This window comes from Methylobacterium sp. 190mf (genome assembly GCF_900107945.1).
Classification (GTDB): Bacteria; Pseudomonadota; Alphaproteobacteria; order Rhizobiales; family Beijerinckiaceae; genus Methylobacterium.
In genome coordinates this window covers 1-55474 of the sequence record NZ_FNVI01000005.1, presented here as the reverse complement: position 1 = coordinate 55474, position 55474 = coordinate 1, and the positions used below count along the sequence as shown (strand labels likewise).

The window sequence follows — 55474 nt, the reverse complement described above, 5'->3', positions numbered from 1 at the left end:
CGCCCCTACACGGCGGTGGCCAAGCTGATCGTCCAAGAGGGCCACCTGCCCCTGGAGGGCCTGACGCTCGCCCGCTGGACCGGCTGGCTGCGCGCCCATCCCGAGACCGCCAAGCGCCTGATCCGCGCCAACGCCTCCTACATCTTCTTCCGCCTCGCTCCGGTCGCGGATCCGGCCCTCGGGCCACCGGGCGCCGCGAACGCCCCCCTCAACCCGGGCCGCAGCCTGGCGGTGGATTCGACCCTCTGGCGGTACGGCCTGCCGTTCTGGCTCGCCGGCCCCCTCCCCGGCGCGACACCAGGTGAGGCCGGGCGCCTCGTCATCGCCGCCGATACCGGCTCGGCGATCGTCGGCCCCGCCCGCGGCGACCTCTTCGTCGGTACCGGTGCGGAGGCCGGCGTGGCCGCCGGCAACCTCCGCGACGCGATCGGCTTCGTGGTCCTGCTGCCGCGCCGCGCGGCGGTGCCCGGAGCCGCGCCGTGAGGGCCCCGCGCCGCGGGCGCCGCCTCACCGCGGGAGAGACCCGCCTCTGGGACGCGATCGCCAAGCTGGTCACGCCGCTGCCGGGCCGCGCCGCCCCGGTGCCCGAGACACCTCCGCCGCCGGGCCCGACCGCCACCATGCCGGCCCTCTCGGCGCCGATCCTGAAGCCCAGCGCGCCGCCGGCCGCCAAGAGGCCGCGGGCGAAGCACCCGCCGAAGCCGGCCTCGGAGCCGGCGCGCCCGGCCACCGCCGCTCCCTACCAGGCGCCGCCCCAGCGGCACGCGCCGAGTGCCGGGCTGGAGCGGAACGCCAAGCTCGGCCTGCGCCGGGGGCGGCTCGCGATCGAGGCGCGGATCGACCTGCACGGGATGGTGCAGGCCGAGGCCCACGCCGCGCTGACGGGCTTCCTGCTCCGCGCCCGGGCCGCTGGGCATTCCTACGTGCTGGTCGTCACCGGCAAGGGCGGCCCGGGCCACGCGGACGCCTTCTCCGAGCGGGGCGTCCTCCGCCGCAGCGTGCCGCACTGGCTGCGGGGGCCGGATCTGCGCGGCATCGTCCTCGGCTTCGAGGAGGCCGCCCGCCACCATGGCGGCGGCGGCGCCCTCTACGTCCGCCTGCGCCGCCGCTAGGACGGGCCTCGGCGCGGGACGCGCGGCAAACCGCGCCGGTTCCCCGCGGTTGCGGCCCGGACCGATCCCGCCGATATCCGGATCCGGCGCACGGGGCGCCGCGGACGCAGAAATCGCGAGAGAGATGCCGGAGCTTCCCGAGGTCGAGACCGTGCGGCGGGGATTGGCGCCCGCCCTGGTCGGCGCGCGGTTCAGCCGCGTCACCCTGCGCCGGCCCAACCTGCGCTTCCCGTTCCCCGAGCGCTTCGCCGCCCGCCTCGAGGGGCGGACCGTCACGAGCCTCGCGCGCCGGGCGAAGTACCTCACCGCCGCCCTCGACTCGGGCGAGACGCTGGTCATGCATCTCGGCATGAGCGGGCGGTTCGACGTGGCTCTGCCCGACGGCAGCAACCTGTCGCCGGGAGACTTCTACCTCGAAGGCGCCCAGGGCACGCCCCGGCACGACCACGTGGTCATGGCGATGAGCACCGGCGCCACGGTGACCTACAACGACGCCCGCCGCTTCGGCTTCATGGATCTGGTCCCGAGCGCGGAGCTCGCGGCCTGCCGCCACTTCGCCCGGATGGGCGTGGAGCCCCTCGACGGGCTGACCGGGGCTGTGATCGCGCAGCTCTTCCGCCACAAGATCGCGCCGCTGAAGGCCGCCCTGCTCGACCAGCGCCTGATCGCGGGCCTCGGCAACATCTACGTGTGCGAGGCGCTGCACCGGGCGCGCCTGCATCCGGAAGCGCCGGCCGGGAGCCTCGCCCGGCCGGACGGGCGCCCGACGCCCAAGGCCAACGCCCTGGCCAAGGCGATCGTGCAGGTCCTCGAGGAGGCCGTGAAGGCCGGCGGCTCGACCCTGCGCGACTACGCCCACACGGACGGCAGCGCGGGCGCGTTCCAGCACGCCTTCCGGGTCTACGACCGGGTCGGCCTGCCCTGCAGCCGGCCCGGATGCGCCGGCGCGATCACCCGCATCGTGCAGGCGAACCGCTCGACCTTCTACTGCGCCACCTGCCAGCCTCCAGGCTGAGCGCGCCGATCGGCGCCTATCGCGCCGCGGAACGGCAATTTCGCCACAAACCCGACTAGGGTTACGCCCCTCGACGTGCGCACCCGGTTGCGGGCAGCCGATCCCGGCCCGCGACGCGTGACGGGTCGCGCGGGCCCAGACAGGATCCCGATGTTCTTCCGCCGCTCAAAGACGCCCGCGCCCGAGACCGCCGCGCAGGATCCGACGGACGAGCCCGCCCTGCCGCAGCGGCTGTCGCCGCGCTCGCCCGGCGAGGCGATCAAGCCGACCGTCGCGCCCCCGCCGCCGGAGAAGCCCGAGCGCGAGCGGAGCGGCCTCGTGGGCCTGATCAGCGGCGCCCTGACCTTCGCGGTCGTCATCGCCATCGCGGCGATGATCGGGATCACGCTGTTCCAGCGGCAGGTGCGCGAGCCGGGCCCGCTCGCGGCCGACAAGGTCGTGGTCATCCCGACCCACAGCGGAACGGCCGAGATCGCCGAGACCCTGAAGCGCGAGGGCGTGATCGACCATACCGGCCTGTTCGAGTTCGCCGCCCGCTTCGGCGGCCGGCCGGCGCTGCGGGCCGGCGAGTACGTCTTCAAGGCGCACGCGAGCATCTCCGACGCGCTCGACACGATCGCCACAGGCCGGCAGGTCCAGCACGCCATCACCTTCCCGGAGGGCCTGACCTCCGAGCAGATCGTCACCCGCCTCAACGACAACGACGTGCTCGCTGGCGAGATCAACGAGATCCCCCCGGAAGGCTCGCTCCTGCCGGACACCTACAAGTTCGAGCGCGGCGCCACCCGGCAGCAGATCGTCAACCTGATGAAGGCCAAGCAGCGCGAGGTCCTGAACCAGATCTGGCTGCGGCGCAGCGCCGACGTGCCGGTGCGGACCCCGGCCGAGATGGTGACCCTCGCCTCCATCGTCGAGAAGGAGACCGGCCGCGCCGACGAGCGGCCCCGGGTGGCCGGCGTCTTCATCAACCGCCTCAACAAGCGGATGAAGCTGCAATCCGATCCCACGATCGTCTACGGGCTCGTGGGCGGGCGCGGCACCCTCGGCCGCGGGATCCTGCGCTCCGAGATCGACCGGCCGACCCCCTACAACACCTACGTGATCGAGGGCCTGCCGCCGGGGCCGATCGCCAATCCCGGCCGCGCCGCCCTGGAGGCAGTGGCCAACCCCTCCCGGACCAAGGACCTGTACTTCGTCGCGGACGGCACCGGCGGCCACGCCTTCGCCGATTCCCTCGAGGCGCACCAGCGCAACGTCGCCCGCTGGCGGGCGGTCGAGAAGAGCCGGCAGGCGCCGCCGGACGCCGTCGACAAGGTCGAGCCGGGCCCGGACTCGACCACGCCGGGCCGCGCCTCGGCCTACGCGCCGGGCGGCGCCCCCGCGGGCAACGGGATCAACACCAACGCGGCCTTCGCCCTGGATACCGGCACACCGGGCACGCGCGCCTTCGACGCGTCCGAGGGCACCCGCCTCGATCCCCTCAAGAACCGCAGCTACGATCTGGGCTCGCCCAAGACGGTCCCGACCCTGAGCGAGCCGGCACCGGCGCCGCGCGGCCGCCGCTAGGCAGCGGCGCCGGTCCGCGCCGCCGGCTTCGGCGCCGTCGGGGCCGCCCTCAATGCGCCCGCGGGTTCCGCGGGCGCCGCGGCGCCTCTGGCGGCTCGCCCGACAGCGAGGCCGCGATCTGCCGTCCCAGCTCGTAGAGCAGCGCCTCGAGCAGCGGCTGCACCCGCGTCGCCTCCCCGGGCCCAAGATCGCCGACCAGCTCCCACAGGCGCATCGCGTAATCGGCCATCCGCTCGACGGCGGTCCCCGGCTCGGTCGGAGCCCCGAGAAAACCGACCGGCGGCTCGTACGGGCCGTCGACCCGGCTGTCGGTGATGTCGATCACGATGCCCCGACCGTAGATGTGCCCGTCCGCGCGACGCTCGAACCGGCCCCGCGCCAGGACCCAGCGCACGACGCCCGGCGCGGGCACGATGCGGTGCTCCCAGGCGAAGAGACCGCCCTCCTCGCGGACGCGACGGCGCTCGCTCTGGTCCCGGGCGAGGTCCTCCGGGTGGAAGAGCGCGGAGAGCTGCTCCCAGGTGATGCCGTCCGCCGCCTCGGTCTCGGTCAGGCCGAAGATCCGCGCCATCGTCGCGTCCCCGCGCACGCATCCCGTGTGCGGCGCATCCTCCCAGATGCCGACGCCCAGCGCGGACATCCCGAACGGCGTGAGCGCGGTCCTCCCCAATACTGATCGCGGCATGCGCCATCCGAGTTCATGTGCAGACGAGCGGGATTTCGAGCACACCTTCACTGCGGAATGCAACGTCGGCCGCGCGACACGAAAGTGAAAACGTGACCACCGCGACCGCGCGGGCGACGGCGGACGGGGCCCGCGTCGCGGGCGGGCGGCCCTACCGGTCCCAACAGCGTGCCGGGTGCCGCTCGACTGCACGGCGCCGCCCGAGATGGCCGGGCGCGCGGCGCGTCCGACGCGCGCCCGACGCGCCTCGCGACGCGGCGACGGCGGCGACCGGCCTCTTCCCACCGGAGTGATCCGTGCTACAGGCCCCGATCTTCACGGGGACGGGGGTCGGCGTGGCCCAGATCGCGAGCATGACCGGTTTCGCCCGGACGGCGGGCAGTGCCGGACCGGTGCACTGGGCCTGGGAGGTCCGCAGCGTCAACGGGCGCGGCCTCGACGTGCGCACCCGCGTGCCGGCCGGCTATGACGGGCTCGGCGAGACCGCGCGCACCGCGCTCCAGAAGACACTCACCCGCGGGCAGTGCCAGTTGACGCTGACCCTCACCAAGCCGGAGACGACCGCGCGGGTGCGGATCAACGAGACCCTCCTGGCGAGCCTCGCCCAGGCGGTGGCCCGGGTGCCGGTCCCCGAGGGCGTGGCCCCCGCCACGATGGACGGGCTGCTCGGCGTGCGCGGCGTGATCGAGGTCGAGGACGAGGCGGCCGACACCGACACCCTCGCCCGGGACCTGGCCGCGGGCGTGGTCCAGCTGGTCGCGGATCTCGTCGAGGCGCGCCGCGCCGAGGGGCGCCAGCTCGAGCAGGTCGTCACCGCTCAGGTCGACCGGATCGCCGCGCTGACCCAGGCGGCCGAGGAGAACCCGGCCCGCCAGCCCGAGGCCGTGCGGGCACGGCTGGAGGCGGCCGTCGCGGCCCTCGGCGGCAGCGGCCTCGACCCGGACCGCCTGCACCAGGAGGCGATGCTGCTCGCCGGCAAGGCAGATGTCCGCGAGGAGCTGGACCGGCTCCGCGCCCACGTGGCGAGCGCCCGGGACCTGCTGGCGGCCAGTGGCGCGATCGGCCGGCGGCTGGACTTCCTGGCCCAGGAATTCGGCCGCGAGGCCAACACCCTGTGCGCCAAGGCCAACGATATCAGCCTGTCGCGGATCGGACTCGACCTGAAGGCCGTGGTCGAGCAGTTCCGCGAGCAGGTGCAGAACATCGAATGATGCCGGGCACGATGCCGGATCGGGACGTGAGGATACGGATGCGAAACGTCGGGGAGCCACGCGCATGACCGAGCCGGCCGGGAGCGTCTCCGACTCGATCGCGCGGCGCGGGTTGATCCTGATCCTCTCCTCGCCTTCGGGCGCGGGAAAGACCACCCTGACGCGGGCGATCGCGCAGGATCCGAGCTGGGCGCTCGACCTGTCGATCTCGGTGACCACGCGGGGGCGGCGGCCCTCCGAGATCGACGGGCGGCACTACCACTTCATCGAGCGCGAGGCGTTCGACGACCTGCGCGAGCGCGACGACCTGCTCGAATGGGCCGAGGTCCACGGCAACTTCTACGGCACGCCCCGGCGGCCGGTGGAGAAGGTGCTCGGCTCCGGCCGGGACATGATCTTCGACATCGACTACCAGGGCACGCGGCAGGTGCGCTCCAAGCTCGCCCAGGACGTGGTGACGGTCTTCATCCTGCCGCCCAGCATGGCCGAGCTGCGCCAGCGCCTGGAGCGCCGGGCGGAGGATTCCGCCGAGACGATCGAGAAGCGTCTCGCCAACGCCCGGACCGAGATCCAGCGCTGGGTCGAGTACGACTACGTCATCGTCAACGACGATCTGCAGAACGCCTTCCGGGCCCTCCAGGGGATCCTGGCGGCCGAGCGCCTCCGGCGGGCGCGCCGCACCGGCCTCGCCCCCTTCGTCGAGGGCCTGCTGGCCGAGACGCCGTGATCCGGCCCTGGAGCGCTCTCCGCCGAAGTGGATACCGGTCCGGCGCAAGAGAGCGTGTCAAGACAAAGGCTTGGAGCCGTGCTCGGTTGCAGCGCGATCGCGCACGGCTCTAGCGGCGGATCAGCACGACGCCGCCGATCAGGAGCGCGATCCCCAGGAGGCGCGGCAGGTCGACGGGCCGCTGCGCGAGGCCGAGCAGGCCGGCGTGGTCGAACAGCACCGAGGCGACCATCTGGCCCGTGACGAGGAGCGCGAAGAAGGTCGCGGCGCCGAGCTTCGGGACCAGCAGGATCGCGAGGCCGATGAACACCGCGCCGAACAGGCCGCCGCTCCAGGTCCACCACGGGATGCGCTCCGCCACGCCGGCCGTCGGCACCGGGTCGCGCAAGGCGGCGGCGAGGAGCGCCATGCAGGCGAGCCCGACCGCGTAGCTGGAGACGCCGGCCCAGGACGCGGAGTCGAGGCCCGCGCGGAGATTCGCGTTCAGGATCTGCTGCAAGACGAGTCCGGCGCCCGCCAGCACGGCGAGCAGGGCGGAGAGCGCGAAGGCGAGCATTGCGGGACGGGCCTCGGGGTCGGGACGGCGGGCGGCATTGACAACCGTCCCGGCCGATGCCGTCAAATGCCGCGCTGACCCGCGTCCATGCAGTTTCGGCATGATGAACCCCGCACATCTCGACCTCTTCCGCGCCGTGATGCGCCACGGCGGCATGACGCGGGCCGGCGAGGTCCTGGGCATCGGGCAGCCCCATATCAGCCGCGCCATCGCGCAGCTGGAGGCGGCCCTCGGCTTCGCGCTGTTCGTGCGCGGGCACGGCAACGCGTTCCCGACCCCGGAGGGCGAGGCCTTCGCCCAGGAGGTCGCGCAGACCTACGCGGGCCTCGATCACCTGCAGCAGGCCGCGCGCCGGATCCGCGAGCGCGGCACCGGCGGATTGCGCGTCGCCTGCCAGCCCTCCCTGGCCGCCGGATTGCTGCCGCGCGCCATTCGCCGCCTCGACGCGGAATGCCCGGATCTGCGCATCTCGGTCCACGTCCCCAGCCCAGACACGATCTGGTCGTGGACCGCCTCGGGCCAGTGTGACCTCGGCCTCGCCCGGCCGCGCTCCGGCCATGCCGGGGTGAGCGCCGAGCCGTTCCTGCGGGTCGCGGCCGTGTGCGCGCTGCCCCGCGGGCACGCCCTGGTCCGCCGGCGCGTCGTCACGGCGGCGGATCTCGCCGGGGTGCCGCTGATCGCGGCCGGGTCGAGCCCCGTGCAGGCGGCCACCGAGGCGGCCTTCGCGAGCGCCGGCGCGACGCCGCGCTTCGCCCTGATGGCCGAGTACACGGCGGCCCGCTGCGGCCTCGTCGCCGAGGGACTCGGCGCCGCCATCGTCGATCCGGTCCCGGCACGGGCGCTCGGCGGGCTGCCCATCGTGCTGCGGCCGTTCCGGCCCGAGATTCCCATCGAGACGCTGCTGCTCCGGCCGGCGGGCCGGCCACCGGGGCGGCTCGTCGAGCGGCTGATGCTCCATCTGGCGGCGGAGCGGGACGCCCTCGTCGCCGCCTGAGCGGCTCAGGCGGCGGCCGGCAGCTCCGGGACCGGGCAGAGCCACGCGCGCATCGCCGCGAAGGTCGACAAGGCCGCGCCGGTGAGCGCGGCCTCCGCGGCCGGGTCGTCGCCGAACGCGTCCAGGCGCGCGCGGAAGGCGGCCCACATCGCCCCCGCGGCGGGCCCGTGCGCCCGGTAATAGGCGAGCCCCGCGCCGGAGAATCCGTGCAGGCCGGCGATGTGCCGGCCGATCAGCTGCCCGCCGAGGGTCGATCCCTCCAGCACGTAGAGCGCGCCCGTGGCGGCGGCCGGCCCGTGGAGAGCCGGAGCGGCCGGCCGCGGGAGCGCCGCGACCGCGTCCGGACGGAGGCCGAGATGGTCGAGATCGGCCGCGAGGAGCGCGAGACGGCGCCGCGGCGCCAGGAACGGCTCGTCGGCGAGTCCCGATCCGATGGCCGCCTCCCAGACCGCGTGGAAGCCGTAGAGGCGCCCCAGCAGGTCCCGGTAGCCGTCGAGCGTCGCCACCCGCGCCTGCCAGTCGAGGGACACCTCCAGCGCCCGGTGGGCCGGATCGGTCGCGGCGCGCAGCCGCGCGTGCAGGCCGTCGCGGGACCTCACGCGGTGATCGTGAAGCAGGCGCCGGGATTGTTGGCGACGGTGAGCTTGGCGTTGATCTGGTCGAGCATCGCCCGGATCAGTTTCATGCCGAGGCCCGAGCCCTTGCTCCGCGCCTTGGCGTCGGCCCAGTCGTCGGGCAGGCCGGCCCCGTCGTCGCAGACGCGCAGCTGGACCTCGCCGGGGCCGGAGGCCGAGACGCTGACCTCGACACGGCCGCCGCCGGCCGGGTTCGCCGCGTACTTGAAGGCGTTGGTGACGAGTTCCGTGGCGATCATCGAGAGCGCCACCGCCTTGCGGTAGGGCACCATCAGGCCGGGCTCCGCCGACATGTCGACCGCGTGCCCGTCGCCGGCCAGCCCCGCGAGGTCGTTGCACAGGCTCTCGATGGTCTGGCCGAGATCGACCTCGTCGAACCGATCCGCCTGGTACAGGCTGTCGTGCACCCGCGCGACGCTCATCACCCGCGCGGAGGTGTCGGCGAAGGCCTGCCGGGCCTCGCCGTCGGCGATCTGGCGCCGCTGCATCTGCAGGAAGGCCGAGACGATCTGCAGGGAGTTCTTGACCCGGTGGTCGATCTCCCGCGTGAGGAGATCCTTCTGCTCGAGCAGGCGCTCCTTCTCGGCGAGCAGGCCGGTGAGTTCGTCGATCTTGCGCCGCTGGCGCAACACGACGCCCTCGACCGCCTCGGCCAGGGAGCCGGCGAGCTGGACCTGCCATTCCGCGAAGGGCGCGGCGAAGCCGGTGCGCTCCTCGACCCAGCGCTCGAACGAGCGGCGGGGCAGCACCGCCACGGGACCGCTTCCGGCGAGGACGGGCTTGCGCGGGTCGCCGCCCCACGTGACCGTGCTGGGCACCTCGGGCCGGAACCACACCAGCAGGTTCTCGCGCGAATCGTCCACGAAGGCCGAGAGCAGGCCGCTGGCGATCTCGCGATGCGGCCCGGTCTCCGGATAGTCGGCGCTGAAGCTGTCGCTGCTGTAGACGACCTCGCCCTCCGGCACGCGCGCCCGCAGCCAGCCCGCGATCGCCGCCACCATCTCGGCCGGCGGCGTCCGTCCGATCAGCGTGACCCGCTCGCCGGAGACGATGCCGGCGCCGGTGGCGCTGAACAGGTCGAGCAGCGTCGTCGTCCCGGCGGTCAGGGCGGCGACGAAGTCGTCGGATCGGGTCAGGCCGCGCACGAGGCGTCCCTCGACGTCGAGATGCGCCTGCCGCTCGGCCCAGAGCCGGCGCGACTCGATTTCCTCCACCCGCATGGCGAAGGCGTCGGTGAGCACCGTGGCGGCCGCGCGCGTCTCCGGCGTGACATAGTGCGGGCGGCGATGGTGACCGATCATCAGGCCCCAGAGCCGTCCCTCGACCATGATCGAGATCGACATCGAGCCGTTCACGCCGAGGTTGCGCTGGTACTCCAGGTGGATCGGCGAGAGCGTGCGGTGCTGGGCGAAGGTCAGGTCGATCGGGCCGTTTCCGGCCCCGGGCGCCGCGACCAGCCCGACCGGGACGCTGTCGCGGTCGATGACGAAGCGGCTCTTGGCCTTGGTGTAGAGGGCCCGGGCCTGGGCGGGAATGTCGGAGGCGGGGAAACGCAGGCCCAGCAGGCTGCGCGACCAGCCCGGCACCTTGTCCTCGGCCACGGCCTCGCCGTTCCAGTCCGGGTCGAAGCGGTAGACCAGCACCGCCTCGAAGCCGGTCAGGGCCCGGATCTCGAGAGCCGCGATCCGGGCGGCCTCGGCCAGGGTCCCGGCCTCGCGCAGGCGACCGACGGCCAGCTCGGTATCGACCTGACTTGCCGTAGCGAAATCGTCGGCCGAGTCCGGCTCGAGCTCCATCTCGACGATGACGCGGCCGGCATGGGCGTGGACGACGGCGTGATAGGCGCCGCGATCCGGGAAGGTCAGGGTCCGGCGGATGGAGGCGCCGTCCTCGAGGGTCCCGCTCGCGAGCCGCGCGCGGATCGCCGCGACGACCTCCGCCGGCAGCACGTCCGCCAGGGGCCGGCCCGCCAGCGGCGGCTCGATCGGGTCGATGATCTCGCCGACATTGGCCGAGTAGGCCGCGACCAGGAGGGTTCCGGCATCGGCCGCGAGCATCACGGCGTTGGGCTGGATCGAGCCCGGGATGTGGATCGGCTCGCGCTCGCAGAGGCTGGCATCCACCGGCTCGGCGCGCACCCGCCGGCCGATCGCCGCCATCACGGCCTCGCGCGACAGGTCGGCGCCGAGGCTCTCGACCGGATCGATGGTCAGCCACGTCACCGGGCGCGTGCCGCCGATCCGGCCGTGACGCATGTGGATCCGGGCCCGGAGCGGCTGCGGTAGCCGGCCGAAGACGTAGTCGAAGGTCTCGTCCAGGGCGCCGCGGCGCGCGCCCGCGAGGAACCGGCCGCGGAAGCTCGGCACGTTGGTGCCCGGCATCACGTCGCGGAAATAGTCGCGCCCGAGGACGGCATCGCGCGACAGCCCGGAGATCGCGCTCGCGCCCTCGCTGAAGGCCACGACGGTGCCGGCCGCATCGAGCCCGATCACCCCCTGGTCGAGGCGGTCGAGCGCGTCCGGCGCGATGACGTCGAGATCGACGTCCGTATCGGGGGCCTGGCTGGGCGGCATCAGGAGCGAAACCGGCTCATTCAGACGGGTATGGCGACCGAAATGGCCGAGCGCAATGCTAGTGATGTCAGCAAGATCAACGCCTCAGCTTCTCTGTATGATCTTAGACATAATACTGATAAGCCCTTCTTCAACCGTAGGATGGTACACCGGGCGATCATGCACGGCCTGGGCCGTCTGCTTCTCGGCGACGGCGTACGTGAGCAGGTGCGCGAGGTGTTCCACGGCCGGCCCGAGCATCTCGCCCCCGAGCAGTCGCTTGGACCGATCGGCCCAGATCCGCATGCCGCCGCGGTTCAGTCCCTCCACGCGGGCGCGCCCCTGGTCGGAGAAATCCAGGGCGCCGACGATCCGTCGATCGTCCTCCGGGTCGTAGGGCGCGCCGATCACCGCCGCCTGGGGATGGGTGAAGACCATCGCGAGGCTCGTCCACGGCTCCGGCGTCGCGACCGGGCGGCCCGCCACGAGGGCGGCCGCGTTGGCGCCCGCGATCGTGCCCTGGCGGCTCGCCTCGTGCAGCACCGGTCGCCAGCCGTCGACGTCGCCGGCGATCAGGATCGGTGCCCCGGCGCAGACGAGGCTGCGCCGGTCGAAGTCCGGCACGCCCGTCTCGCCGATTCGAAGGCCGGTCGCCTCCAGCCCGAGGGGCTCCAGGTTCGGAGAACGGCCGGTGGCGGCCAGCACCCGCGCCGCCCGCGTGACCTGGTCGCGACCGTGGCGGTCGACCCAGCCGAGACGCACGCCGTCGCTGTCCGCAACGGCGTCCCGAACCTCGGCGCCGAGGTGAAGATCCATCTCCGAACCGAAGATCGCGGCGGCCTGCCGGGCGAGGTCGGGCTCGGTCAGGCCGGCGACGGTGTCGCCCGCGTCGATGACCGTGACGGCGACGCCGAGCCGGGCCATGGCCTGGGCGATCTCGATCCCGACGGCACCGGCCCCGAGAACGGCCAGCGAGGCCGGGAGATCGGGGATCTCGAAGAGCGTGTCGGTGGTGAGGACGTGCGCCCCGAGGACCCGCAGGGGCTCCGGGACGATCGGACTCGAGCCCGTGGCGATGACCGCGGCCCGGAAGCGGATCCGGATCGCGTCGTCGATCAGCAGGGTGCGGTCGCTCTCGAACCGCGCCGTGCCGCCGAGGCGCTCGTCTTCGGGGAGATCGTCGAGACCTTCGAGGACGCTGCCGACGAACCGGTCGCGCTCTTCGCGGAGGCGCCGCAGCACGGCGGGCCCGTCCACCGCGACGTCCGGAACCCGGATGCCGAACAGGTCGGCGGTGCGGGCGACGTGGGCGGCGGTGCCCGCGGCAATCAGGAGTTTCGAGGGCATGCAGCCGACCCGCGCGCAGGTCGTGCCGCCGGGGCCGCGCTCGATCAGGACCGACCGCGCCCCCGCCGCCGTCGCGGCGCGATGGGCCGCGATTCCGGCGGTCCCGGCACCGATCACTGCCACGTCGTAGTCGAGTTCACGCATCAGCATTCCGGACCGTCCGCCGGGGCCAAAGCGTCACGGCTCAGGTTCGTTCCGCCTGCGCGCTCTCGTCTCAGCCCGGCCTGGACCGGCCGGGGCCCCGCGCGCTCAGGCGGCGCGGAGCCGGCGTGTCAGGCGCTGCGGCCCGGGGCGGTGCCGCCGAGGTGGAACACCCGGTGCGGGACCAGCTCGCCGCGCTCCACATCTCCTACGGCGACCAGGATCCCGGCGCAGGTCGCGAAGGCCTTGCCCTCCACCGGGGCGTCGCGGCCCCGCAGGATGACCGATTGCCCCCGCATCAGGCGCAGGCCCAGATCGCGCGACACCGCGACCTCCGGGATGGCGTCGAGGGCCGTCTCCACCGGTCGCAGGTAGGCGAGGGCCGCCTCGGGGCTGCCGTCGGTCAGGGCCGAGACCGGGCAGGCCTCGGCTTCCGAGAAGGGGCCGACGCGGGTCCGGCGCAGGGCGGCCACGTGGCCGTAGCAGCCGAGCATCCGGCCGAGATCGCGGGCCAGGGCCCGCACGTAGGTGCCCTTGCCGCACTCGGCCTCGATCACGGTGCGCTCGCCGTCGTGCTCGACGATGGCGAGTCGGTCGATCTGCACCGGCCGGGCGACCAGCTCCACGGTCTCGCCCTCGCGGGCGAGGTCGTAGGCGCGCTCGCCCTGGATCTTGATGGCCGAGTAGCGCGGCGGTACCTGCTCGATCGCGCCCACGAAAGCCGGCAGCGCCGCCTCGACCGCCGTCCGGTCCGGGCGGGCGTCGCTCGTCGCGACGGGACGCCCCTCGGCATCGTCGGTGTCGGTCTCGATGCCCCACTGGACGGTGAACCGGTAGGCCTTGCGGCCGTCCATCACGAACGGGACGGTCTTGGTCGCCTCGCCGAGGGCGATCGGCAGGATGCCGGAGGCCAGCGGGTCGAGGGTGCCGGCGTGGCCGGCCTTCTTGGCGTTGAAGGCGCGCTTCACCACCGCGACCGCGTGGGTCGAGGTCATGCCGACATGCTTGTCGAGGATCACCCAGCCCGAGACGTCCCGGCGCTTCGGCCGGTCCGGACGCGGCCCGCGCTGCGGACGGCGCCCCTCCGGCCCGCGGCGCTCAGCGCTCGGCGGGGGAGCCTGGCGCTCGGCCGGCGGAAAATCTTCCATGGAAACCGTCATGTCCGCGTGTCCCCCGGGGTCGATGCCCCGTCCCTTTCTGCTTGGTATCGGGACTCAATGCCCCGTCCCGGTCTCCGGTTCGTCGTCCTCGGGCCCGGACTCGAGGTCCCGCTGGACCCGCTCGTCCCGCAGCAGCCGGTCGATGCGCGCGGCCTCGTCGAAGGTCTCGTCCCGCCGGAACCGCAATTCCGGCGCGAATTTCAGGTTCACCCGCCGGGCCACCTCCTGGCGCAGCACCTTCCGGTGGCGCTCCAGGGCGGCGATCACCGGCGCCTCGTCGAGGCCGCCGAGCGGCATCACGTAGGCCGTGGCGAGCTTCAGGTCCGGCGACATCCGCACCTCCGGCACGGTCACGACATGCGTGCCGAGCACCGGATCCTGGATATCGCCGCGCTGGAGCACCTCGGCCAGCGCGTGGCGCACGAGTTCGGCCACGCGCTGCTGGCGCTGCGAGGGGCCGGTGGAGGTCGGTTTCTGGGCCATTCTGTCTCGGGCCGGCCCGCCGGAGCGGACGGCGCACGTCCTGAAAAAAGAAAAGACGGCCGCGGCAGGTGCCGCGGCCGCCCTGTCCGGATGAGTCCGGAGCGTCAGAGGGTGCGGCGGATCTCCTCGACCCGGTAGCACTCGATCACGTCGCCCGCGCGCATGTTCTCGAAGTTCTCGAAGGCCATGCCGCACTCCTGACCGGAGGTGACTTCCTTCGCGTCGTCCTTGAAGCGCTTGAGCGTCTTGAGCTTGCCCTCGTGGATCACGACGCTGTCGCGGATGAGGCGGACATGCGCGCCGCGCTCCACGATGCCGTCGGTGACGCGGCAACCCGCGACCTTGCCGACCTTGGAGACCTCGAAGACCTCCTGGATCGTCGCCTCGCCCAGGCGCTCCTCGCGGAGCGTCGGCGGCAGCATCCCCGACAGCGTGGCTTTGATGTCGTCCACGAGGTCGTAGATGATGTTGTAGTAGCGGATCTCGATGCCCGCCCGCTCGGCGGCCTCGCGGGCCTCCTTGTGGGCGCGCACGTTGAAGCCGATGACGACGGCCTTCGACGCCTGCGCCAGGGTGATGTCCGACTCGGTGATGCCGCCGACGCCGGCCAGGAGGATGCGGGCCGCGACCTCGTCGTTGCCGAGCTTCTCCAGGGCGCCCGAGATCGCCTCGACCGAGCCCTGCACGTCGCCCTTGATGACGACCGGCAGCTCCTTGCGGCCGGCGCCTTCCTTGAGGTCGCGCATCATATCGACCAGCGAGCGGTTGGCACCGCCGGTCCGCGCGTTCTGGCGCTCCCGCTTCTGACGGGCGCGGTACTCGGTGACCTCGCGGGCGCGGGCCTCGTTCGGCACCACGATCACGCGGTCGCCGGCATCCGGCGTGCCGTTGAAGCCCAGCACCTCCACCGGCACCGACGGCCCGGCGTACTGCACGTTCTCGCCGAGATCGTCGATCAGGGCGCGCACGCGGCCCCACTCGGCGCCCGCCACGACGATGTCGCCGGTGAACAGGGTGCCGCGCTGGACCAGGACCGTGGCCACGGGGCCGCGGCCGCGGTCGAGCTGGGCCTCGATGACCGTGCCCTCGCCGTCGCGCTTCTCGTTCGCGCGCAGGTTCATGATCTCGGCCTGGATCTGGATGCCCTCCAGGAGCTGCGGCAGGCCGGCGCCGGTCTTGGCCGAGACCTCGAACTCGAGGGTCTCACCGCCCATCGACTCGACCTGGATGTCGTGCTGCAGCAGCTCCGTGCGGACCCGCTCCGGCTTGGCATCCGGCTTGTCGATCTTGTTGACCGCGATGATCATCGGGACACCGGCTGCCTTGGCGTGCTGGATGGCCTCGATGGTCTGGGGCATGACGCCGTCATCGGCCGCCACCACGATCACCACGATATCGGTGACCTTGGCGCCGCGGGCGCGCATCGACGTGAACGCCGCGTGGCCCGGGGTGTCGATGAAGGTGATCATGTCGCCGGAGGGCGACGCGACCTGATAGGCGCCGATGTGCTGGGTGATGCCGCCGGCCTCGCCCTCGACCACGTTCTCCTTGCGGATCGCGTCGAGCAGCGACGTCTTGCCGTGGTCGACGTGGCCCATGATGGTGACCACCGGCGGACGGGGATCGAGATCCTCCTCCAGATCCGGCTCGTCGGAGGAGAGGCCCTCCTCGACGTCGGACTCGGCGACGCGGCGCACCGTGTGGCCGAGTTCCTCGGCGATGAGCTGGGCGGTGTCCGAATCGATCACGTCGGTGATCTTGTGGATCTGGCCCTGCTTCATCAGCAGACGGATCACGTCCACGGCCCGCTCCGACATGCGGTTGGCGAGTTCCTGGATGGTGATCGTCTCGGGGATCGTCACCTCGCGGGACAGCTTCTCCTTCTGCTCCACGTGGCCGCGGCCGCTCATGCGCTGCTGGCGGCGGCGGAACGAGGCGACCGAGCGCGTGCGCTCGTCCTCGCCCGAGGTCGCGTTGGCGATGGTCAGGCGGCCGCGGTTGCGGTCGCCGCCCGGAGATTTCGGGGTCTTCGGCGGCGCGATGATCTTGAGCGGCATGCCGGGACGGCGGATCACCCGCTTGGTCTCGGACTCGTCCTCGTTGGTCTGGGCACCGCGACCGGCGGGGCGCGCCGCGGCCCCCGCGCCGGCGGGACGCGCGGCGGTCGCCGGCGTCGCGCTCTTCTCGGGCTCGGGCGCCGGAGCCGGACGGGCCATGAAGTTGAGGTCGCGCGGCTTGCGCGAGTCGGCCGTGATGGTCTTGCGCGGCTCGCCCGTGGAGGGGCGCGGCGTCAGCGGCGGGCGCGGAGCGGCCGGAGCCGCGGCGGAGGCAGCTGGGCGCGCGGCGGCCGGACGGGCCGCCTCGGGCTGACGGGCCGGCGCTGCCGCGGGGCGCGCCGGCGCCGCGGCGGCGGGACGGGCAGCGGCCGGCTGGGCCGGCGCCTCGGCCGGACGGGCCGGTGTCGCGGCGGGGGCGTCGGCCGCGGGTGCGGGGGCGGCGGCCTGAGCCTCGGCGGCCTTGGCAGCGTCAGCCGCCGCGGCAGCGGCGGCCGCAGCCGCGGCCTTGCGCTCCTCGTCCTCGCGACGGCGGGCCTCGGCGGCCTCGCGCTCGCGGCGGGCCTGCTCCTCGGCCTCGCGACGGCGCGCCTCGGCCTCGGCCTCCACCTTGCGGCGGGCCTCGGCCTCGCGGCGCTGCGCGTCGGCGAGGGCGGCGGCGCGGGCCGCACTCTCCTGCTCGCTCAGGGTGCGCAGGACGACCCCCGAAGCGGCGCGCTGCGCCGGACGCGGAGCCGGCGCCGTCGGCGCGGGGGCCGCCGGGCGTGGGGCCGGCGCGGGTTCACGGGCAGGGGCGGCCGGCGCCGCACCGATGACGCGGCGCTTCACCGTCTCGACCACGACCTGCTTGGAGCGGCCATGGGAGAAGCTCTGACGCACGGTGCCCGCCTCGATCGGCCGCTTGAGGCCGAGCGGCTTCGGGGAAGTCCGGTTCAGAGTCTTGTCGCCCGGGTTGTTCGTATCGCTCATTCAGCCTGAACCCTGAGGGTTTCCATCGTCCCGTGAACCGACACCCGGTGGCGCCGGTCAAAATAGTCCTGCGTCGTCAACGTGAGGCTTCGTCGATCCCGCCGATTCGGGCTGGATCGGGCTCCCCGGTCGCCGCGGCGGCGCCCTCGAAGGAGCGTAGCCGACGCCAACGCGACAGGCAGCCGGCGGCTCCGGCTCCTGCGACGAGCGCAGCGTGTATCACATGATCCCGACCTAAGGCCATGTCCAATTCGTCCTCGGACAGGTCATCGATGATCGGGATCCTTGACATGGCCCCGCCGTGGCGCCTGTGCAAGGCCGACGCGATCTTCCGCCGGCCGTCCGGGCTCGCCTCGGCGGCATGAATCACCGCAATGGCGCCCGGCTGCCCGCCGATCGCGGCCTCGACCTTCGAGAAGCCCGCGACCACGCAGCCCGCCTTGTTGGCCATGGCGATGGCCTGCCGCAGGTCGTCCCGCAGCCCGGCGGCGATCCGGTCCGGCAGGTCGGGGGCGGCCGGGGTCGGCCCCTTGAACGCCCGCGAGAACAGGTTCTTCCGCACCGCGGTCGCGACAGCCTCGCGCCGGGCGCTGATCCAGGCGCCGCGGCCCGGCAGCTTGGCGCGCAGGTCGGGCACGACGCTGCCGTCCGGCCCGCGCACGAACCGGATCATCGCGTCCGGCGCCTGGACGACGCGCGTGACGATGCAGGTCCGCTCGGGCGAGCGGCGGCCGGGGCCGGCATCGAGCCCCCCGGCATCCAGCCCGTCCTCGGGCAGGGTCGTGTCGACCGCGACCATCGCGCCTCCGCCGCCGGCGCCCGCCTCAGGCCTCAACCTGCGCGGGGGCGGCCTCGTCGCCCTCGGCCGCCTCGGCACCCTCCTCGGCCTCCGGCTCCGGCAGGGCCTCGATCCAGCCGGCCTTCAGGCGGGCGGCCATGATCAGGGCCTCGGCCTCGGCGCGGGACAGGTCGAACCCGTCGAGGTAGCCGGCGTGGCGCACGGCCTCGGGACCGCGGCCCTCCGTGTAGCCGACGAGGTCGTCGGTGGCGCAGCCCGCCAGATCCTCGACGGTCTTCACGTCGTTCTCGCCGAGGGCGACCATCATGGGCGTGGTGATGCCCTCGATCTCCCGCAGCTCGTCGGCGACGCCGAGCTCGGTGCGGCGGGCGTCGTGCGCCTGCTCGATCCGGGCGAGGTGGTCCTGGGCGCGGGCCTGGATCTCGGTGCCGGTCTCCTCGTCGAGACCCTGGATGCCGGAGAGCTCCTGGATGTCGACGTAGGCGATCTCCTCGACGTTGCGGAAGCCTTCCGCGGCGAGCAGCTGGCCGACGGTCTCGTCGACGTCGAGCGCCTCCATGAAGACCTGGGTCCGCTCGGCGAACTCCTTCTGGCGGCGCTCCGATTCCTCGGCCTCGGTCAGGATGTCGATGTCCCAGCCGGTGAGCTGCGAGGCGAGGCGCACGTTCTGGCCGCGGCGGCCGATCGCCAGCGACAGCTGGTCGTCCGGCACCACCACCTCGATGCGGTCGGCCTCCTCGTCGAGCACCACCTTCACCACCTCGGCGGGCTGGAGCGCGTTGACGATGAAGGTCGCCTCGTCCTCGGACCACGGGATGATGTCGATCTTCTCGCCCTGCAGCTCGCCGACGACGGCCTGCACGCGCGAGCCACGCATACCGACGCAGGCACCGACCGGGTCGATGCTGCCGTCGCGCGAGATCACCGCGATCTTGGCGCGGGAGCCCGGATCGCGGGCCACCGCCTTCACCTCGACGATGCCGTCGTAGATCTCCGGCACTTCCTGGCCGAACAGCTTGGCCATGAATTGCGGGTGCGAGCGCGACAGGAAGATCTGCGGGCCGCGCACTTCCGAGCGCACGTCGAACAGGTAGGAGCGGATCCGGTCACCCGGCCGGAAGGTCTCGCGCGGGATCATCTCGTCCCGGCGCACGATGCCCTCGCCGCGGCCGAGATCGACGATCACGTTGCCGTACTCGACGCGCTTCACGATGCCGTTGAGGATCTCGCCGATCCGGTCCTTGTACTCGTCGAACTGGCGGGCGCGCTCGGCGTCGCGGACCTTCTGGACGATGACCTGCTTGGCCGACTGCGCGGCCACGCGGCCGAAATCGAAGGGCGGCAGGGTGTCGGAGATCACGTCGCCGACCAGCGCGCCCGGGTTGTAGCGGCGGGCCTGATCGAGGGTGATCTCGCGGGCATCGTTCTCGACCTGATCGACGACCAGGAGGTGACGCGAGAGGCGCAGCGCCCCGGTCTTCGGGTCGATCTCGGCGTGAACGTCGGTCTCGGCGCCGTAGCGGGAGCGGGCCGCCTTGGCGATCGCCTCCTCCATCGCGTCGATCACGATGGAGCGGTCGATCACCTTCTCGCGGGCGACCGCGTCGGCGATCTGGAGGAGTTCGAGCCTGTTGGCGCTGACGACGGCCATCGGTGTCGGTCCTTCTCTTCCGTCAAATCTTCGGGCCGGCCGCTGGGCGGCCGACGCTGGGGTCTCAGTGCAGGGAGTCGCGGTCCTTGAGCCGGGATGCCTTGGTCACGACCGGCTTCTTGGGACCGGTCCGGGCCGGATGCTTGGGCTTCGCCGCGGGGCTGGCCTTGCGGGGGCCCTTCGGCTGGAAGGGCGCGCGCGCCGGCGGCGCGCTCTCCGCGGCGTCCTCCTCGTCCTCGGCCTCGTCGGCCTCATCCGTGGCGGGCGGCCCGCCGCGGCGCAGCGACTCGCGGATCAGCTCGTCGGTGAGGACGAGATGGGCCTCGGCGAGGTCCTTCAGCGGCAGGTCGATGCGGCTCGGCAGCCCTTCCTTCACGTCGGGCAGGTCGATCGGGACGGTCGCGCCCGTCGGGTCCGGCGCGCCGAGGATGCCGCGGAAGCGCTTGCGCCCGTCCAGCGGCGGGCTCAGCTCGACCTTGGCCTCGTAGCCGGCCCAGCGGGCGAAGTCCGAGACCCGCACCAGCGGCCGGTCGATCCCCGGCGAGGATACTTCGAGGTTGTAGGCGCCGCCCACCGGATCGTCGACGTCGAGGATCGGCGAGATCGCGCGGCTCACCGCCTCGCAATCGTCGATCGTGAAGGTGCCGTCCGGACGCTCCGCCATGATCTGCACGGTGCAGCCGTTGACGTTGGACATCCGCACCCGGACCAGCCGGAAGCCGAGGCCCGCGAGCGGCCCCTCGATCGCCTGCGCGACGCGCGCGGCGACTCCGGCCTCGCGGACGAGGCGCTTCTCGGACAGATCCGCTTCAATCTCGGACGACATGGGTGTTCAGCGCGCAACCTTCGCGGCGTTCTGCCTGGCCGCCCGCGGCGTGGGGCCTCGTGCGGCGAGAGGATGTGCGGCGAAAAAAAAGAGCGGACCCGGTGGGGCCCACTCCCGAACCGCAGCCTCTCGACTGCCATCAGAACTGTTGAGAGCTAGATAGCGGCCCTCGGCCCGGAGCGCAAGGTGGATCCGCCGCGCCGCGCGAGCCCGCTCGTCCCGTCCTCGGCCTTATCCCGCGGTGCCGGAGCGTCGCGGAGGCCTCGAAGGAGCCCTCCTTCGAGGCTCGCCGCGCTTGCACCCCGGGACGAGGGGTTCGGTCGGAGATCGCCTTTGCTCAGCCGCTGCGCGGCACCCGCCCCTCCAGCGGATAGGCCGGATCGTTGTAGCCCGGCGTCGTCGGATGCCCCGCGGCCACGAACCCGTCGACCAGCGCCTCGTCCTCCGGGGTGAAGGCGTAGTCCAGGGCGCCGAGATATTCCTGCCACTGCGCCTCCGTGCGCGGCCCGGCGATCACGCCGGTGACGAGGCGGTTGTTCAGCACCCACGCGGTGGCGAACTGGCCGGCCGTGATGCCGCGGGCCTCGGCGTGCTCCCTCAGGGTCCGGGCGATGCGCAGGGATTCCGGGCGCCACTCGGTCTGCATCATCCGGGCGTCCTGGCGGCCGGCGCGCGACTCGGCCGGCGGCGGCGCGTCGGGGTCGTACTTGCCGGTGAGCACGCCGCGCGCGAGCGGCGAGTACGGCACCACGCCGAGCCCGAAATGCGCGCAGGCGGGCAGGTGCTCGGTCTCCGGCATCCTATTGAAGGCGTTGTAGTAGGGCTGGCTCACCACCGGCCGGTCGATCCCGGCCTCGTCGCAGAGCCGACAGATCTCGGCGACCCGCCAGGAGCGGTGATTCGAGACGCCGAAATGGCGGATCTTGCCCGCCCGCACGAGGTCGGCGATCGCCCGGACCGTCTCGGCCAGCGGCGTGTCGTGGTCCTCCTTGTGGAGGTAGTAGATGTCGATGAAATCCGTGCCGAGGCGGCGCAGGCTGTCCTCGGCGGCCTTCATCACGTGGACCCGCGAGAGGCCGCGGTCGTTGACGCCCGGCCCGGTCGGGTTGGCAACCTTGGTGGCCAGGACCCAGGCGTCGCGCTCTGCCCGGATCGCCCGGCCGGTGATCTCCTCCGAGCGGCCCTCCGTGTAGACGTTGGCCGTGTCGATGAAGTTGATCCCGGCCTCCCGGGCGCTGGCGACGACGCGGCCGGCCGTGGCCTCGTCGGTGGGGCCGCCGAACATCATCGTGCCGAGACAGATCGGCGAGACCTTGAGGCCCGAGCGGCCGAGCGTGCGATACTGCATGGGATCCCTCCAACGTCCGTCGTCCCGCTATCTCGCCGCGGGAACGGCGCGGTCAACCACAACACAGGTCAACGCCGCCCTGTAACCCGCGAACGCCCGCGGCGAACCGACCCGTGACGGCACCGATGGCCCGGGCAGCCGTTCCCGCCGGTGGCCCGGGCCACCGGCGCGGCGCCGTCGTCCACCGCGAAGCTTCCGTTCGGACCCATGATCGATCGCTCGGCCGCCGCCCTCGGCATCCCCCTCCCCTGGCTCGACCGGGCCGGCCGCCTCTCCTGGCTGAAGCTCGCGGTGTTCGCGTGCTGCGTCGCGCCCGCGCTCTACCTCGCGGCCGCCTACCGGCTCGACGCCCTCGGGGCGAAGCCGATCACCGCGCTGATCCACGCCACCGGCGAGTGGGCGGTGCGCTTCCTGCTCTTCTCGCTGGCGATCTCGCCGCTGCGCCGCCTCGCGGACTGGCCGAAGGTCCTCGTCGTGCGGCGCATGCTCGGCGTCACCGTGATGGCCTACGCGGTGGCCCATCTGACCCTCTACGCCGTCGACCAGAACCTGATCCTCACCAAGGTGATCTCCGAGATCGCGCTCCGGCTCTACCTGACGATCGGCTTCGTGGCCCTGATCGGCCTGATCGCTTTAGGGTTGACCTCCACGGACGCGGCGATCCGCAACCTCGGCCCGAACTGGAATCGCCTGCACCGCCTCACCTACACGATCGCCGTGGCGGCCCTGGTCCACTACTTCCTGCAGTCGAAGATCGATGTCACCGACCCGGTCTTCTCGGCGGGCCTGTTCCTGCTGCTGATGGGCTGGCGGGTGATGCGGCGCTTCCAGTGGCCGGAGCGGCCCTGGTCGCTCCTCCTCCTGGCGATCGTCGCCGGGCTCGCGACCGCCGGCCTGGAGGCCGCGTGGTACGGCCTCGCCAGCGGTGTGCCGGCCAACCTCGTCCTCGCCGCCAACCTGGACTTCTCCGGGCCGATCCGGCCGGCCTGGTGGGTGCTGGCCGTCGGCCTGTCGCTCCCGCTCGTGGCGCTCGTGCGCGGCCCGAAGGCCCCGGCACCGGGCAGGCGACCGGCCCGGGCGGCCCGCCGGGAGCCTATCCGGGAGCCCGTCCGGGAGCCCTTGTCGCCGTCGGCCTGATGCCGCAGAACCCGCTCCCGGTCCTCCGCCGCCGGCGGCCCCGGGCCCAGCGGAGCTTTCGAGACGCCATGCGCGGCACGCCTCTCCTGATCGCGGGCTTGCTCGCGCCGACCCTCGCCTTCGCGACGCCCCCCGCGACCCAGGCCGCGAAGCCGGCCGCCAAGGCGGCGCCCGCCGCGCCGCCGGCCGCCGCCGCACCGGCAGCCGCGGCCTGCACGCCGCCCGCGCCGCCGCCGGCCTCCGCGCGCCCGGCCAAGCCGGAGCTGCCGCCGAAGCCCGCCTGCCTCGACGCCAAGGAGGGCTGCCCGGGCTGGGAGGCCTACAGCTACAACGACGCGATCAAGGCCTATAACCTGCAGGCGCAGGCCTTCCGGCCGATCGCCGAGGCCTACCTGCAGAAGCTCAATGCCTACGTGAAGGCGAGCGCGGACTACGCCCAGTGCGAAGTGAACGCGATGCAGAAGTAGCCGGCTGAACGGCGGCCGACACCGCGGCTCGGAGGCGGTTCAGGCGCCCGGTCGCATCCTCCGGCGATGATGGCCGCGATCCCCGCGTGCCCGCTCACGCCGAGGCCACCGTGCCCGCTCGTCGTCTCCTCTTACGAACCGGCTTCTGCGCCCTGCTCCTCGCCGCCGGCCCGGCCCTGGCCGCCGATTTCGACGGCCCCTACCCGCCGCACGGCGACGGCGGGCCCGCCCAGGACGACGAGCCGGAGCGCCGGCCACCGCCGCCCTCTCCGGGACCGCGGCCCGAATCCGAAGTCCGCGGTCCCCGCTTCACAGCGGCGCCCCCAGAAGCGTCCCCGGAGGCGTGCCGGGAATTCGTGCGGCGGCGCTTCGGTCCGGACGGGGAGCCGGTGCTGCGACGAGTGCGGGTCTGCGACGAGCCGGTCGTCGACCGCGGGCCGCCGCCGCCTCCCCCGCCGCCGGAGGACATCCCGCCCCGTCGCTGGGGCGGGCCGCGCTGGTAGCGTGGGAATCCGGCTCAGATGCGGGCCGGCGCCTTCCTGAGGGCGGCCGCGAAGGCCTTGAGCTGGCGGTTCAGATCCGCCAGCTCGTTCAGCGCGATGGTCTTGTGGCCGTCGCGGACCGCGCGCTCGATATCCTCGACCTGCAGGTCGACGAGGCGGCGGATGGCGGTGGCGACTTGTTGTCGGGTCATCGATTCGAGCGTCTCGTCCGAGCGTCCTGGCGGGCCTCAACGGACGGCCGGTACGCGGCCGTCGACACGTTTCGGTGATAGGCCGGTAGGCTTAACCGATGGTGTCCGCGGCCCCGCCGTTCACAGGGGATCGGGCCCTAGCGGCGCTCGCGCATCTCGCTGCGGCGCATCGGCATCGCGTCGATGGTGGCGAACAGCCTCTGCGGCGCGATCGGCGCCGCTTCGGTGATCTTGGCACCCCCGTCCTTGCCGACCAGGACCGCGCGGAAGCTGTCCGCGGGCAGGCCGAGGCGCTCGCGCAGGGCCCGCGCCTCGGCCCCCGCGCCGACCGCTTCGAGCACCACGAGGTCGCGCTCGGCGACGCCGGTGCGGACCGAGGCCAGCGCCGCCCGCTGCGCCCGGAGCTGCGCGTCCCCGGCCTCGGGCGCCGACAGCACCAGCACCCGCGCCCGGTCGCGATAGCTATCGAGGGGACCGGCCAGGGCGGCCCCCGCCGCCATAGCTGCCAGCCCGAGTCCCAGTGCCGTCTCCCGCATGCCGCCGCTCCGCGCTCTCGAGTCGGGACAACGCGCGACTCGGCCGCGCGATCGCGGCGGCGCGTTTGCCTCGCGGGCCCGGCGCCCCAGATCGGGGCGGAAGCCCGTGTCCCGGAGTCCGGAATGACCACCGCCATGAACCGCCGCATCGTCCTGGCCTCGCGCCCGCACGGCGAGCCGCGGCCCGAGAATTTCCGCCTGGAGGAGGTGCCGGTGCCGCAGCCCGGACCCGGCCAGGTCCTCCTGCGCACCCGCTGGCTGTCGCTGGACCCCTACATGCGCGGCCGGATGAGCGACGCGAAATCCTACGCGGCGCCCGTCGAGATCGGCGCGCCGATCACCGCCGAGACGGTGGGCGAGGTGGTCGCCTCCAACCACCCGGATCACGCCGTGGGCGACCTGCTGACAGCCTTCGCGGGCTGGCAGGAGTACTTCGTCACCGACGCCAAGGGCTCGCGCAAGGTCGACCCCGATGCCGCCCCGCCCTCCACGGCGCTGGGCGTGCTCGGGATGCCGGGCATGACCGCCTATACCGGCCTCCTCAACATCGGCCGGCCGAAATTCGGCGAGACCGTCGTGGTGGCCGCCGCCGCCGGCCCCGTGGGCTCCCTGGTCGGCCAGATCGCCAAGATCCACGGCGCCCGCGCCGTCGGGATCGCGGGCGGCCCCGAGAAGTGCCGCTACCTCACCGAGGAGCTCGGCTTCGACGCCGCGATCGACCATCGCGGGTCCGACCTGCCGGGCGCGCTGGCGGCCGCCTGCCCGAAGGGCATCGACGTGTACTTCGAGAATGTCGGCGGCGCGGTCTTCGCCGCCGTGCTGCCGCTGCTCAACCCGTTCGCGCGGATCCCGGTCTGCGGCCTCGTCTCCGCCTACAACGCCACCGAGGTGCCCCCCGGCCCGGACCGCCTGCCCAGCCTGATGCGCGCGGTCCTGACCAACCGGCTGCACATCCAGGGCTTCATCGTCTGGGACTTCGCCGAGCAGGCGGACACATTCCGCAAGGAGGTCGCCGGCTGGATCCAGGACGGGCGCGTCCGCTACCGCGAGGACGTGGTCGAGGGGCTGGAGAACGCCGCCGAGGCGTTCATCGGCCTGTTGAAAGGTCGGAATTTCGGCAAGCTCGTCGTCCGCGTCGCCTGAGAGCGGCTTGCTGCCCAAACGGAACAGATATAGAACAAATCGATCCGTCGGCGCTGCGGAAAGCGGGCACAAGCCCGCCCCGCCGGTTGCCGCTCCGGAGGCCCGGGCGCATGGTTCGCGCGCCGCCGGGCAGATGCCCTGTGAGATCCGTACGACTAGGAGAGAGCGATGGCGGGCAGCGTCAACAAGGTGATTCTGGTGGGCAATCTCGGGCGCGATCCCGAGATGCGCCGCCTCGGTTCGGGCGACCCGGTCTGCAACCTCCGGCTCGCGACGTCGGAGTCGTGGAAGGACAAGGCGACCGGCGAGCGCAAGGAGAAGACCGAGTGGCACTCGGTCGTGATCTACAACGACAACCTCGCCCGGGTGGCCGAGCAGTACCTGCGCAAGGGCTCGAAGGTCTACATCGAGGGCCAGCTCCAGACCCGGAAGTGGACCGACAATTCCGGCGTCGAGAAGTACACGACCGAGGTGGTGCTCCAGCGCTTCCGCGGCGAGATGACGATCCTCGACGGGCGCGGCGGCGGCGGCGGCGACTTCGCCGGCGAGGACGAGGGCGGCGGCCAGATCAGCCGTGGCGGCGACTTCGGCGGTGGTCGGGGTGGTGATCGCGGCGGCGATTTCGGCGGCGGTCGGGCCCAGGGCGGCGAGCGGCGTCCGGCCCCGGCCTCCTCGGGTGGCGGCGGTGGCGGTGGCAGCCGCGGCGGCTACGACCTCGACGACGACATCCCCTTCTAGGACCGCCCACGATCCGGAGGCCCTGTACCGTCACCCGGGTCGGCCTGCCCGACCCGGGTGACGCGGACATCTGGGCTGCGTCAGCGCAGCCGTTTCAAGGCAGCATCCCGGGACCGCGCGGCGGTGCCCGGGATCCAGATCCGCCGGCGTACGTCTCGGGCCGCCCGCCTTCGGCGCCCCGGAGCGCCGCCGCTCAACCCTTGAGCTGCCGGTTGCAGGCCGAGTAGTAGCCGCCGCCCTTCTCGATCCACTTCATGCCGCCCAGCGTGCCGGCAGCCTTCGCGGCGTTGTAGCTGTCGAGGCAGGTGTGCATCCGGGCCTTGCCGGCCGATTCCTTGGCGTATTTCGGATCGACGGCGCGGGGGAACGTGGCCGACGCCGCGGCGGCGGACGTCGTCCCGGCGCGCGGGGCGGCCGGCGGCGCGGCCGGAGCTGTCGTCGCGGTCGGCGAGACAGGGTTCGGCGCGGTCGTCGGGGCGTTGTCGGCCGCCGCACCGCACTCGGCCTTGCGGAAGTCGTTCCACTTCTGGCCGTTGAGCGTGCCGGCCTGCTTGGCGGCCTGATACTTGACCGAGCAATCCTTCGCGGAGAGCGCGGAAGCCGGCGCGGCGCCGGCCACCAGGCCGGCGATCATCAGGGATGCAAATACATAGCGACTCATGACGAAGAATCTCCGGGACACTATGTTGCGTCCCGAAAGAGATTAATACGGCTCTATGCCGTCGTGAATATGGGTTTGTCCGTTCCAGGGGACAACGCGATGGCCGAGCACTGACCCGGCACCGGCCGGCCGCGGATCCGGATCGCGCGCGGCGGGCCGAGCTCTGGACGCGGCGACCCGAACTCGGGTCGCCGACGCGGATCACCAGCCGCCGTAGGACCGGCGCGGGCCCTCGTAGCCGCCATAGCCGCCATAGCCGCCGTAACCGCGGTCGTAGCCGCCGTAGCCGGGCCGGCCGCCGTAGGGTCCCCGCGGTCCGCCCCAGCCCCAGCCGCGATCGTTCGGCCGGCAATGGCCCCAGGGATTGGGATGGAAGCCCGGACCGCAGCCTCCGGCCACGCGCTCGATCACCGATCCGGCATCGGGCGGCCCGTAGCCGAACGGCGCCGCGTTGGCCGTCGTGGCGGTCGCGAGAGCCGCGGCGGCCACCGCGACGAGGCCGATCACCTTGGCGCGCATCATGACACGATCTCCTGAACCTGCGGCCCGGACGCGCCGGGCCGATGACAGGAGGATGCGCCGGCCGCTGTGAACCCGGACAGGCTCGGGCATTCATCGAGCCGACACTCTCGGCCGGCCGGGCCTCCGCGCGGCGGGTCGGTCAGGCGGCCTGGAGCTGGATCGGCGCCGGTGCGGGCGCCCGCGAGCGCGCGAAGAGGTCGGCGCCGACCGTCACGCCCGCAGCCCTGACCAGCGTGGCCTCGTCGCAGGAGCGCGCGACCTTCAGGCCGAGCGCCTCGAGCCGCGCGTGCTCGGCGCAGTAGGCGGCGATCCGGGCGCGGCCGTAGGCCGGCATCGGCGCGAGCAGCCGGTCGCGCTCCGCGTCGTCGGCGCGGAACAGGGCCGAGATCAGCTCGATCGGAACCGGATACCGCGCCAGGGCGCTCGGGTGGGGTCGGTTGCCGTCGCGCGCCATGGGTGCCTCTCCGCTTCGCTGTGCGGTGGAAGGTTCGGCAACCATAGTTAACGATCAGTTGTGATCGCGGCGGGAGCCTCGGTGAGCCGCCCCGCGGCGCCTCAGCGGCGGGGCGGGCTCACCCAGGTTCCGCCGGCGGCGCGATCCGACTCCGGCGCCGCGAACGGGGGTCGCGCGTCCGCCCAGCGGGCGACCGGGCCCGCGGCCGGCGCGATCGAGCCCGTCGTCTCGGGGTCGGTCCAGACGGGGGCGCCCGCGGCGACCAGCGCGGGTGACGCGGACGGATCCGGCAGGTTCCGCTCGTAGCCGGCGACGACCGCCGCGAGGGCGATCGCCACGAGGACGAACGCTAGACCGTCGACGATCATGGAGCCGAGTCTCGGCATGGTGCCCGCGCCTGTTGACCAAGCCTCCGGGCTACGGCGGCAGGGTTAACGAACCCTGTCCGAACCCGGCGGATCGGGCCGACGCGTTCAGATGTTGCGCGCGCCGCGCAGCGTCTTCAGGCCGATTCCCGTCGACTCGAAGCCGCCGTCGACGGCGAGCTGCTGACCGGTGATGTAGGAGGCGCGCTCCGAGCAGAGGAACACGATCGCCTCCGCGAGCTCCGTCTCCAGCCCGTAACGGCCGAGCGGGACGGCGTCGTGGTAATCCGCCCGGATCTCGGGGCTGTGCACCGCCTTGGCCATCGCGGTGTCCACCGGACCGGGAGCGACGGCGTTCACGCGGATCCCGTACTGCGCCAGCTCGGCGGCCTGCTGCTTGGTGAGCTGCGCGAGGCCCGCCTTGCTGGTGCCGTAGGCGGTGCGGAGCGTCGAGGCGCGCAGGCCCGAGATCGAGGTGATGTTCACGATGGCGCCGCCGCGCTCGGACAGGAGCGGGACGGCCGCCTGCGTGCACAGGAACGGGCCGGACAGGTTGACGGCGAGCACCCGCGACCAGTCGGCGAAGGTGGTCTCGGTCAGCGGCTTGAAGATCGCGATGCCGGCATTGTTGACCAGGGCGTCGAGGCGGCCGAACCGGTCGGCGACCTGCTGGATCGCCGCCGCCACCGCCTCGGGGTCGGAGACGTCGGCCGTCACCGCGAGCGTGGCTTCCGGACGGCCGAGCCGCTCGGCCGCCGCCGCCGCGCCCGGGCCGTCGATGTCGAGAAGGGCGACGTTCCAGCCGTCGGCGAGGAAGCGGGTCGCGGTGGCGAGGCCGATGCCGCGGGCGGCCCCCGTCACCAGCGCGGTCCGGGCCTGGGCGTCGCTCATGGTCGTCTCCGTCGGGATCGGCGGCGCCCGGATGGCGCGGGTCAGCGTTCGGGTCCGCGGCGGTGCCATCACCGCGCGCCGGACCCGGGCGGCCTTCCGGGCCGTCCCGCCGTTGTGAACCGATCCGCCCTCAACGTCTGATGGATCGCGCGCGCGCCGTCGAGGGTCTGCCCGAACATCCGCCCGGCGATGACCCGCGTCAGCGAAGCGGCCCGGGAGCGCCACGCCCGGCGGATGTCCCGCGGGTCCGGGGCACGTCGCAGCGCTCGGGACGACGGCGTGGTGCCGCCGCAAAGAGCGGCGACGGGTGCGGGATTAGAGCATCGGCATGCCGCCGGTGACCGGCACCAGCGCCCCGGACATGTAGCTGCCCTCGCGGGAGGCGAGCAGCACGTAGGCCGGGGCCAGCTCCGCGGGCTGGCCGGCGCGGCCGAGCGGCGTCTGCGCACCGAGCTGCTCCATCTGCTCCGGGCTCTTCACGATCGGCTGGATCGGCGTCCAGACCGGCCCGGGGGCGACGCAGTTCACCCGGATGCCCTGCGGCGCCAGCAGGTTCGACAGGCCGATGGTCAGGCTCGCGATCGCGCCCTTGGTGGCGGCGTAGATCAGCATGTTCGGCCCGGCGACCTTGGCCTGCACGCTGGTGCTGTTCACGATCGCGCCGCCCGGCTTCATGTGCGGCACCGCCGCCTGGGCGAGGTAGTACATGGCGAAGACGTTGGCGCGGAACGAGCCCTCGATGTCGGACGCCGCCAGATCGTCGAGGCCCTCGTTCACCACCTGGGCGGCGGCGTTGTTCACGAGGATGTCGAGGCGCCCGAAGGCCGCGACGGTGCGCGCCACGAGATCTCGGCACCGGGCCTCGTCGCGGATGTCGCCGGGGAGCAGCAGGCAGCGGCGGCCGGCCTTCTCGACCCAGGCCTTCGTGTCCTCGGCATCCTCCTGCTCGACCTCGAGATAGGAGATCGCCACGTCGGCGCCCTCGCGGGCGTAGGCGATGGCCACCGCCCGGCCGATGCCGGAATCGCCGCCGGTGATCAGCGCCGCCTGACCCGTCAGCAGGCCTTTGCCGACGTAGCTCTCCTCGCCGTGGTCGGGGCGCGGCGTCATCTTCGTGGTGAGGCCCGGGCGGGTCTGCTGCTGGTCGCGGGGGAAGGGCGGCCGGGGGCCGGCCTCGCGCGGGTCCTGGGTCATCGGGTGCGGCTCCTCGGCTTGGGACCCGCAGGATCTAGGGCCGTCGCCGCGGCCACCGCCTGCGCCCGGGGGTCACAGGCGGTGGCCGCGACCGGGCCGTCTCAGAAGGCCCGGTTGCGGTTGGCGTGCGGGCCGCCGTAGCGGCGGCGCAGGTAGGACACGACCTTGGGAAGCAGGAAAGCGATCAGGATCTTGCGCATCGGGGCTCGCTCGCGTCACGGGTTCGTGAGCGGGCAATGCTCGGACCGCGCCGCAGTTCCGCGCCCGGTCACAGCTCCAGCGTGAGGGTCACCGGGGCGTGGTCGGAGGGGCGCTCCCAGGCGCGGGCCTCGCGCAGCACCTCGACCTTGCGGACGGTCCCGGCGAGGTCGGGCGACACCCAGGCATGGTCGAGGCGCCGCCCCTTGTTGGCGGCCGACCAGTCGGGGGAGCGGTAGCTCCACCACGTGTAGATCTTCTCCGGCTCCGGGGTGAGGTGGCGCGCCGCGTCGATCCAGCCCGCCTCCCCGCGCAGCACCTCCAGCGCCTCGGTCTCCACCGGCGTGTGGCTGACCACGTCGAGGAGCTGCTTGTGCGACCAGACGTCGTGCTCCAGGGGCGCGACGTTGAGGTCGCCCACGAGGATCGCCGGCCCGGAGATGCGCCTGCCGCCCCAGGCGCGCAGTTCGGACAGGAAGTCGAGCTTGTGGGCGAATTTCGGGTTCAGGTCGCGGTCCGGCACGTCGCCGCCGGCCGGGACGTAGAAATCGTGCAGCACGATGCCCGAGGCCGCCCCGGCCTCCGGCCCCAGCACCGCCGAGATGTGGCGGGCGTCCTGACGCTCGCAGAAGCCCATCACGGCGCGGGTGTGCAGGGGGAAGCGGGAGAGGATCGCGACGCCGTTGTAGCCCTTCTGGCCGGCGAACATCACGTGCTCGTAGCCCGAACCGCGCAGGGCCTTCAGCGGGAAGGCGTCGTCCGGGCACTTGGTCTCCTGCAGGCAGAGCACGTCCGGCCTGTGCTCGGCGAGGAAGCGCAGCACGAGGTCGATGCGCAGGCGCACCGAGTTGATGTTCCAGGTGGTGACGGTGAATTGCACGGGCGGCGCTGGGGTTCTGACGGCGTTGCGCTCCGATAGCCGATTTCGCGGCCCGCGACAGTCCGCTCACCGCCCGCCCGGCGAAAGGCCGTGCGCGCCCGGCCGGCAGGCGCTATGTCCGGGCCCTGCCCTGTCCCGGGCCCCTCGTCGAGGCCCGTCATGGCGCACGCCCGCTCGCTCCTGTTCGCCGTCTACTGGGCCGCCTGGACGACCCTGTTCCTCGCGCCGCTGGCGATCTTCCTCCTGTCCGGATCGCCGCAGCGGCCGATCCGCCGGGCGACGCGGCTCTGGGCGCGCGGGATCCTGGGCGGGCTCAGGCGCATCGTGGGGCTGCGCTACGTCGAGGAGGGCCGCCAGCACCTGCCGGACGAGCCCTGCCTGATCGTCGCCAACCACCAGTCGACATGGGAGACGCTGGCCTTCCTGGTCCTGGTGCCGGACGTGGCGATCGTCGCGAAGCGGGAGCTGCTGGCGATCCCGGTGGTCGGCTGGTTCCTCCGACGCTCGCCGATGATCGTCATTGACCGGGCCAAGGGCACCCAGGCCCTGCGCACCATGATCGACGGCGGTCGGGAGGCGGTCGCGGCGGGGCGGTCGGTCCTGATCTTCCCCGAGGGTACCCGCGGCGCGATCGGCGAGCCGCTCCGCTTCAAGCGCGGCGTCGAGTTGCTCTACGGCCGTCTCGGCCTGCCGGTGGTGCCGGTGGCGCTCAATTCCGGCCTGTTCTGGCCCGGGGGCGCGGCGACCCGGTCCGGCACGGTGGTGGTGAGCTACCTCGCGGCCCTGGCCCCCGGCCTGTCGACCGCGGAGTTCCTGCACGGGACGGAGGGCGCGATCGATCGGGAGTTGAACCGGTGGCGGCCGGGCGCCGCGGCCGGGCTCGGCGCCCCCTGAGGGGCGACCCCGTCACTTCTGCGATTGCTGGATCTGCTGCTGCATCGCCTTGTCCTCGGACCGTCCGTAATTGATGAAGAACAGGCTGCCGTCGACACTCTTGCCCTTCTGCAGGTTCGAGAGCGTCACCGTGGTGACGTAGCCCTGCGGGTCGGTGATCCGCCACTGCGACAGGGTCTTCATCTCGGCGTCGAAGAACAGCTGGATCTTCGAGGTGCCGCCGAGGGTGGCGCGGTCCTCCAGGCTGATGCGGACGCTGCCTGGATCGCTCGCCACGTCGGTGACGGTGAGGTCGCGGGCGAGGTCGATCTTCTCGCGCAGGAGGAATTTCAGCGGCGTCTGGGCGATGAAGTAGAGGTCCTGGGTGTTCAGCTTGCGGTCGCGCACCGCCACCGAGGTCCCGTCGGCGACCACCTCCAGCGGCGAGGGCTGGTCGTAGTCGAAGCGCAGGCGGCCGGGCTTGACGAGCGTCAGCTTGCCGCCGATCCGGCGGCCGTCGGCGCCGATCTGCACGAAATTGCCCGTCAGGGTGTTGATGCCGTTGAAGTAGGCGTTGGCCTGCGCCAGCAGCGCGGCGGGATCGGCCGAGTCGGCCGTGACGATCGCCGTCGGCGCGCCCACCGCCGCGACCTTCGGCTCGGGCGCCTTGTGGTCCGCCTTATCGGCGGCCTTGTCGCCGCCCTTGCCGGACTTGGCCGTGCCGGGCTTCGTCTCCTTGCTCGCCTCCTTGGCCTTGGGCGCGGCCTTCTTGGCCGGCGCAGGGGCCGCCGGGGCGGCCTCCGGCTGCGGGGCGGGCTCCTCCTTGTGGCCGAACAGGCTGTCGATGAAGGCGCCGACCTGCGCGTGGGCCGGGTTGGCTGTCGCGAGCCACAGCCCGGCGGCGATCACGGAGCCGGCTGTGCGGGTGCGGCGGCCGATCATCGGCAGAGTCTCCTGAGGAGCCGCGGGCAAGCTCCGGCGGCGAAACAGAGGTGGGCGGGCCGCTGCGGACGCCTTGCCGTCCCCTCGTCTTCGCGAGCGGAGCGAGGCAATCCAGGTGCGCCACGATACCGGAGGTAGCGCTACTCTGGGTTGCTTCGCTCCGCTCGCAGAGACGGGGCGGGTTTCGCAGCCCCCTTTTTAGAACCTCGCCCTGTGGCGAAGATGCGACGTCCGGGCCGCCCCGTGGCGAGGCGGCCCTGACAGCGTCTCACTCGTCGTCGTACATCCCGGCCGAGCTGTGCGTCGCCCCGGCGACCAGGATCTCGCGCTTGCCGGCGTGGTTGGCCGGGCCGACGATGCCCTCGATCTCCATCCGCTCCATGATGGAGGCGGCGCGGTTGTAGCCGATCTGCAGGCGGCGCTGGATGTAACTCGTCGACGCCTTCTGGTCGCGCAGCACCACCTCGATCGCCTGCTTGTAGAGGTCGTCGGAGTCGCCGCCGCTCGCCGCCGCGAAGGCGCCGATGTCGAAGACGGGGGCCTCTTCCTCGGGCTCGTCGGACCGCTCGGCCTTGTCGGCCGCGGCCGCCTTGCCCCGGCCGGACCGGCCGCCCTCCTTGGCGGGCTCCTCGGGCGAATCGTCGGCGGTGACGGCGTCGAGGTAGCTGGGGCGGCCCTGGCGCTTGAGGTGGGCGACCACGCTCTCGACCTCGCTGTCCGAGCAGAACGGCCCGTGCACCCGCGTCGTGCGCCCGCCCCCGGCCATGAACAGCATGTCGCCCTGGCCCAGAAGCTGCTCGGCGCCCATCTCGCCCAGGATCGTGCGGCTGTCGATCTTGCTCGTCACCTGGAAGCTGATCCGGGTCGGGAAGTTCGCCTTGATCGTCCCGGTGATCACGTCCACCGACGGGCGCTGGGTCGCCATGATCAGGTGGATGCCCGCCGCCCGCGCCATCTGCGCCAGGCGCTGGATCGCTCCCTCGATGTCCTTGCCGGCCACCATCATCAGGTCGGCCATCTCGTCGACCACGATCACGATGTACGGCAGCGGCGCCAGGTCCATCGCCTCGTCCTCGTACACCGCCTCGCCGGTGTGGCGGTCGAAGCCGGTCTGGATTGTGCGCGTGATGGTCTCGCCCCGGTCGCGGGCCTCCTTCATGCGGGCGTTGTAGCCGTCGATGTTCCGGACGGCGATCTTGGCCATCTTCTTGTAGCGCTCTTCCATCTCGCGCACGGCCCACTTGAGGGCGATGACCGCCTTCTTGGGGTCGATGACGACCGGGGAGAGCAGGTGCGGGATGCCGTCGTAGACCGACAGCTCCAGCATCTTCGGATCGACCATGATCAGGCGGCACTCCTCGGGCTTCAGCCGGTAGAGCAGCGACAGGATCATGGTGTTGATCGCCACCGACTTGCCCGAGCCGGTGGTGCCGGCGACCAAAAGGTGCGGCATGCGCGCGAGGTCGGCGATGATCGGCTCGCCGCCGATGTTCTTGCCCAGGCACAGCGCCAGCTTGTGCTTGCTCTCGGCGAAGTCCGTCGAGGCCAGGAGCTCGCGCAGGTAGACCGTCTCGCGCTTGGCGTTCGGCAGCTCGATGCCGATGGCGTTCCGGCCGGGCACGACCGCGACGCGGGCCGAGACCGCCGACATCGACCGGGCGATGTCGTCGGCGAGGGCGATCACGCGGCTGGACTTGGTGCCGGGGGCGGGCTCGAGCTCGTAGAGGGTGACGACCGGGCCCGGCCGCACCGCCAGGATGTCGCCGCGCACGCCGAAATCCTGGACCGTCTGCTGCAGGTTGAGGGCGTTCTGCTCCAGCACGTCGGCGTCGACCTCCTCGCTGCCGCCGGGGGCCGGCAGGGCGAGCAGTTCGAGGGACGGCAGCTCGTAATCGGCGTTCTCGATCGGCGCGATCTCGAGGTGGCGGCCGGCCGGGATCAGGTGTGCCCGCGGCGCCACCAGGGGGACCGACGCCGGCGCGGGGGCCGGCAGGGTCGCGACCTCGATCGCCTCGACGGCAGCGGCGACCGGCTCGGCCTCGACCCCGATCTCCGCCTCGATCTCCGTCTCGACCGGCTCCGGCTGCGGCGCCAGCTTGCCGCGGAGCAGGACCGGGCGCGGCGTCATCGGGATCACAACGCGCTCGGCCTCGGCGCGCGCGGCGACCGGCGCGGCAACGACCGGGGCGGGACCGGCTTCGGGCACGGCCGGGGGTGCTGGCGGGACGGCGGTCGGCTGGCCAGCCGCGCGGATCGCCGCCCGGGCCGCCATGGCGCTGAGAGCCGGCGCGCGGCGGGGCGCCTCGGACGCGGGGGCGGCCGGAGGCTCCGCCGCGGCGCTGCCGGGGCCGAAGACCAGCGACAGGCCGGACGCGGCCGGCGGCGCGACGGGCGGCAGGAAGGCGCTCCGGATCGAGGCGGCCTCGTCCATCCGCTGGCCGGTCTCCGTCCCGTTATCCTGCCCGTCGGCGGGACGCGGCGGCTGGTCGAACCGGACGAGCCGGTCGAGCACGTAGACCGGCCGCGGCGGCAGCGACCGCAGGTGCGAGATATCGAGGGGCATGGAGACGAAGCGCTCGTCGGACGCCGCCGGCGCCGAGACGGCGGCCGGGGTCGGCGCGACCTCGGCGGGCTGCGCCTCCAGGGCCGACCAGGCATCGACGGACGACCAGTCGGCGCCGTCGAACCAGGGCTGGACCTCGGACCAGTCCGGCAGGTCCGACCAGTCGCGGGCCGGGGCCTCGGCGACCGTCTCGACCGGCGCGGCGGCGACCAACGCAGCCGCGACCGGGGCGATCGCCGCCGTGGAGGCGGCCAGCTCGACCGCGGGCCGGACCGGGCGGCGGTCCGGCGTGCGGAAGAAGCGGACGCCCGGCGGCGCGACGAAGGGCTGGCGCCACAGCGGCACCGGCTCCGCGTCCGGCGCGGCGGCTTCGGGCAGGGCCGGCACGGCTGCGGCGCGCTCGGCCGCCTCGGCCGAGATCCGCGCGCGCTCGACCCGCTCCTGCTCGGCCTCTTCGCGGGCGGCCCGCTCGGTCTCCAGGGCGAGGGCAGCGGCCTGCGCCTCGGCACGGGCGCGCTCCAGGGCGACGCGCTCGGCCTCGAGGGCGCGCTGGCGGCGCTCCTGCAGAACCGAATCGGGGGTGCGGGTGTAGCGCACCGCCGAGGGCGCGGCCGGCGCCGGCGCGGCGGCCGGCGTCGCGACGTGGTCGGTCACTTGGTGGGCCACATGGCCGGCCGCATAGCCCGCGAGCGGAGCCGCGGCCGGCGCGTAGTCGGGGGCGATGGCGGCGGGGCGGCGCGGCTGGCGCACCAGCACGCCCGGCGACGAGGCGCTGCGGTCGATCCGGCTCTCGAAGATCGGGGCGTCCAGGGCGTCGAGGCTCGCCCGGTCGTCGAAGACCTGGGCCGGCCAGTGCGGCTCGGGTGCCGCGGCGCGCGGGGCGCGCTCGGAGCCCTCGCGGCCGACCATCGCGCCCGGCGGGGTGAGCCAGCTCGGCTCGGCCCGGCGCCCGGGCGCGCCGTAGGACGGACGGGCGGGCAGGCCCGCGGGAGAGCCGGAGAGGCGGCGGGTGAGGCTCGCGCGGAGCGCCATCAGCCGGTGCGCCAGGGCTCCCAGGGAGAGGCCCGAGCGGTCGCCGCCGCGGACAGGGCGGGCGGGGTCACGGTGGGAGTACGGAGGCCGTCCCGATGCGCGCATGGGTTCTCAGACGATACTCGAAACAGGGATCCGCCGACGCGCGGCGGCTGTTCCTGAGTTAGGCCATTCGTCGTTAATGGAGGCTTGCCGCCGGTCGCGGTGCGGAAACCATGCGGGACGATCGGCCCGGCGCTCCGGCCGGCCCCCGCATCGCCGCGACCGTGCCGTGACCGCCGCCGGGGGCCGTTTCGACCACGAAATTTCGAGGTAACGACGCCCCATGGACTGGAAATCGCGATCTGGGCCCCGTCCCGATCCGCCGCAGCGCAGTCTCTCGCGATGACGTCGGGAACCGGCCAGGGCGCGAACAGACTCCGCGCTGCCCCCCGCCCGCGTCCGCTATAGTAACCCGCAGCCACCCCTCACCCGGACAGGTGCCCGTGTCTCCAGCCACCTCCGAATCGCCGGCGCGCTTCCGCTCCCTCTACCGCCACGGCTTCGCCCGGGTCGCGGCCTGCACCGGCCGGAGCCATCCGGCCGAGCCCGAGCGCAACGCCGACGTCGTCCTCGACCTCGCCCGGACCTGCCACGATTCGGGCGCGGTGCTGGCGGTCTTCACCGAGCTCGGCCTCTCGGCCTACGCGATCGAGGACCTGCTGCTCCAGCAGACCCTGCTCGACGCGGTCGAGGCCGCGGCCGCCCGCGTGATCGCCGACTCGGCCCGTCTCCGGCCGCTGCTGATCGTCGGCGCGCCCCTGCGCTGGCGGCACCGCGTCTACAATTGCGCGCTCGCCATCCAGGGCGGCCGCCTGCTCGGCGTCGTCCCGAAGACCTTCCTGCCGAACTACCGGGAGTTCTACGAGAAGCGCCACTTCGCCTCCGGCGCCGGGATCGTCGGCGAGACCGTCCGGGTCGCCGGTCAGGACGCGCCGTTCGGCACCGACCTGCTGTTCCCGGCCGAGGACCTGCCGGGCCTCGTGGTCGGGGTGGAGATCTGCGAGGACCTGTGGGTGCCCGAGCCCCCCGGCATGCGCGCCGCGCTCGCCGGCGCCACCGTGCTGGCGAACCTCTCGGGCAGCCCGATCACGGTGGGCCGCGCCGAGTCGCGGGCGCTCCTGTCCCGGGCGGCCTCGATGCGGGGCGCCTGCGCGTATGTCTACGCGGCGGCCGGCCAGGGCGAATCGACCACCGACCTGTCCTGGGACGGCCAGACCAGCGTCGACGAGCTCGGCGTGCGCCTCGCCGAGGGCGAGCGCTTCCCCGAGAAGCCGGTGACGACGCTGGCCGACATCGACCTCGACCTGATCGCCCAGGAGCGCCTGCAGGCGGGCAGCTTCGACGACGACGCGCGCGGCCGCGCCCTGCCCTATCGCCGGGTGCCGTTCCGGCTCAACCCGCCCGAGGCCGATCTCGGCCTGATCCGGCGGATCGAGCGGTTCCCGTTCGTGCCGGCCGACCCGTCGCGCCTCGCGCAGGATTGCTACGAGGCCTACAACATCCAGGTCGCCGGCCTCGCCAAGCGCCTGGAGGCCACCGGCACCCGGAAGGCCGTCATCGGCGTCTCGGGCGGCCTCGATTCGACCCACGCGCTGATCGTGATCGCCAAGGCCTTCGACCGCCTGGGATACCCGCGCTCGGACATCCTGGCCTACACGCTGCCGGGGTTCGCCACCTCGAACGCCACCAAGACCAACGCCCACGCGCTCATGAAGGCGCTGGGCTGCACGGCCGCCGAGATCGACATCCGCCCGGCCGCCAAGCAGATGCTCGCCGACATGGACCACCCCTTCGCCAAGGGCGAGGCGGTCTACGACGTGACCTTCGAGAACGTGCAGGCGGGCCTGCGCACCGACTACCTGTTCCGGCTCGCCAACCACGCCGGCGGCATCGTGGTCGGCACCGGCGACCTCTCGGAGCTGGCGCTCGGCTGGTGCACCTACGGCGTCGGCGACCAGATGAGCCACTACGCGGTCAATGCCGGCGTGCCGAAGACGCTGATCCAGCACCTGATCCGCTGGGTGATCGGCAACGGCGAGGTCGGCCCGGACGAGGCGCGCACGCTCCAGGCGATCCTCGACACCGAGATCTCCCCCGAGCTGGTGCCGGTCGACCAGGACGACAGCCCGCAGAGCACCGAGGGGACGATCGGCCCCTACGCGCTGCAGGATTTCAACCTGTTCTACACGCTCCGGTACGGGTTCCGGCCCTCGAAGATCGCCTTCCTGGCGCTGCACGCCTGGGGCGACCGGGAGCGCGGCACCTGGGCGCCCGACTTCCCGGAGACCAAGCGGGTCGCCTACGACCTCCCGGAGATCCGCCGCTGGCTCGGGGTGTTCCTGAGCCGCTACTTCGGCTTCAGCCAGTTCAAGCGCTCGGCGCTCCCGAACGGGCCGAAGGTCTCGGCGGGGGGCTCCCTGTCGCCCCGGGGCGACTGGCGCGCGCCCTCCGACGGGTCGGCGCGGATCTGGATCGACGAGTTGAACCGAAACGTCCCTGAAACTTGACCGTCACAAACTCGACCGATTGTGCCATTATGAGCACGGTCAAGCCGATTCTTCGCAATGCGAAATCTTGTATTGGGAAAATTGGCTTCGAGGGCGGCCAGGCGGAGGACTTCGGATGCGAAGCTACAACCTGTTCCAGCTCAAAGGCGAGGAGGGCCTCTGCTGCGCGGTGCCGGAGGCCAGCACGGTCCCGCCCTTCATCGGCGCGGGTCGCTGGACCTTCGGCGGCAAGCTGGGCGACGGCGGCCGGCAGCCCCTCGACTTCGACGGGCGGGCCGCCGACACCGCGGTGCGCTTCAACGGCTTCTACCTGTTCCAGACCGTGGACCGGCGCTTTATCGCCTGAGCGGGCCCCGTCCGTCACGGCGAGCAGGCCGGCGTCGGGACGATCGGCGCGGCGCTGCCGGGTCGCCGCTCCGGCCACGGAACGACGAACCGAAGTCGTCGCGGGTAAATTGGACCGGCCCGGGGCGCGGACTCGCTCTTCCGGAGCCTTGGCGGCAGCACGTTACCGGTATCGAGCCCTATAGCGGGCCTCGACTCGGCGATCGCGACCAAGATTCCTTAAGGGCTCGCGTGCAGGTTTCGCGGAACCGTCAGCTGTCCGGAGCCGCCCGCATGTCGGAGCATCGCAGAGAGGCGCGCCAGAGGGTCTTCCTCAAGGGCCGCATCGTCTTCAACAACGGGTCGTCGAGCCTCGACTGCCTGGTGCGCGACATGTCCCCCACCGGCGCGCGCCTCGTGATGAGCGAGGCCACCACGCTTCCGGACGCGTTCGATCTCTACATCCCGCAGAAGGACCGGACCTACCGGGCCACCCTGCGCTGGCGCCGGGAGGACGGAATCGGCGTGACCTTCGAGGCGCCGGCCCGGGCCGGCACCGCGCCCGCTTCGCCCGATCCGGCCGCGACGGACGCCTCCGTGACCCTGCTGCTGAAGCGCATCAGCGAGCTCGAGACCGAGAACGCCGCCCTGCGCCGGCTGCTCGCCAGCATGGCCCAGTCGGGCGACTCGGCGAGCGCGGCCTGATCCTCAGGCCTGGGCGTCAGGCCTGAGCCTCGAGCGCCGCGCGGATGCGGGCGGCGTGCTCGGCGAGGACCCCGCTATCGGCCATCCCGCCCTCGTGGCGCTTCAGCGGCACGCCCTCGCGCCGCGGGATGACGTGGACGTGCAGGTGGAAGACGGTCTGGCCGCCGGCCGGCTCGTTGAACTGGAACACGGTCAGACCCTCGGCCCGGAACGCCGCCTTCACGGCGCGGGCGACCTTCTGGACGCTCGCCATCAGGGCGCCGAGCGAGTCCGGGTCGGCGTCGAGCAGGCCCCGGGCCGGCGCCTTCGGGATCACCAGCGTGTGGCCCTCGCCCTGGGGCATCACGTCCATGAAGGCCAGGGTGTGGGCGTCCTCGTAGACGCGGTGGCAGGGGATCTCGCCCCGCAGGATCTTGGCGAAGATGTTGTCGGGATCGTAGCGGGCGTCGGCCATGCTGCCTCCGGACTCCTTGAGCGGCCGCAGGTTGCACGGGGCACCGGCCCGCGTCCACACGGGAACAACCTGCGCGCCGCGACGCTTGCATCGCCGCGGCGGCGGCGCCGTGCCGGGGTCCGAGAGCCCGGTGTCCCCCAGACCGCGCAGGGAGTTCCGGATGGCGCACGAGAGCACGGGAGCGATCTACGCGGCGGCGGGCGCCAACCTCGCCATCGCGGCGGCGAAGTTCGTGGGCGGGGCGCTGACCGGCTCGACCGCCATGCTCGCCGAGGGCGTGCACTCGGTGGTCGACACGGCGAACCAGGTGCTGCTCCTCGTCGGCATGAAGCGGGCCGAGCGCCCGGCCGACGCCCGCCACCCGTTCGGCTACGGCCGCGAGATCTACTTCTACGCCTTCGTGGTCGCGCTGATGATCTTCCTCGGCGGCGGACTGTTCGCCGTCTACGAGGGGATCGAGCGGGTCCGCCATCCCGAGCCGGACGTCGATGCCGAGCTGTTCGGCTACCGCCTGCCCGGCCTCTGGGTGAACGTCGCGATCCTGGGCTTCGCCATCGCGGCGGAGGGTACGTCGTTCTTCGTTGCGATGCGCCAGTTCTGGGCCGAGAAGGGCAAGCACTCGGCCGTGCGGGCGATCCGGCGCAGCAAGGATCCGACCCTGTTCACCGTGCTCGCGGAGGACACCGCCGCCCTGATCGGCCTCCTGATCGCGCTCGCCGGCGTGGCCCTGTCACACCTCCTGGAGATGCCGAGCCTCGACGGCTGGGCGTCGGTCGGCATCGGCCTCGTGCTCATCGGCATGGCGGCGTTCCTGATGGTCGAGACCCACGGCCTGCTGATCGGCGAGGCGGCCGATCCCGAGGTCGTGGCGGCGATCGCGGAGCTGGTCCGCGGCGAGCCGGGCGTGGTCCACGTCAACGAGGTGCTGACCCAGCACCTCGGCCCGTCCGACATCCTGGTCAATCTCAGCATCGACATGACCGACGATCTCAGCGCCGGCGAGGTCGAGAGCCTCGTCACGCGCCTCGACCGGGCGCTGAAGGCGCGCAGCCCCGACGTGACCCGGGTCTTCATCGAGATCCAGCAGCAGGGCGACCACAAGGTCCGGGCGGCGGCCTGAGGGGTGCCGCCTCGCCGGCGCGCACGGACCTCTGTCAGGCGGCCGCACCGGGCGTCGGGGCCGGCGCGAGCACGCCGTCCCAGGGGACAGGCGACGGGAAGACCTCGTCGAGGAAAGCGAGGAACGCCCGCACGTTCGGGCTGCCGCGCCGGCTCTCCGGCCAGAGCGCCGTGAAGGCCGAGCGCTCGACCGCGAAGTCCTGCAGGATCGGGATGAGCGCGCCCCGCCCGACATGCGGTGCGGCGATGTAGGTCGGCGAGATGCCGATACCGCCACCGGCCACCAGCACCGCCGTCACCGCGTCGCTGAAATCCGCGACGATGCCGGTATCCGGCGTGATCTCGACCCTGCGGCCGCCCACGTGGAACGGCCAGCGCAGGGCCTGCCCCGTGCTCTGGAAGCGGAAGTTCACGCAGTCGTGGTGGACCAGATCGTCTGGATGCCGCGGCGTGCCGCGCCGCGTTAGATAGGCCGGGGCCGCGAAGGCGCAGACCCGGTGCGGCGCGAGGCGGCGCGAGACCAGCCGGGAATCCGCGAGGTCGCCGACCCGGATCGCGACGTCGATGCCCTCCTCGATCAGGTCCACGAAGCGGTCGCTCAGGCGCAGGTCGACCGACAGCTTCGGATGGCGCGCGCGGAAGCGCGGCAGGGCCGGCGCGAGCAGGTGGACGCCGACCGGGATCGACGCCGCCACCTTCAGGGTGCCGGCGGGCTCGGAGCGTGCCGCGACCGCCGCCTGCTCGATCGCCTCGGCCTCGCGGAGGAGCCGCAGCGCGCGCTCCTGCAGGTCGCGCCCCTCCGGCGTCAGGGTCAGCGAGCGGGTGGTCCGGGTGAAGAGGCTCACGCCGAGCCGCGCCTCCAGCCGCTGCACGCTCTTGCTCACCGCCGAGGGCGAGATGCCGAGGGAGCGGGCGGCCGCCGAGTAGCTGCCGAGGGAGGCGGAGCGGGCGAAGGCGACGATGCCCGTGAGCCGGTCGAGGCCGATCTGTTCCATGACGGCACGACTGAAGCGAAGAGCGGACCGATTATCAAGGAGGGGTCGCTGGCCCAATCTCCCGTCCATCGGCGCCGCGCTGGCGACGACCGGCCAGGTTTCCCGCCATGAGCAGCACCCTTCAGGATCGCACCGTCGTGGTCTTCGGTGGCACCTCGGGCATAGGCCTCGCGGCCGCCCGCCAGGCCAGGGCGGCGGGCGCGGAGGTCGTCGTCATCGGCCGCCAAGCGGCGGGCGCCGAGCGCGCCGCGGCGGAGAACGGCTTCGCCGGCTGGCGCGCCGCCGACGTGACGCGGCCCGAGACGATCGCGACCGCTCTGGCCGACATCCCCCGCGTCGACCACCTCGCGCTGCTGGCCGGGACCTTCGTGGCCGGCAGGGTCCTCGAGGCCGAGGTCGAGCACCTCGCGCGGGCCTTCGACGAGCGAATCTGGGCTGCCATTCATGCCCTGCGCGCCCTCGGCGGCCGGCTCGCCGGGGACGGCTCGGTCACCCTCATCTCCGGCGCCCTGGCGGACCGCCCGAGCGCGCAGGGGACCGCCGTGCTGGCGGCGGCGTCGGCCGCGATGGAGGCCTTCGCCCGCGGCCTCGCGCTCGAACTGGCACCGGTGCGGGTGAACGCGCTCTCGCCCGGCACCACCGACACCCCGCTCCTGGCCCGCACACTCGGCGCCCACCGCGACGCCTACGTGGCCGGGCTGACCGAGAGGCTGCCGCAGAGACGCCTCGGCACCGCCGAGGAGGCCGGTGCCGCCGTCGTCTTCCTGATGTGCAACGGCTTCATGAACGGCGAGACCCTGCACATCGACGGCGGCGGCCGCCTGATATGAGCCGCCGGCCGCCGCGCGGCACGCCCGACAACCCCCTTCGAAGGAGACGCGCGATGTCCGACGGCACGGAGGCCGCGCCGGCGGCAGAGCCCGACTACGACCGGCTGCTGCGCGCCAATCTCGCGCGGATCTTCAACGCGCGGGACGCCGGCGCGCGGGCGGCCGCCCTGGCCGAGCTCTACGTGGCCGAGCCGACCCTGTTCGAGCCGGACAACGTCGTGCGCGGGCGGGCCGCGATCGCCGCGGTCGCCGGGGCGCTCCTGGACCGGTTCGGGCCGACCTTCCGCTTCGTGCCCGTCGGCACGGCCGCCGGACACCACGGCGTGGGATCGCTGCGCTGGGAAGCCGGTCCGGCGGGCGGCCCGGTCGCGGTCACCGGGACGGACGTTGCCGAGATCGTGGACGGCAGGATCGCGCGACTCTGGGTGCTGCTCGACCCGCCGCCCCCCTGAGACCGCCGCCACCGAACGCTCCGATCTTCAGTCGCTCCGGCCCACCTGCCGGAGGCTCAGCGCCCAGAGCCGCTCCTGGACGGCCTCGTCGCGGCTCTCGGCCGAGGAGACCTTCGGCCGACCGTGGGAGAAGTATCGGCCCGTGACCCCGTCCAGGCCCGGGTCGCTGGCCACGTGGAGGGAGGTCCGCGCGCCCTTCTCGGGCGTGATCAGCAACGGCCGCATCAGCGCCCAGGCCGCGCCGAGCAGGCCGCCGGTGTTCTTGGCGAAGCCGGTATTGACCACCCCCGGATGGACGGCGTTCGCCGTGATGCCGCTGTCGCGCAGGCGCCGGGCGAGCGCGTAGGTGAACAGCACGTTGGCGAGCTTGGCCTGGGCATACGCGCCCATCGCCCGGTAGCGCCGGGCGCCCTCGACGTCGTCGAAGTCGATGTGCCCCCGGTAATGGGCCGCCGATGCGACGTTGACGATCCGCGGCTTCCCGCCCGCCGCCGCCGCGTCCTTCAGCGTGTCGAGGAGTTCGAGGGTCAGGAGCACGTAGCCCAGATGGTCGAGCGCCCAGGTCCGCTCGATCCCGTCGACGGTCAGCGTGCGCCGGTCGAAGATCGCGCCGGCATTGTTCACCAGCACGTCGAGGCGCGGATAGGCCGCCCGCAGGATCCCGGCGAGCCGGCGGATCTCGGCCTGCGCGGACAGGTCCGCGCGGTGCGGCTCCACGGCGGCGCCGGGCACCGCGGCGCGGATCCTGTCGGCACAGGCCTGCAGCTTCCCGCTGTCCCGGCCGACCATGGCGACCCGCGCGCCGAGGCGCGCGAGACCGAGGGCCGTCTCGTAGCCGATGCCGCCGGTCGCCCCGGTGACGAGGCAGACCGCGCCGCGCACCGCGCCGGCCTCAGAACACCGCCTGGCCGACCGCGAAGGCAATGACCACGATCACGATGGCGATGAGCAGGAACAGGCCGAACAGGATTCGGGCCAGCGAGCCGGCGCCGGAGGCGATGCCGGTGAAGCCGAGACCGCCGGCGATCAGCGAGATCACGAAGCAGATGAGGGCCCATTTCAGAAGGGTCATGGCGTCACTCCGGCTGCGCCCCGGCGCGGGGCCTGATGCTGCTGCCTCAACCGACGCCAAGCGAGACCGTTCCGCGGATTCCGGACCGGTCCGCTTTTATTCTTACCCGCGTCCGGCCGCTCGGTCGGGGACGCGGTCAGCCGGTCTTCGCCACGGGCTGCGCCGGCACGTCGGCCCGTTCCAGCATGATCTCCGCCAGCGTGTGGTAGAGGCCGCCGCGGCAGATCGCCTTCGAGGCCGCGTCGGCCAGGAGCGCCGCGACCATCAGGGGGATCACCATCGCGTGGTTCTGGGTCATCTCGGTGACGATGACGAAGCTGGTGATCGGCGCCTGCAGCACGCCCGTCAGGTAGGCCACCATCCCGATCAGCACGACGGCGCCGACGGGCATGCCCGGCAGGAATCCGTGGACCGTGCCGCCGAGGCCGGCCCCGACCGCCAGGGACGGCGCGAACAGGCCGCCCGGGATACCGCTGATCGAGCTGAGCACGGTGGCGGCGAATTTCAGGGGCGCGTAGGTCCAGCCGGCCGTCGCGTCGCCGTGGAGGATGGCCTTGGCCTCCTCGTAGCCGGTCCCGTAGGCGGCGCCCCCGGAGGCGAGGCCGCACAGGGCGACGCACAGCCCGCAGGCCGCCGCGAAGATCACGGGCCGCTTCCGGATCATCCGTCCGGCCGCGCCCGGCAGGCCGCGGGCGAACAGGATGACGAGGCGGCTGAACAGGCCGCCCGCGAGGCCGCCGACCACGGCGATCAGCGGCACGATCCAGCTGGCCGCCAGCGGCAGGGCGGCGTCGGTCGTCCCGAAATAGGTATAGTTGCCGAGGAGCCCGAGCGAGGTCAGGCCCGCGGCCACGATCCCGGCCACGATCAGGCCGGAGGAGCGCGCCTCGTAGGCGCGTCCCAGCTCCTCGATGCCGAACACGATGCCGGCGAGGGGCGTGTTGAAGGCCGCAGCGACCCCGGCCGCGCCGCCCGCGAGGAGCAGCCCGGGCAGGCGCTCCGGGGTCAGGCGGCCGAAGGCGGCCATGATCGCGGCGCCGACCTGCACGGTCGGCCCCTCGCGGCCCGCGGAGGCGCCGCAGAACAGGCCCAGGAACAGGACCAGCACCTTGCCGAAGGCCACGCGCGGCGAGATCAGCGAGTAGCGGAAGCCGGTATCCCGGGCGTGGCGGGCGGCGATCACCTGCGGGATGCCCGAGCCCTGCGAGTTCGGGAAGACCGTGAGGGCGAGCAGCGCCGCGAGGGCGAAGCCCGCGGGCGTCAGCACCAGGGCGATGAGCGGCGACGGCGCGGTGAGCCGCCGGAACCCGTCCTGCGCGAGGTCGGCGCCCTTGGCCATCAGCACGGCGGCGAGGCCCACGCCGATGCCGCCCACGAGGAAGAGCAGCCGCCCGCGCCAGAGCGGATAGGCCTCCATCGAGGCCGACCGCAGGCGCATGATCGAGCGGCGGTAGCGCGACCGTTGCGGGGGCGGAGCATCCGTCGTGTCCCGCACCTCGTCCCGCTTCTCGACCATGAAAGAGCACCTCGTCCGCGCAGTGAGAGCGGACGCTATAGCGCAATGGTCAAGGAAAGGCCCCCTGCGCGGGACGGCCGAGGGCCGGCACCGGCGTGCCGGCCCCGCCGCTCAACCGATCACCACCTGTGGTGCCAGGCGGCCCGATGCCAGCCGCCGTGATGGTGCCAGCCCCAGGGGCGATGCCAGCCCGCGTGGCGCCAGCCCCACCGATGGTGCCAGCCCCAGGGACGGCCCCAGGGACGGCCCCAGCCGTAGGCCACCGGCCGGGCGTAGTAGACCGGGCGGTACGCGTAGGGGCGCCAGTTCGGCTTGCACCAGCCTGACCAGCCCCGGTGGAAGCCCGGGCCGCAGCCCTGGGCAGCCTCCGCCGTACCGGCCGTGGCGGCCAAGGTTCCGAGCGCGAGGAGTGCTGCGCCTGCCAGCTTCATCCGCATCGTCGTCCTCCGTTCAGTTTCGAGCAGCGCGATGATCCGGCCCCGGTCCGACCGAGTTGTCGCCGGATCATGTCCGGCCGTCCGCGACGGGCCGGAAGTGGGCTCGAAACATCCGAGGCCGGGGAAGCGTTTCTTCACGAACCTGTGCGCGCGAGACGACTGAGCCTCCGCGGAGACAAGCGTCGCAATACGCTGCCGCCCGGTCCGGTCATCGTGCGACGATTGCGAGGATACCGAAGCGCCCCAGCGGCCGCGCGGCCGTCCCGCCTCAGCCCTCGGCGGCGCAGAGCTTCTCCACCGCCCGCACATACGCCTTGGCGTCGAACTTCTTGAGCGAGTTCTCGCTCTGATAGCGGACCGTGCCGAAGATCTCGCGCCTCTGCCAGGGCCGGTCGTGCAGGCCGTACACCCAGGCGACGTTGGTGAAGGAGTTCGGATCGCGCCCGTCGAGGAAGTAGCGGTTGTTCAGGCGGAGCGTCCGCGCGAAGCCCTCCTCGGGCGACGGGGACCATTCGAGGATCTTCTTGCCCCAGTACATCCGCAGCTGGTTGTGCATGTAGCCGGTCTCGCGCATCTCGCGCATCGCGGCGTTCCAGTAGCGGTCGTGGGTCTCGCCGGCGGCGAGCTGCGCCTCCGAGTAGGCGTGGGGGCGCTCGTCCTTCGCGTGCTCGGCCAGGGTCTTGCGCGCCCAGTCCGGCACGGCCCTGTCGTAGGCGTCGTAGCCCTCCGTGTAGAAGACGTGGTTCATGGCGAGCTCGCGCCGGACGATCAGCTCCTCCAGGTAGGCGCCGCGGTCGTCGGCATCGCCGACCTTGGCCTCCCGCACCGCCAGGGCGATCTCCACCGGCGAGATCTGCCCGAAATGCAGGTAGGGGCTCATGTGCGAGGCGGCGGCCGCCTCCGGCATGTTGCGCCCCGCGCCGTAGCCCGAGAACCCGTCCTTCAGGAACGCCTTCAGGCGCTTGCGGGCCTGCGTCTCGCCGCCCGTGAAGCGCTTCACCGGGCCGACCTCCCGGTCGAGGGTCATCCCGGCGAGCACCGCCTCCGGATCGGAGACGTCGATCGCGCTCTTCAGCGTCAGGCGATCGGCCGCGCACTTCACCCGGCGGGGTTTCAGCGCCGCGAGGAACGGGTCCCACAGCCGGTTCAGCTTCGGCCTCAGCGTCCGGGCGGCGTACTCGTGCTTCGGCGAGGCCGTCTCGACGGGCACGACGACGTCGCCCTCGACCTGGACGATCCGCGTCTTCACCGACTTGGCGATCTCCCGGTACCAGCCCTTCTGGATCGCGAGGTAGCCGCGGTCGAGCACGAGGAGCGCGGCGTCCTCGGCGAGGGCGATGGCGATCTTGGCGGGCGAGCACTTGCGCATGACGAAGCCGATCCCGCGCTTCTCCAGGCCTGCCTTCGCGTCCGCGAGACCCTGGAGCAGGAAGGCGTAATGCCGGGCATTGGCCTCGGGAAAGCCGCTCGCGCCGTCCAGCAGGCCGAAGCAGGCGACGACCGGCAGATCGAGGCGGTTTCCCTCCTCGATGGCGAGTTCGAGAGCGGGATTGAACGTCGCCCGGTTGGCCTGCTGCAGGAGATACAGGACGTAGGCGCCGTCTTCGCGCGGCTCGACATCGTTGAGGATCCGGATCCGTTCGCCCTGGATCGCCATGCTCACCTGCTCCTTGCTTGGCGCGCCGCGCCGGAACCTTGGCCGGAGAAGGTAGAGCGGGCGGGATTTTCGTCCGTCCGGACCGGACGGATGAAAAGCCGCAGTCGAGGCGACGGGCCGAACTCCGGCGCCAGCCGCCAAAACCCCGCCTCATCAGGGACTTGCACGGCGATCGATCGGTCCCGCCCGCGACAATGCAGGTTTCGATCGCGCTCGACGGCCTGCGACATTTTCAACACAGGCGGGAAGTGACGCGTGCGCGAGCGCACGAAAGGACAGCCCTGCTGTCCTGATGCTCTTGAATTTTCCGTCGAGGAGCGCAGATTGTGCAGCGCGGGAAGGCGATGGCGTCGCCCTTCCGCAGCCCTTCTTGGGCGTTTCCTCCCTAGACTTCGGGCCGCTCCTTCGGGAGTGGCCTTTTTTCTGTCCGGAGCAGGCGCGGGCCCCGGTCCGGCCCTTCTACGGGCGCGTTGAGGGGCAGCGCGCTTCCCGCGCAGGCGGGGCGCCCGGGGCGCGACGGACCCCTCTCCGGCGGCTCTGCCTCTCTAGGACATCCGCGCCCGCCGGCGATCCGACAGGCCCTCGGCCACGGCGTGTCAGCGCGTCGCGCTGGACCCCGCCCGGCTCGCCGCCAGCGCGGCGGCCTTGCCGCCCGCCGTGTAGAGGTCGAGGCGCGCGTAGACGCCGAATTCCGAGCCGTCGTCGAGGAAACCGCCGCCCGGCCCCTGCGTCTCGGTGAGGATCGCGTTGGCCTCGTCGAGCGTCAGCGCCGGGAAGGCCGCGGTCAGCAGGTGGCCGGCCTCCGGCGCGATCTTGCCCACGTCCTCCCGCCGGCCGGCGGTGTCCGGATGCACCACGGGCAGGCCGTAGGTCTGGGTCGCCGCGTAGAAGGCGGCGTTGGCGGCCGCGTCCTTGAACCGGCCGCTATCCTTCGCCGCACAGGCCGCCACCGTGTCGCCGCAGCCGGCCTTCAGCGCCTCGGTCATCGCCGCGCGGGCCTCCGTCAGGAGCGCCCGGTAATCCGTCACGCCGACCGTCCTGTCGGCCTCGGCGGACGCCTTGTCGAGGACGGCCGGGTTCTTCCGGATCTGGCCGACATAGGCCGGATCGTTGGCGAGCAGGTGCGCGAGGGCGTGCAGCGAGGTCGCCCGGCCGCCCAGCACGTCCATGGCGTAGTGGGCGCCGACGATGATCCGGTCGTTGCCGTACTCGGCGGCGCGGGCGACCATCTGCTGGTAGCGCTCGGGCACGAGGAGCGCGAGCACCATGGACTCGGTGTAGCCGTAGGTGGTGTGCCCGCTCGGGTAGGACGGGCTGTTCACGAGGTCCTGCGAGGGGCCGCGCAGCCAGTCGAGGCTGTCGGACGCGTCACCGAAATAGTCCTTGCCGCGATACGAGAGGAGGCGTGGCAGGGTCTGGAACGGCCGCGAATTGCCGTAGCGGTCGGCGCCGGGGCTCCCGGCCGGCCGGTCGTAGGCCTTGCCGAAGACGTCGGTGACGGCGCCGTTCGACAGGATCGCGGCGGCCTCGTCCGAGACCGGATGCTTGCCGTTGGTCGTGGCGTTGGCGAAGAAGTACTTGCCGGAATTCGAATCCGACTTGGTCACGTTGTTGGTGTAGCCGATCAGGTTGGCGACCGCCGGCGCGATGCTGGTGAAGGTCTTGTAGTCGCTGTAGGTCGCCTTGGCGTAGTAGGCCTGGGCCAGCGTGGTGCCGAGGCCGTCGGCGAGGTTGGCGGCGTTGCCGTCGGTGATGAAGCAGTCCCGGAGGGCGAGCTGCTGCTGCTCGGGGAACGGCAGGAGCGTCGGCTGCTGCAGCGCGCCGCTCTGGATGTCGCCGGTGACCCGCAGGTTCGCGTCGAGCGCCGCCTTGCCGTCGGGCGTCGTCTGCAGCCGGGCCACCGGGACCAGCCCGCGCAGGGCCGACAGGTTGGCGGCCGACTGTGCGAAGGCCTGGAGGGGCAGCGCCGCCCCGAGCAGAGCCAATCCGACCCGCAGCGTCCCGAACATGCAGCCCTCCCCTCGCCGATGCCGTGCCGGACGCTAGAGCCGTTCCCGATCGCGTGGCAATCGGGCGCGGCCCCGACGTCCCCATCTTTGAAGCGCCCCCGGGGCGCCGCGCCGGCCTCCGGCGGCGGCGCGCGCCTCAGCCCCGCGCCCGGGCGCGGATCATGAAGTTGTCGTAGGTGTACTCTGCCACCTGGAACCAGAGGTACTCCTCGTTGCGGAAGGTCCGCATCGCCTCGTAGACGCGGCGGAAATCGGCGTTCTTGGCGGCGATCTCGGCGTAGACGTCATTGGCGTTCTTGAGGGCGGCCTCCATGACGTCCTGGGGGAACGGCCGCAGCTGCGCGCCCCCGGCCACCAGCCGGCGCAGGGCCTGCGGGTTGCGGGCGTCGTACTTGGCCTGGACGTCGGCGCCGACTTCGGCCGCCGCGGCCCGGAGGATCCCCTGGTAGGATTTCGGCAGCGCCTTCCACTTCTCGGCGTTGAACCAGAAGTGCAGCAGGGCGCCGCCCTCCCAGAAGCCGGGATAATGGTAGATCGGTGCGACCTTCTGCAGGCCGAGCCGCTCGTCGTCGTAGGGCCCGATCCACTCGGCGGCGTCGAGCTTCTTGCTCTCCAGGGCCGCGTAGATCTCCGGGCCCGGCACCGCCTGCGGCTGGACGCCGAACTTGGCGAGCACCTGGCCGCCCATGCCGCCGATCCGGAACTTCAGGCCCTGCAGGTCCGCGAGGGTCTTGATCTCGCGACGGAACCAGCCGCCCATCTGGGCGCCGGTGTTGCCGCCCGGCAGGCAGACCAGCCCGGCCTTGGCGAAGACCTCGGCGAAGAGTTCGGCGGCGCCGCCCGCCTGCCACCACGCGGCGGCGCCCCGGGCGTTCAGGCCGAAGGGCACCGCGGTGGCCAGCGCGAAGGTCGGATCCTTGGCCATGCCGAGGGTCGCAGGACCGTGTCCCATCTCGACAGTGCCGGCGGCCACGGCGTCGAGCAGGCCCTCGGCCGGGACCGGCTCGCCGGGGCCCTGGACCTGGATCTGGAAGCGCCCGTCGGTGGCCTCCGCGACGATCCGGCTGAGCGCCTCGGGGGCGCCGTACAGGATGTCGAGGGTCTTCGGGTAGGCGGAGGACAGGCGCCAGCGCAGCTCCGGGGCGGACTCGGCCCGGGCCGGCGCGGCGAGCGGCCCGGTCAGGGCCGCGGCGGCGCCGAGGCTGGCGGTCAGCACGCTGCGGCGCCGCGTCCCGGCCGCGGGGGATCGCGCGAGGTGAGGTTCGTCCAACGGCATCTCGTCCGAGCAGGTCCGACCCGTCCGGGCCGGATCGGGGGTCGCAGGTAGCACGTGCGTGCCGGTTCTCGAAAGCCGCGGGCGGCCCGGGCAGTTCCGTGGCGCCTCGAAACCGGACCGTGCCCGTGCTAGGCGCCCGGGATGCGAACCGAGCCAGCCGTCACCCTGCACACCGTCTGCGGCCTGGAGGAACTGGCCGGCCACGGCGCGCGCGGCGTGAGCCACGTCCTGTCGCTGCTCGATCCCGGCACGCCGGAGCCCGCGGCCTTCACCGCCTACGGCGCCCACGCCCGCACGACCCTCCGGTTCCACGACTGCCTCGGCCCGGGCGACGGTCTCGTCCCGCCCGAGCCGGAGCACGTCGCGGCGATCCTGGATTTCGGGCGGGCGCTCGACGGGGCCGGCCATCTCCTGGTCCACTGCCATTACGGCCTGTCGCGCTCCACGGCGGCGCTGCTGACCCTGTTCGCGCAGGCCGAGCCGGACGCGTCCGCCGCCGCCCTGGTGGAGCGGATCCACGCCCTGCGCGAGCCGGCTTGGCCGAACGCGCGCATGATCGGCTACGCCGACGCGATGCTCGGGCGGGACGGGGAACTCAGCGCGGCGGTGCGGCGGCTGCACGCCCTGCAATTGCGGGTCCGCCCGCATCTGGCAGAGCTGCTGCGCGGCCTCGGCCGCGGCGCGGAGGTCGAGGCCGCAGAGACCTTGTGAGGTTGCCTGTGCGGGGTCCGCCCCTCACTTGCCGGCCGGCGTGAAGCTCCCGTCCTTCCACACGTAGAGCACGTAGCCCTGGGCGGTGACGTCGCCCTTAGCGTCGAAGCCGACGGTGCCGAGCACGAGATCGAAGCGCTCGGTGTGCAGCGCCTGCGCGATCGGCCTCGGCTCGGTGGAGTGGGCGAAGTTGCCGGCCGCCACCAGCGCCTGCATGGCCGCGTACCCGTAGATCGTCGAGCCCGTGGGATCGACGCCCTCGGCCTTGAAGGCCTTCACGACGGCCGCGGCGGCGGGCTGCCGGCTCGGGTCGAGGTAGAAGGTCATCAGCACGCCGTTGCTGGCCGATCCGGCGATCTTGGCGAAGTCCGGCGTGGCGATGGCCGAGGTACCGAACCATTGCGGCCGGAAGCCCCGGTCCGCCGCGATCTTCACGAGGCGGCCCATCTCGGCGGCGTCGCCGCCGTAGTAGACGACCTCGATCCCCGCGCCCTTGAGGCGGTCGACCAGGGCGGCGTCGTCGGCGTCGCTCGGCGAGAACGACAGGAACAGCGCCTCGTTCACGCCAATGCGGTTGAGGTTGTCCTTGGTGGCGGCGGCGAGGCTGCGCGCCGCCGGCGTCTGGTCCTGGATCAGCGCGATCTTCCGGTCGCGGAACCGCTCGGCCAGCACGGCGGCGGACAGGCGGGCTTGGTCGTCGTCGCGGCCGCAGACCCGGAAGATGTTCGGCAGCCCCCGGTCGGTGAGCCGGGCCGCCACCGAGGCCGCGGTGATCATCACCACCCCGTTCTGGGCGTAGATGTCGGAGGCCGCGATGGAGGCGTTGGAGCAGACATGGCCGACGACGAGACGGACGTTCGACCGGACGAAGTGGTTGGCCACCGCCATGGCGGTGTTCGAGTCGCAGGCATCGTCCTGCACGTCGAGGGTCACGGGCTGGCCGTCGAGGCCACCCATGGCGTTGGCGTCCCGGGCGGCGGCCTCGACGCCGCGCAGGACCTGCTCGCCGACCGCCACGTAGGGACCAGACCGCGGAACCGCGACGCCGACCACCACGTCGGCCACCGCTTGGGTGGCCGGCAGGAGCGCGAGACACAGGCTCAGGGCGATCAGTGCGGGCCGGAGCGGCCCGTGGGCGGGGACGAAACGTCCGATCTTCATCGGGCTCTTCTGGGCATCCTTGCGCGACACGTCGGCGCGACGGCGGATGCGGCTCCATAGCCTCGATCCCGCCCCGCACCCAGTGCCCATACGCGAGGACGCGGCGAAACGCGATTTTTTTCCGCGGCGGTCCTGTCGACGACCCGGTCCCTACTTGGCGTAGGCGTAGGCCGTCGCGGCGGAGGCGACCGGTCCGGTGACGCCGTTGAAGGCGGTGAGGACCTTCTGGACCTCGGTGAAGGGCGCGTTCGACACGTAGATCAGGTCGCGGTTGCGCATCCGGAACGCCTGGGACACGAACAGGCTGTTGGGGTCGCGCATGTCGATCCGGTAGACCACCGGCACCAGAGGCGTGCCCAGAAGCTTCGAGCCGGGGCTGAGCCGGCGCACGACGCTGGCGGGCTCGAACCGGAAGATGAACGTCCCGGCCGGGTCGGCGGCGAAGTCCGACAGGCCGCGCGCCTTGGCCAGCGCCTGCGCCAGCGTGATGCCGTCGGCCTGGAACGGCAGCTCGGTGCTGTTGCCCAGCGCGCCCACCGCGATGAAGGTCTGCGGGTCGCGCACGAGCGTCAGCACGTCGTTGGGCCGCAGGTAGATGTTCTCACGCGGGTTCGACACCACCGTGGTCAGCGGCACGGTCGCGGTCACCGGCCCGCGCGAGAGCCGCACGAAGGTCTCGTTGACCGGCGCGCGGTTGCCGCCGGCGGCGGCGATGACGTCGAGGATGCGGTCGCCGTGGCCCGAGAGCGGCAGGCGGGCGCCGGCGGCGCCCTCGCCGGTGACGGTGACGGCCTGGGAGATCGGGCGGGTGACCGAGACCAGCACCTGGGGCTGGATGGCCTTGCCGGCGAGTTCGTTCTCGATGAGCGCCTGCACGTCCTGGGTGCGGCGGCCGGCGACCTTGATGCGGCCGGCATAGGGCACCGAGATGGCGCCGTCGCGCCCGACGGGCTGCTCGGGGATGAGGGCGGACTTGGATCCGGCGGAGAAGCGGTCGGCGACGAGGGGTCCGGAGAACAGGCCGCCGGATCCGGCTTCCCAGACGGAGACCGAGACCATGTCGCCGATGCCGATGACCGGCTCGGA

54 protein-coding genes (1 of these 54 cut by a window edge) are annotated in these 55474 nt (G+C 72.8%); 20 read left to right on the top strand and 34 right to left on the bottom strand.

Translation table 11 applies throughout. From position 1 onward, the window contains the following. The 4 genes from C4T42_RS07370 to mltG all read left to right on the top strand — a co-directional run. Positions 1-483, top strand: the end of a protein-coding gene (locus C4T42_RS07370; protein WP_244603187.1) for an MltA domain-containing protein. The gene continues 696 nt to the left of window position 1, outside the view; only the last 483 of its 1179 coding nucleotides appear in the window; the start codon falls outside the window, past its left edge; its stop codon occupies positions 481-483. Continuing rightward, positions 480-1112 (top strand): Smr/MutS family protein, encoded by a 633-nt coding sequence (locus C4T42_RS07365; protein WP_020092703.1) that lies wholly within the window; start codon positions 480-482, stop codon positions 1110-1112. The genes C4T42_RS07370 and C4T42_RS07365 overlap by 4 nt, the downstream gene beginning before the upstream one ends. A 124-nt stretch (positions 1113-1236) precedes the next feature. Then, complete coding sequence (gene mutM / locus C4T42_RS07360) at positions 1237-2127, top strand: bifunctional DNA-formamidopyrimidine glycosylase/DNA-(apurinic or apyrimidinic site) lyase (protein WP_020092704.1); 891 nt, start codon at positions 1237-1239, stop codon at positions 2125-2127. A gap of 150 nt (positions 2128-2277) precedes the next feature. Continuing rightward, positions 2278-3693: an endolytic transglycosylase MltG gene (mltG, locus tag C4T42_RS07355; RefSeq protein ID WP_020092705.1), complete on the top strand. Its 1416-nt coding sequence runs from the start codon at positions 2278-2280 to the stop codon at positions 3691-3693. Positions 3694-3742: 49 nt separating this feature from the next. On the opposite strand, the gene C4T42_RS07350 is transcribed toward mltG, so the two are convergent. Then, positions 3743-4378, bottom strand: a complete 636-nt coding sequence (locus tag C4T42_RS07350) for a PAS domain-containing protein (RefSeq protein WP_043712453.1) — start codon at positions 4376-4378, stop codon at positions 3743-3745. A gap of 353 nt (positions 4379-4731) precedes the next feature. On the opposite strand from C4T42_RS07350, the gene C4T42_RS07345 reads away from it, so the two are divergent. Both C4T42_RS07345 and gmk read left to right on the top strand, forming a co-directional pair. Beyond that, on the top strand, positions 4732-5589 hold the full coding sequence (locus tag C4T42_RS07345) for a YicC/YloC family endoribonuclease (RefSeq protein WP_042671436.1): 858 nt from the start codon (positions 4732-4734) through the stop codon (positions 5587-5589). A 64-nt stretch (positions 5590-5653) separates the two neighbouring features. After that, entirely contained in the window at positions 5654-6316 is a 663-nt protein-coding gene (gene gmk / locus C4T42_RS07340) for a guanylate kinase (RefSeq protein ID WP_020092708.1), read from the top strand. A 109-nt stretch (positions 6317-6425) separates the two neighbouring features. Here gmk and C4T42_RS07335 read toward each other — a convergent pair whose 3' ends face one another. After that, positions 6426-6872: a DMT family transporter gene (locus C4T42_RS07335; RefSeq protein WP_020092709.1), complete on the bottom strand. Its 447-nt coding sequence runs from the start codon at positions 6870-6872 to the stop codon at positions 6426-6428. Positions 6873-6972: 100 nt separating this feature from the next. Here C4T42_RS07335 and C4T42_RS07330 point away from each other — a divergent pair, with 100 nt between their 5' ends. Further along, a complete protein-coding gene (locus tag C4T42_RS07330; RefSeq protein WP_020092710.1) occupies positions 6973-7866 on the top strand; it encodes a LysR family transcriptional regulator in 894 nt (297 codons plus the stop codon). Positions 7867-7871: 5 nt separating this feature from the next. On the opposite strand, the gene C4T42_RS07325 is transcribed toward C4T42_RS07330, so the two are convergent. The 10 genes from C4T42_RS07325 to C4T42_RS07280 form a co-directional block, all read right to left on the bottom strand. Further along, entirely contained in the window at positions 7872-8465 is a 594-nt protein-coding gene (locus tag C4T42_RS07325; protein ID WP_042671428.1) for a biliverdin-producing heme oxygenase, read from the bottom strand. After that, the gene (locus tag C4T42_RS07320; protein WP_103984958.1) at positions 8462-11074 is read right to left on the bottom strand and encodes a histidine kinase dimerization/phosphoacceptor domain -containing protein; all 2613 of its coding nucleotides are present in this window, start codon (positions 11072-11074) and stop codon (positions 8462-8464) included. Before C4T42_RS07320 ends, C4T42_RS07325 begins: the two co-directional genes overlap by 4 nt. Positions 11075-11158: 84 nt before the next feature. After that, a complete protein-coding gene (locus tag C4T42_RS07315) occupies positions 11159-12544 on the bottom strand; it encodes a dihydrolipoyl dehydrogenase (protein ID WP_103984982.1) in 1386 nt (461 codons plus the stop codon). 128 nt (positions 12545-12672) lie between these two features. Then, positions 12673-13701 carry a tRNA pseudouridine(55) synthase TruB gene (gene truB, locus C4T42_RS07310; protein ID WP_103984957.1) on the bottom strand — a complete coding sequence of 343 codons (1029 nt, stop codon included), beginning with the start codon at positions 13699-13701 and terminating at the stop codon, positions 12673-12675. Positions 13702-13755: 54 nt separating this feature from the next. Then, a complete protein-coding gene (rbfA, locus tag C4T42_RS07305) occupies positions 13756-14184 on the bottom strand; it encodes a 30S ribosome-binding factor RbfA (RefSeq protein WP_020092715.1) in 429 nt (142 codons plus the stop codon). A 104-nt stretch (positions 14185-14288) separates the two neighbouring features. Continuing rightward, positions 14289-17207: a translation initiation factor IF-2 gene (infB, locus tag C4T42_RS07300; RefSeq protein WP_100251352.1), complete on the bottom strand. Its 2919-nt coding sequence runs from the start codon at positions 17205-17207 to the stop codon at positions 14289-14291. A gap of 76 nt (positions 17208-17283) precedes the next feature. Further along, positions 17284-18006, bottom strand: a complete 723-nt coding sequence (locus C4T42_RS07295; protein ID WP_020092717.1) for an RNA-binding protein — start codon at positions 18004-18006, stop codon at positions 17284-17286. Between the two features lie 25 nt (positions 18007-18031). Continuing rightward, entirely contained in the window at positions 18032-19657 is a 1626-nt protein-coding gene (gene nusA / locus C4T42_RS07290) for a transcription termination factor NusA (protein ID WP_042671441.1), read from the bottom strand. A 64-nt stretch (positions 19658-19721) separates the two neighbouring features. Next, positions 19722-20483: a ribosome maturation factor RimP gene (gene rimP / locus C4T42_RS07285; protein WP_103984956.1), complete on the bottom strand. Its 762-nt coding sequence runs from the start codon at positions 20481-20483 to the stop codon at positions 19722-19724. A gap of 337 nt (positions 20484-20820) precedes the next feature. Then, on the bottom strand, positions 20821-21831 hold the full coding sequence (locus C4T42_RS07280; RefSeq protein WP_020092720.1) for an aldo/keto reductase: 1011 nt from the start codon (positions 21829-21831) through the stop codon (positions 20821-20823). Positions 21832-22038: 207 nt separating this feature from the next. Between C4T42_RS07280 and C4T42_RS07275 the strand changes: the two genes are divergently transcribed. From C4T42_RS07275 to C4T42_RS31895, 3 genes are all read left to right on the top strand, one after another. After that, positions 22039-22968 (top strand): protein-methionine-sulfoxide reductase heme-binding subunit MsrQ, encoded by a 930-nt coding sequence (locus C4T42_RS07275; RefSeq protein WP_042671449.1) that lies wholly within the window; start codon positions 22039-22041, stop codon positions 22966-22968. A gap of 68 nt (positions 22969-23036) precedes the next feature. After that, entirely contained in the window at positions 23037-23435 is a 399-nt protein-coding gene (locus tag C4T42_RS07270) for a hypothetical protein (protein ID WP_020092722.1), read from the top strand. 86 nt (positions 23436-23521) lie between these two features. Continuing rightward, complete coding sequence (locus C4T42_RS31895) at positions 23522-23938, top strand: hypothetical protein (protein ID WP_128083293.1); 417 nt, start codon at positions 23522-23524, stop codon at positions 23936-23938. Positions 23939-23952: 14 nt separating this feature from the next. Here the strand turns inward: C4T42_RS31895 and C4T42_RS31890 are convergent, their stop codons facing one another. Then, positions 23953-24129, bottom strand: a complete 177-nt coding sequence (locus tag C4T42_RS31890; protein ID WP_012320668.1) for a hypothetical protein — start codon at positions 24127-24129, stop codon at positions 23953-23955. Positions 24130-24266: 137 nt separating this feature from the next. Beyond that, on the bottom strand, positions 24267-24665 hold the full coding sequence (locus C4T42_RS07260; RefSeq protein WP_026604857.1) for a DUF4174 domain-containing protein: 399 nt from the start codon (positions 24663-24665) through the stop codon (positions 24267-24269). A gap of 123 nt (positions 24666-24788) precedes the next feature. Between C4T42_RS07260 and C4T42_RS07255 the strand changes: the two genes are divergently transcribed. Both C4T42_RS07255 and ssb read left to right on the top strand, forming a co-directional pair. Beyond that, complete coding sequence (locus tag C4T42_RS07255; RefSeq protein WP_020092724.1) at positions 24789-25808, top strand: NADP-dependent oxidoreductase; 1020 nt, start codon at positions 24789-24791, stop codon at positions 25806-25808. Positions 25809-25976: 168 nt separating this feature from the next. Next, complete coding sequence (gene ssb / locus C4T42_RS07250) at positions 25977-26546, top strand: single-stranded DNA-binding protein (RefSeq protein ID WP_020092725.1); 570 nt, start codon at positions 25977-25979, stop codon at positions 26544-26546. Between the two features lie 193 nt (positions 26547-26739). Here ssb and C4T42_RS07245 read toward each other — a convergent pair whose 3' ends face one another. The 7 genes from C4T42_RS07245 to xth all read right to left on the bottom strand — a co-directional run bounded on the left by C4T42_RS07245 (position 26740) and on the right by xth (position 31711). Then, a complete protein-coding gene (locus tag C4T42_RS07245) occupies positions 26740-27207 on the bottom strand; it encodes a hypothetical protein (protein ID WP_026604858.1) in 468 nt (155 codons plus the stop codon). Positions 27208-27408: 201 nt separating this feature from the next. Then, the gene (locus tag C4T42_RS07240) at positions 27409-27729 is read right to left on the bottom strand and encodes a hypothetical protein (RefSeq protein WP_020092727.1); all 321 of its coding nucleotides are present in this window, start codon (positions 27727-27729) and stop codon (positions 27409-27411) included. 139 nt (positions 27730-27868) lie between these two features. Beyond that, the gene (locus C4T42_RS07235; RefSeq protein WP_020092728.1) at positions 27869-28183 is read right to left on the bottom strand and encodes a hypothetical protein; all 315 of its coding nucleotides are present in this window, start codon (positions 28181-28183) and stop codon (positions 27869-27871) included. A gap of 101 nt (positions 28184-28284) precedes the next feature. Further along, a complete protein-coding gene (locus C4T42_RS07230) occupies positions 28285-28569 on the bottom strand; it encodes a hypothetical protein (RefSeq protein ID WP_244539825.1) in 285 nt (94 codons plus the stop codon). 87 nt (positions 28570-28656) lie between these two features. Continuing rightward, the gene (locus C4T42_RS07225; protein WP_026604859.1) at positions 28657-29439 is read right to left on the bottom strand and encodes an SDR family oxidoreductase; all 783 of its coding nucleotides are present in this window, start codon (positions 29437-29439) and stop codon (positions 28657-28659) included. 315 nt (positions 29440-29754) lie between these two features. Beyond that, positions 29755-30633 (bottom strand): SDR family oxidoreductase, encoded by an 879-nt coding sequence (locus tag C4T42_RS07220; protein WP_020092731.1) that lies wholly within the window; start codon positions 30631-30633, stop codon positions 29755-29757. A 268-nt stretch (positions 30634-30901) separates the two neighbouring features. After that, on the bottom strand, positions 30902-31711 hold the full coding sequence (gene xth / locus C4T42_RS07215; protein ID WP_020092733.1) for an exodeoxyribonuclease III: 810 nt from the start codon (positions 31709-31711) through the stop codon (positions 30902-30904). A gap of 159 nt (positions 31712-31870) precedes the next feature. Between xth and C4T42_RS07210 the strand changes: the two genes are divergently transcribed. Further along, on the top strand, positions 31871-32605 hold the full coding sequence (locus tag C4T42_RS07210; protein ID WP_020092734.1) for a lysophospholipid acyltransferase family protein: 735 nt from the start codon (positions 31871-31873) through the stop codon (positions 32603-32605). A 12-nt stretch (positions 32606-32617) separates the two neighbouring features. On the opposite strand, the gene C4T42_RS07205 is transcribed toward C4T42_RS07210, so the two are convergent. After that, positions 32618-33526, bottom strand: a complete 909-nt coding sequence (locus C4T42_RS07205; protein ID WP_020092735.1) for an outer-membrane lipoprotein carrier protein LolA — start codon at positions 33524-33526, stop codon at positions 32618-32620. A gap of 268 nt (positions 33527-33794) precedes the next feature. After that, entirely contained in the window at positions 33795-37121 is a 3327-nt protein-coding gene (locus C4T42_RS07200) for a DNA translocase FtsK (protein WP_103984954.1), read from the bottom strand. Between the two features lie 485 nt (positions 37122-37606). Between C4T42_RS07200 and C4T42_RS07195 the strand changes: the two genes are divergently transcribed. The 3 genes from C4T42_RS07195 to C4T42_RS07185 all read left to right on the top strand — a co-directional run bounded on the left by C4T42_RS07195 (position 37607) and on the right by C4T42_RS07185 (position 40699). Then, a complete protein-coding gene (locus C4T42_RS07195; RefSeq protein ID WP_020092737.1) occupies positions 37607-39670 on the top strand; it encodes an NAD(+) synthase in 2064 nt (687 codons plus the stop codon). A gap of 115 nt (positions 39671-39785) precedes the next feature. Next, the gene (locus C4T42_RS07190) at positions 39786-40016 is read left to right on the top strand and encodes a hypothetical protein (RefSeq protein WP_020092738.1); all 231 of its coding nucleotides are present in this window, start codon (positions 39786-39788) and stop codon (positions 40014-40016) included. A gap of 272 nt (positions 40017-40288) precedes the next feature. Further along, complete coding sequence (locus C4T42_RS07185) at positions 40289-40699, top strand: PilZ domain-containing protein (protein WP_020092739.1); 411 nt, start codon at positions 40289-40291, stop codon at positions 40697-40699. A gap of 16 nt (positions 40700-40715) precedes the next feature. Here the strand turns inward: C4T42_RS07185 and C4T42_RS07180 are convergent, their stop codons facing one another. After that, complete coding sequence (locus C4T42_RS07180) at positions 40716-41153, bottom strand: HIT family protein (RefSeq protein WP_020092740.1); 438 nt, start codon at positions 41151-41153, stop codon at positions 40716-40718. Positions 41154-41313: 160 nt separating this feature from the next. Between C4T42_RS07180 and C4T42_RS07175 the strand changes: the two genes are divergently transcribed. Next, on the top strand, positions 41314-42273 hold the full coding sequence (locus tag C4T42_RS07175; RefSeq protein ID WP_020092741.1) for a cation diffusion facilitator family transporter: 960 nt from the start codon (positions 41314-41316) through the stop codon (positions 42271-42273). A gap of 34 nt (positions 42274-42307) precedes the next feature. Here the strand turns inward: C4T42_RS07175 and C4T42_RS07170 are convergent, their stop codons facing one another. Next, positions 42308-43267, bottom strand: coding sequence for a LysR family transcriptional regulator (locus C4T42_RS07170; RefSeq protein WP_020092742.1), 960 nt, complete (start codon positions 43265-43267; stop codon positions 42308-42310). A 107-nt stretch (positions 43268-43374) separates the two neighbouring features. Between C4T42_RS07170 and C4T42_RS07165 the strand changes: the two genes are divergently transcribed. Continuing rightward, entirely contained in the window at positions 43375-44097 is a 723-nt protein-coding gene (locus tag C4T42_RS07165) for an SDR family oxidoreductase (RefSeq protein ID WP_020092743.1), read from the top strand. 53 nt (positions 44098-44150) lie between these two features. After that, positions 44151-44549: a nuclear transport factor 2 family protein gene (locus tag C4T42_RS07160; RefSeq protein ID WP_020092744.1), complete on the top strand. Its 399-nt coding sequence runs from the start codon at positions 44151-44153 to the stop codon at positions 44547-44549. Between the two features lie 27 nt (positions 44550-44576). On the opposite strand, the gene C4T42_RS07155 is transcribed toward C4T42_RS07160, so the two are convergent. The 7 genes from C4T42_RS07155 to C4T42_RS07125 all read right to left on the bottom strand — a co-directional run bounded on the left by C4T42_RS07155 (position 44577) and on the right by C4T42_RS07125 (position 52510). Further along, positions 44577-45431, bottom strand: coding sequence for an SDR family oxidoreductase (locus C4T42_RS07155; RefSeq protein WP_103984953.1), 855 nt, complete (start codon positions 45429-45431; stop codon positions 44577-44579). A 10-nt stretch (positions 45432-45441) separates the two neighbouring features. Next, positions 45442-45621, bottom strand: coding sequence for a DUF1328 domain-containing protein (locus C4T42_RS07150; RefSeq protein WP_010685332.1), 180 nt, complete (start codon positions 45619-45621; stop codon positions 45442-45444). Between the two features lie 136 nt (positions 45622-45757). After that, positions 45758-47137: a chloride channel protein gene (locus C4T42_RS07145; protein WP_020092746.1), complete on the bottom strand. Its 1380-nt coding sequence runs from the start codon at positions 47135-47137 to the stop codon at positions 45758-45760. A 119-nt stretch (positions 47138-47256) separates the two neighbouring features. Further along, positions 47257-47574: a hypothetical protein gene (locus C4T42_RS07140; RefSeq protein WP_081636466.1), complete on the bottom strand. Its 318-nt coding sequence runs from the start codon at positions 47572-47574 to the stop codon at positions 47257-47259. A gap of 268 nt (positions 47575-47842) precedes the next feature. Beyond that, positions 47843-49231: a deoxyribodipyrimidine photo-lyase gene (locus C4T42_RS07135; protein ID WP_020092747.1), complete on the bottom strand. Its 1389-nt coding sequence runs from the start codon at positions 49229-49231 to the stop codon at positions 47843-47845. 596 nt (positions 49232-49827) lie between these two features. Beyond that, positions 49828-51240, bottom strand: a complete 1413-nt coding sequence (locus C4T42_RS07130; RefSeq protein WP_020092748.1) for a phosphatase PAP2 family protein — start codon at positions 51238-51240, stop codon at positions 49828-49830. Between the two features lie 136 nt (positions 51241-51376). After that, positions 51377-52510, bottom strand: coding sequence for a TRAP transporter substrate-binding protein (locus tag C4T42_RS07125; RefSeq protein WP_234081260.1), 1134 nt, complete (start codon positions 52508-52510; stop codon positions 51377-51379). Positions 52511-52657: 147 nt separating this feature from the next. Here C4T42_RS07125 and C4T42_RS07120 point away from each other — a divergent pair, with 147 nt between their 5' ends. Continuing rightward, positions 52658-53227: a protein-tyrosine-phosphatase gene (locus tag C4T42_RS07120; protein ID WP_103984952.1), complete on the top strand. Its 570-nt coding sequence runs from the start codon at positions 52658-52660 to the stop codon at positions 53225-53227. Between the two features lie 24 nt (positions 53228-53251). Here the strand turns inward: C4T42_RS07120 and C4T42_RS07115 are convergent, their stop codons facing one another. Continuing rightward, entirely contained in the window at positions 53252-54388 is a 1137-nt protein-coding gene (locus C4T42_RS07115; RefSeq protein ID WP_026604861.1) for a branched-chain amino acid ABC transporter substrate-binding protein, read from the bottom strand. Positions 54389-54538: 150 nt separating this feature from the next. Continuing rightward, on the bottom strand, positions 54539-55474 hold a 936-nt coding region (locus C4T42_RS07110), incomplete at its 5' end, for a polysaccharide biosynthesis/export family protein (protein WP_103984951.1).

Excerpts from the sequence above, each read along its gene's own strand:
- C4T42_RS07255 (WP_020092724.1), top strand. The coding sequence starts at position 24,789 with ATGACCACCGCCATGAACCGCCGCATCGTCCTGGCCTCGCGCCCGCAC.
- C4T42_RS07140 (WP_081636466.1), bottom strand. The coding sequence starts at position 47,574 with ATGCGGATGAAGCTGGCAGGCGCAGCACTCCTCGCGCTCGGAACCTTG.
- rimP (WP_103984956.1), bottom strand. The coding sequence starts at position 20,483 with ATGTCGTCCGAGATTGAAGCGGATCTGTCCGAGAAGCGCCTCGTCCGC.
- C4T42_RS07175 (WP_020092741.1), top strand. The coding sequence starts at position 41,314 with ATGGCGCACGAGAGCACGGGAGCGATCTACGCGGCGGCGGGCGCCAAC.
- C4T42_RS07330 (WP_020092710.1), top strand. The coding sequence starts at position 6,973 with ATGATGAACCCCGCACATCTCGACCTCTTCCGCGCCGTGATGCGCCAC.
- C4T42_RS07135 (WP_020092747.1), bottom strand. The coding sequence starts at position 49,231 with ATGGCGATCCAGGGCGAACGGATCCGGATCCTCAACGATGTCGAGCCG.
- C4T42_RS07115 (WP_026604861.1), bottom strand. The coding sequence starts at position 54,388 with ATGAAGATCGGACGTTTCGTCCCCGCCCACGGGCCGCTCCGGCCCGCA.
- C4T42_RS07320 (WP_103984958.1), bottom strand. The coding sequence starts at position 11,074 with ATGCCGCCCAGCCAGGCCCCCGATACGGACGTCGATCTCGACGTCATC.
- C4T42_RS07270 (WP_020092722.1), top strand. The coding sequence starts at position 23,037 with ATGCGCGGCACGCCTCTCCTGATCGCGGGCTTGCTCGCGCCGACCCTC.
- gmk (WP_020092708.1), top strand. The coding sequence starts at position 5,654 with ATGACCGAGCCGGCCGGGAGCGTCTCCGACTCGATCGCGCGGCGCGGG.
- rbfA (WP_020092715.1), bottom strand. The coding sequence starts at position 14,184 with ATGGCCCAGAAACCGACCTCCACCGGCCCCTCGCAGCGCCAGCAGCGC.
- C4T42_RS07280 (WP_020092720.1), bottom strand. The coding sequence starts at position 21,831 with ATGCAGTATCGCACGCTCGGCCGCTCGGGCCTCAAGGTCTCGCCGATC.
- C4T42_RS07150 (WP_010685332.1), bottom strand. The coding sequence starts at position 45,621 with ATGACCCTTCTGAAATGGGCCCTCATCTGCTTCGTGATCTCGCTGATC.
- ssb (WP_020092725.1), top strand. The coding sequence starts at position 25,977 with ATGGCGGGCAGCGTCAACAAGGTGATTCTGGTGGGCAATCTCGGGCGC.
- C4T42_RS07160 (WP_020092744.1), top strand. The coding sequence starts at position 44,151 with ATGTCCGACGGCACGGAGGCCGCGCCGGCGGCAGAGCCCGACTACGAC.
- C4T42_RS07345 (WP_042671436.1), top strand. The coding sequence starts at position 4,732 with ATGACCGGTTTCGCCCGGACGGCGGGCAGTGCCGGACCGGTGCACTGG.
- C4T42_RS07130 (WP_020092748.1), bottom strand. The coding sequence starts at position 51,240 with ATGTTCGGGACGCTGCGGGTCGGATTGGCTCTGCTCGGGGCGGCGCTG.
- C4T42_RS07180 (WP_020092740.1), bottom strand. The coding sequence starts at position 41,153 with ATGGCCGACGCCCGCTACGATCCCGACAACATCTTCGCCAAGATCCTG.
- C4T42_RS07295 (WP_020092717.1), bottom strand. The coding sequence starts at position 18,006 with ATGGTCGCGGTCGACACGACCCTGCCCGAGGACGGGCTGGATGCCGGG.
- C4T42_RS07225 (WP_026604859.1), bottom strand. The coding sequence starts at position 29,439 with ATGAGCGACGCCCAGGCCCGGACCGCGCTGGTGACGGGGGCCGCCCGC.
- C4T42_RS07145 (WP_020092746.1), bottom strand. The coding sequence starts at position 47,137 with ATGGTCGAGAAGCGGGACGAGGTGCGGGACACGACGGATGCTCCGCCC.
- C4T42_RS07200 (WP_103984954.1), bottom strand. The coding sequence starts at position 37,121 with ATGGCGCTCCGCGCGAGCCTCACCCGCCGCCTCTCCGGCTCTCCCGCG.
- nusA (WP_042671441.1), bottom strand. The coding sequence starts at position 19,657 with ATGGCCGTCGTCAGCGCCAACAGGCTCGAACTCCTCCAGATCGCCGAC.
- C4T42_RS07315 (WP_103984982.1), bottom strand. The coding sequence starts at position 12,544 with ATGCGTGAACTCGACTACGACGTGGCAGTGATCGGTGCCGGGACCGCC.
- C4T42_RS31890 (WP_012320668.1), bottom strand. The coding sequence starts at position 24,129 with ATGACCCGACAACAAGTCGCCACCGCCATCCGCCGCCTCGTCGACCTG.
- mltG (WP_020092705.1), top strand. The coding sequence starts at position 2,278 with ATGTTCTTCCGCCGCTCAAAGACGCCCGCGCCCGAGACCGCCGCGCAG.
- infB (WP_100251352.1), bottom strand. The coding sequence starts at position 17,207 with ATGAGCGATACGAACAACCCGGGCGACAAGACTCTGAACCGGACTTCC.
- C4T42_RS07220 (WP_020092731.1), bottom strand. The coding sequence starts at position 30,633 with ATGACCCAGGACCCGCGCGAGGCCGGCCCCCGGCCGCCCTTCCCCCGC.
- mutM (WP_020092704.1), top strand. The coding sequence starts at position 1,237 with ATGCCGGAGCTTCCCGAGGTCGAGACCGTGCGGCGGGGATTGGCGCCC.
- truB (WP_103984957.1), bottom strand. The coding sequence starts at position 13,701 with ATGACGGTTTCCATGGAAGATTTTCCGCCGGCCGAGCGCCAGGCTCCC.
- C4T42_RS07230 (WP_244539825.1), bottom strand. The coding sequence starts at position 28,569 with ATGCCGAGACTCGGCTCCATGATCGTCGACGGTCTAGCGTTCGTCCTC.
- C4T42_RS07235 (WP_020092728.1), bottom strand. The coding sequence starts at position 28,183 with ATGGCGCGCGACGGCAACCGACCCCACCCGAGCGCCCTGGCGCGGTAT.
- C4T42_RS07350 (WP_043712453.1), bottom strand. The coding sequence starts at position 4,378 with ATGCCGCGATCAGTATTGGGGAGGACCGCGCTCACGCCGTTCGGGATG.
- C4T42_RS07335 (WP_020092709.1), bottom strand. The coding sequence starts at position 6,872 with ATGCTCGCCTTCGCGCTCTCCGCCCTGCTCGCCGTGCTGGCGGGCGCC.
- C4T42_RS07185 (WP_020092739.1), top strand. The coding sequence starts at position 40,289 with ATGTCGGAGCATCGCAGAGAGGCGCGCCAGAGGGTCTTCCTCAAGGGC.
- C4T42_RS07205 (WP_020092735.1), bottom strand. The coding sequence starts at position 33,526 with ATGATCGGCCGCCGCACCCGCACAGCCGGCTCCGTGATCGCCGCCGGG.
- C4T42_RS07190 (WP_020092738.1), top strand. The coding sequence starts at position 39,786 with ATGCGAAGCTACAACCTGTTCCAGCTCAAAGGCGAGGAGGGCCTCTGC.
- C4T42_RS07245 (WP_026604858.1), bottom strand. The coding sequence starts at position 27,207 with ATGAGTCGCTATGTATTTGCATCCCTGATGATCGCCGGCCTGGTGGCC.
- C4T42_RS07170 (WP_020092742.1), bottom strand. The coding sequence starts at position 43,267 with ATGGAACAGATCGGCCTCGACCGGCTCACGGGCATCGTCGCCTTCGCC.
- C4T42_RS07275 (WP_042671449.1), top strand. The coding sequence starts at position 22,039 with ATGATCGATCGCTCGGCCGCCGCCCTCGGCATCCCCCTCCCCTGGCTC.
- C4T42_RS07240 (WP_020092727.1), bottom strand. The coding sequence starts at position 27,729 with ATGATGCGCGCCAAGGTGATCGGCCTCGTCGCGGTGGCCGCCGCGGCT.
- C4T42_RS07120 (WP_103984952.1), top strand. The coding sequence starts at position 52,658 with ATGCGAACCGAGCCAGCCGTCACCCTGCACACCGTCTGCGGCCTGGAG.
- C4T42_RS07165 (WP_020092743.1), top strand. The coding sequence starts at position 43,375 with ATGAGCAGCACCCTTCAGGATCGCACCGTCGTGGTCTTCGGTGGCACC.
- C4T42_RS07260 (WP_026604857.1), bottom strand. The coding sequence starts at position 24,665 with ATGCGGGAGACGGCACTGGGACTCGGGCTGGCAGCTATGGCGGCGGGG.
- C4T42_RS07210 (WP_020092734.1), top strand. The coding sequence starts at position 31,871 with ATGGCGCACGCCCGCTCGCTCCTGTTCGCCGTCTACTGGGCCGCCTGG.